This window comes from Pseudomonas sp. FYR_5 (genome assembly GCF_043106315.1).
GTDB classification, from domain to species: Bacteria; Pseudomonadota; Gammaproteobacteria; order Pseudomonadales; family Pseudomonadaceae; genus Aquipseudomonas; species Aquipseudomonas putida_Y.
Genome location: NZ_JBICMK010000085.1, coordinates 1 through 57,235 on the forward strand (window position 1 = coordinate 1; position 57,235 = coordinate 57,235).

Here is a 57,235-nt window from a genome sequence, read left to right on the forward strand (position 1 = left end):
GGGCCAAAAAATCTGGCCTTGCTCGAATCCCGGGAGCAGGCAGCTTCGTAGATGGCACCGGCGTTACCGGTGTTCGCGGGTAAACCCGCTCCTACAAATCATGAAATGTGCGTCATTTATACCTGAAGCATGACAGCGTAGTGCTACGCTCGCGGAAATACTCAGCACGGATACTTACCATGGAAATGAACTGGCATCAGGCCCTGCAAGAGAGCCTAAGCTGGCTGGCAATTGCCTCGTTCATCACCCTTGTCAGCTTCACTGCAGCCGCGACTCTGGCTGTGCGTTGTACACGCTGGGGCAGCCAGTTCTGGCAGCTTGCGGGACCCTATTTCAGTTTCAGGCGCAGTTGGCGGCCGTTGCTGGTATTCGCCCTGCTGCTGGTCCTGACGCTGTTTTCGGTTCGCCTCAACGTGCTGTTCTCGTTTTGGTACAACGGCTTCTACAGCGCCTTGCAGGGCCTTGACCAGACGGCGTTCTGGTACCTGCTCGGCGTTTTCGCGGTGCTGGCCACCATCCATGTGCTGCGCTCGCTGTTCACCTTCTATGTCAGTCAGGCGTTCAGTATCAAGTGGCGGGTCTGGCTGACCGAGCGCCTGACCCACGACTGGATGCAGGGCGATGCCTATTACCGTGGCCAGTTCCTTGCCGAGCCAGTGGACAACCCTGACCAGCGTATCGAACTGGACGTCAACGCTTTCGTCACCAACTCGGTCACCCTTGCCTTGGGCGCAGTCAGTGCGCTGGTTTCACTGGTGGCGTTCACCGGCATCCTCTGGGGGCTGTCGGCACCGTTGACGGTGGCCGGCGTGGAGATCCCTCGGGCGATGGTGTTTGCCGTGTACCTGTATGTCATCGCCGCCACCTGGGTCGCCTTCCGCCTCGGGCGCCCGCTGATCCGGCTTAACTTCCTCAACGAGAAACTCACCGCCAACTTCCGTTACACGTTGATGCGTCTGCGTGAGAACGCCGAGAACATTGCCTTCTACCAAGGTTCGCAAGTCGAGCGGGGCACGTTGCTGGGCCGCTTTGCTTCCTTGATCGTGAATGTCTGGGCATTGGTGTACCGGAACCTGAAGCTCAGTGGCTTCAACCTGGGTGTCAGTCAGGTTGCCGTTGTGTTTCCGTTCATTCTTCAGGCGCCGCGCTTCTTCAGTGGGGCGATCAAGCTGGGCGATGTCATGCAAACTTCCCAGGCCTTTGGGCAGGTGCAGGATTCTCTGTCGTTCTTCCGTGAGTCGTACGATGCGTTTGCGCAGTACCGTGCAACCCTTGACCGTCTCACCGGCTTTCTGGATGCCAACCAGCAGGCAAGTGCGTTGCCGCGCGTCGCTACCGAAGACCAGGCGCATGCGCTGCAGATCGCGGGCTTGCAGGTGCTACGCCCGGATGGGCATGCCCTTATCGCCGACCTGGACCTGAGCCTGCACGCCGGTCAGGCGTTGTTGATCAAAGGGCCGTCAGGCAGTGGTAAAACCACGCTGCTGCGTGCCCTGGCGGGCCTTTGGCCGTATGCCGAAGGCAAGGTCAGGCGGCCTACGGGCCATCAGGCATTGTTCCTGTCGCAACGCCCGTACCTGCCGCTGGGTGACTTGCGTACCGTCATTGCCTACCCGGCAGCCAGCAACCCCAAGGATGAACTGCTCATGCAGCAGGCATTGCGCCAAGTCAACCTGGCCCACCTCGCCGAGCGTCTGGACGTCAGCTGCGACTGGTCACACATCCTCTCGGTGGGCGAGCAGCAGCGCCTGGCGTTCGCCCGGGTGCTGTTCAACCGGCCACAGGTGGTGTTCCTCGACGAGTCCACCTCGGCGATGGATGAAGGGCTCGAGCATGCCTTGTATGCGTTGCTGCGTTCGGAAATGCCGAGTGCATTGCTGGTCAGTGTCGGCCACCGCAGCACGCTGGCGGCGTTCCATACCCACCGGCTTGAGGTGGATGGGCATGGCGGTTGGTCGTTGCTGGAGCAGGAGGCTGCGCTGGCCTAGTTCGGCTTGAGTTCCGGGAGCCCCTCACCAGAGCAGCGCATCTCGTGCCTAGCACTGTCATGTGTGAGGGGGCGGTCGAGCATCACGATGTTTTTCAATAATTCCAGAATCCTGCAACCCAGCGGAACCCTTCACCGTCGACCGCTACCCGCCCTACAGAAGGGAAGGGCAAGTGTGTCGCGACGAACAGCTCGCCACTGGTTGCGGCATCGTGTAGCAGCGCCATCCTCACCCGCACTGATTCCTCAGGGTCGTGTTCGAAGCCGTTGTGCCAATCCGGGTGATCAAAGGCTACCGGGAACAATGCGTCGCCGGCGAAGGTCAGCTGCTCTTCGTTCGAGTTGATGTACACCACGCAGTGCCCCGGTGTATGACCGCCGGTAAGGCTGGCGACGACACCGGGGGCCACTTCATGGTGCAGCTCAAAGGTGCGGATCCTGTCGCCGTAGGCTTGCATGAACGCTTTTGCCGTGGACCGCAGTACATCTGGTACCGGTTGAGGCATGTCCGTTTGCGAAAAGTCCGGTGCAGCCCAGAAGTCTACTTCTGTCGCGGTGACATGGATCTTCACGTCCGCACGCAAGCGGTTCTTCACCTCCTCCACCAGCAGGCCGCCGATGTGATCCATGTGCATGTGGGTGATGATGATATCGGTGATCGACTCCAGCGCGATGCCGGCCGCCGCCAGCCGCTTCGGGAAAAGTCCGGCCCGCGGGAACCCAGGGAACTGCCCACCCAGCCCGGCATCCACCAGGATGACCTGCTCGCCGCTGCGCACCAGCAATACATTCAGCGCCCAGTCGAAGGTTTCCGGCCCCAGGAACATGTCCTTGAACCAGGCCGCGCGGGCGGCTGGGTCGGCGTTGGTCGACATGGTTTCGGTGGGCAGGGGCAGTACACCGTCACTCACCACCAGCACCTCGATGTCACCGACTTTCACGGCATAGCGCGAGGGCACCAGTTCTTCGGTCTCGGTCGGGACGACATTGTTCATTGGCATTGTCATGGTCGTTCTCCTGCTGGATGGGAAGGTCGTGCGGGGCTCAAGCCACTGGAATCGACGGGTCGGCGGAAGCCAGGGCGGTAGCGCGCTCGGCTGCCGGCGGGTAGATCCACACGGTGTTGATCTGGGTCTTGAGCTCCTTGGCTTCGCCTTTCACCAGTTTCAACTGGCGGTCCCAGCCCTCGCTGTATACGGCGCCCCAGGCGCCTAGGTCCAGGCAGGTCACGTACTTGGGCTGACGGTAAGTCGTGGGTGCCACCCCCAGCAGATCGGCGGCTGCGTTATTGCCGGCATGGCGACCGAGGCTGATGGCATGCTGGCAGGACATCACCGCGAAATTGCCGATCTCGTCAGTGGCTGCATAAGCCACATCGCCTGCAGCAAAGACATGGTCCAGGCCGTGCACCTTGAGGTTGCCGTCCACATGCAGGCGCCCCTGGTGGTCACGGGTACCGGTCAGTTGTTCGGTCAGCGGGCTGGCGCGCATGCCGGCGGTCCAGACCACGGTCTGGCTTTCGATATGTCGGCCATCAGCCAGCGTTACGCCATTGGCATCCACCGCGGTTACGGTGGCCCCGACAATCCATTCGATACCCAGTTCATCCGAGGCTTCAATGATCGAAGGTCTGATACCCTCACCCAGGGCGGCCCCGATGCGCTCGCCACGGTCGACAAGGACCACCCGGATCTCCGCGTCTTCGCCCAGAGCCGCACGCAGGCGTGCAGGCATCTCGGTAGCGGTTTCGATACCGGTGAAGCCGCCGCCGGATATCACCACGGTATTGCGGGCGCTGCTTGCGGGGCGTTTGCCCAGCGCCATCAGGTGCTGCTCCAGGCGCGCTGCTGATTCGATCTGATCGACGTCGAAGCTATATTGGCTCAGGCCAGGCACGGGTGGGCGGGCCAGCAGGCTGCCACTTGCCAGAATCAGGCGGTCGTAGGCCAATTGCGCCTGTTGGCCGGCTTCGTTGCGATAGCTGACGCGGCGGGCCAGCTCGTCGATGCTTTCGGCGCAGCCCTTGATGAAGCGTACGTCGACAGCATCGAAGAGCGCCTGGAGCGGGGCGAACATGCTATGCACGTCGGCCTCATAGAAACGCGGGCGGATACGCAGTTCAGCCTGTGGCGCCAGCACGGTGATTTGCACGTCTTGCCGACCATGCATGTCGAGCAGGCGCGCGGCGCTCAGGGCGCTCCACAATCCGGCGAATCCTGCGCCAATAACCAGAAGTTGCTGTTTCATGATCGTGCTCCTGTGTTGAACGGGTAAGGGTTCTTAACTTCGGCCCTGGCGGGACGCTGTAGGTCGATGTTATGCAGGGGCAGGGACGCGCACACTTCTCCATGGGTGTGCAGTGGATTACGCATGGGGCGTAAGCAGCTATACGATCGTATCGAAGGGACTGTTCAGTGGTGCAGGGCGGTCTCGATGCAGTCCAGCAGTTGCTGGGCTTCGAATGGTTTTGGCAGACAGCTGACTACGCCTGCCATGCCCGGGGTGATGCGTGAGCGTTGGCCCGGGTGGGCGCTGATGAAGATCACCGGAATGTCGAACCCACGTACCTGTAGTTGCGTCAACAGCTCGACGCCACACATGCCGGGCATCTGGATGTCGGAGATCAGGCAGCCTGCCTGGCCCGGGCCATCAGAGGCAAGGAAATCAATGCCGCTGGCAAAGGTGCGGGTACGGTAGCCGGTGGCGCGCAACAGGCCGTCGAGCGCATCGCGCAGGGACTCGTCGTCGTCGACAACGGCAATCAGAGTTGCGGTGGGCTGCTTCATGCGCGGTCTGCTCCTGGCGGCCTGTGCCATTGTTTCAAGATACCCGGTCGCGCAAGTGGCAGAAGTATACCTAGGTATAGCTGGGCTATACCTGCGTCTGGTATTGCCGGTTTCCGGTGGCCAAACCTGTGAACCTTGCCCAACAATAGGCTAGATTTTCAACCTGCCAACAGCACGCGGCGTCACGGCTGAAGGAGCGCAAATGGCCTTACAGAGCACACACGGCCCGAATGAGCCGGTGGTGTATATCGTTGATGACGACGAGTCCATGCGCCTGGCACTCGACGGGTTGTTCCGTTCGGTGGGCTTGCAGGTGCAAAGCTTTGCTTCCACCCAGGAATTTGTTGCCTTCCCCCGCAAGGCTGTGCCCGGTTGCCTGGTGCTCGATGTGCGTCTGCGTGGCGAAAGTGGCCTGGCGTTCCAGGCACAGATGGAGCAGGGAGGGGTGCACATTCCGGTGGTATTCATCACAGGGCATGGTGATATCGCCATGTCGGTCAAAGCGATGAAGGCTGGCGCGGTAGACTTTCTGACCAAACCGTTCCGTGACCAGGACATGCTCGACGCGGTGGCCAGTGCCCTGGCTCGCGACCGCGAGCGTCTGGCAGGTGAACAGGCCGGCGGGGCATTGCGCAGCGCTTTCCAGACGCTAACGTCCAGGGAGCGGCAGGTGCTGGCCTTCGTTATCGCCGGCCTGATGAACAAGCAGATCGCTGCTGAGTTGAACCTCAGCGAGGTCACCGTGAAAGTGCATCGTGGGCAGATGATGAAGAAACTCGGCGCTCGCTCGGTCGCCGACTTGGTGCGCATGGCCGAGGCGCTGGGTGTCGAGCCGTTGCGTCGCATGGTCTGACACAGCTCGCATTGTTCCAACTTGACGAAGGGGCCCGGACCCATGCCAGGTAGACAGCAAGTCCTGTGGAACGATGGTGATCGCCTGTTTTGCCGGCTACGGCGCCCGGACGGCACCCGCGTGCTGCTGATGCAGCCGGCCAATGAGCAGCCTACGCCCGCCACCGTCGACCGCTTGGCACATGAGTATGGTCTACGCGATGAGCTTGAGGATAGCTGGGCGCTGCAGCCCCAGGCCTTGGAGCGCTTCAATGGCAAGCCGCGCCTGGTGCTGAGCGACCCGGGCGGCCAACCGTTGTCGGCCTTGCTGATGTCACCGCTGGACATCGAAACCTGCCTTGAGCTGGCTGTGGCAATTAGCGTTGCCTTGGGCCGCCTGCACTTGGCCGGGTTGGTGCATAAGGACCTCAAACCCCACCACATCCTGGTTGACTGCGACGATGGCAAGGTCCGCCTTACCGGTTTCGGCCTGGCGTCACGTTTGCCCCGCGAGCGGCAAGCGCCCGAACCGCCGGAGACCATCGCCGGCACCTTGGCATACATGGCGCCTGAGCAGACAGGGCGGATGAACCGCTCCGTAGACTCACGCAGTGACCTCTACGCGCTGGGGGTGGGCCTGTACCAGATGCTCACTGGTTCGCTGCCCTTCAATGCCACAGAACCTATGGAGTGGGTGCACTGCCACATTGCTCGCAAACCACTGCCACCCAGCGAGCGCGTTGCCACCGTGCCGCCGCTGCTGTCCCGACTGGTGATGAAACTCCTGGCCAAGACCGCTGAAGATCGCTACCAGAGTGCTGCCGGCCTTGAGCAAGACCTGCGCCGGTGCCTTGCCGAGTGGCGACAAAACCGGAGCATCAAGGCCTTCAGCCTGGATGAACAAGGCGCCCCCGACCGCCTGTTGATCCCGGAAAAGCTATACGGTCGCGAACGCGAAGTGCAGATTCTCGAAGATGCCTTCGCTCGCATGGTGCGCAGCAGCGTGCCGGAGCTGGTGCTGGTCTCCGGTTATTCGGGGATCGGCAAATCCTCGGTGGTCAATGAGTTGCACAAGGTACTGGTACCACCGCGAGGGCTGTTCGCAAGTGGCAAGTTCGACCAGTACAAGCGCGATATCCCGTATTCCACCCTGGTGCAGGCGTTTCAGGGGCTGGTGCGCACGTTGCTTGGGAAAAGCAGCGAGGTGCTGGCCGGATGGCGTACGGCATTGCTGGCGGCGTGTGGGCCCCACGCACGGCTGATGACCGACCTGATTCCGGAGCTGCGGCTGATCATCGGCGAGCCTGCGCCAGTGCCGGTGCTTGATCCGCAGCAGGCGCAACGGCGGTTTTTGCTGGTATTGCGACGCTTCATCTCGGTGTTTGCCCGCGCCGAGCACCCGCTGGCGCTTTTTCTGGACGACCTGCAGTGGCTGGACGCGGCGACCCTCGACCTGCTCGAAGACCTGCTTACGCACCCGGAACTGCGCTATCTGATGGTGGTGGGCGCCTACCGCGACAACGAGGTGGATGCCCACCACCCATTGACCGCCAGGCTCCAGGCGATTCGCCAGGCAGGCGCCCCTGTGCATGAGGTTCGCCTTGCGCCCCTGGCACGCCCGCATATCGAACAGCTGATCGCCGAGTCACTGCACTGCCCGGCCCCGAGCGTGATGGGCCTGGCCCAGCTGGTGCAGGACAAGACTGCCGGCAACCCGTTTTTTGTCATCCAGTTTCTCCAGGCGCTGGCCGAGGAGTCGCTCCTGGCCTACGACCACGCAGCCCGGCGCTGGCGTTGGGATTCGCAGCGTATCCATGCCAAGGGTTACACCGACAATGTCGTCGACCTGATGGTTGGCAAGCTCGCCCGACTGCCGTTGGCAACCCGTCAGGCACTTCAGCACCTGGCCTGTCTGGGGAACGTGGCGCATACGCAGACGCTTGCCCTGGTGCTCGATCTGCCGATGGAGCGTGTACAGGCGGTTTTATGGGCGGCAATCCGGCTGGAGCTGGTCGCCCACCATGACGGCACCTGCGCGTTCGTTCATGACCGCATCCATGAAGCCGCCTACTCGCTGATCGCCGAACAAGACCGCGCTGCCATGCACCTGCGTATCGGTCGCCTGCTGGCCAACCAAGTGCCGGCCCAGCACCGCGAGGAAGCCATTTTCGAGATCGTCGGGCAGCTCAACCGCGGTGCGACGCTGATCGATGCCCCTGGCGAACGCAAGCAGTTGGCCGAACTCAACCTGCTTGCCGGGCGCCGGGCCAAGGCCGCATCGGCCTACGGATCGGCCTTGGCCTACCTGAGCGTGGGCGAGCAATTACTGGAGGGGCCGTGTGCCGCTTATCCGCATGAATTGAGCTTTGCCCTGGCGCTGAACCGGGCTGAATGCGAGTTTCTCACCGGCCAGCTCGGGTGCGCGGACGCGCGCCTGATCGGCCTGGCTCGGCGCGCCAGGACCACAGCCGAAGGCGTTGCGGTAGCGTGCTTGCATATGGATGTTTGCCTGATGCTCGACCGCAGCGATCGCGCGGTGGCGGTTTGCCTCGCCTGGCTGCGGCAGGTGGGCATCCACTGGGTCGCGCGGCCGAGCGATGACGAGGTACGTGGTGAATATGACCAGATCGCGTTGCGGGTAGGCGCGCGTAGCATCGAGCAGTTGATTGACCTGCCGCTGATGGAGGACGCGACCTCCCTGGCCACCCTGGATGTCTTGTGCAAGCTGTTCGCCCCGGCTGTGCAAACCAATGCCAACCTGGCCTGCCTGACCATATGCAAGGCTGTAAGTTTGAGCCTCGAGCATGGCAACTGTGATGCATCGTGCATGCTCTACGCCAATATCGGGCGGGTGTCCCGGCGCTATGGCGACTACCAGACCGGTTACCGATTCGGGCGTCTTGCTTGCGAGCTGGTCGAGCGGCGCGGCCTGCAACGCTTTGAAGCCAGTACTTTCCTGTGTTTCTCGATGTTCGTGGTGCGCTGGACGCGGCCGGTCAGCGAGTGTCGCGAGTTGCTGCGCCGGGCCTTCGTCGCGGCCAACCGGGTTGGTGACCTGCCGTATGCCGCTTATGTAGGCAATGGGCTGATATCCGATCAGTTGTTCACTGGTGAACCGCTGGGCAGCATGCAACCGGAGGCCGAGCAAGGATTGGCCTACGCAGAAAAAGTGCATTTCGGGCTGGTGATCGACTTCATGAACACGCAGCTGGCGCTGATCCGCACGCTGCGCGGGCAAACGCCGGTGTTTGGAAGTCTGAACGACGAGCACTTCAATGAAGCGCGCTTCGAGCAGCACCTGGACGCTGCTCCGGACCTTGCCTTGGCGGCCGGCAAATACTGGGTGCGCAAGCTGCAGGCGCGCTACCTGGCAGGCGACTATGCGGCGGCCGAAGCCTGTGCGGCGCGGGCCAAGGCGCTTAAATGGGTGATCACCTCGTTTTTCGAGGAGGCGGAGTACCACTTCTTTGCCGCACTGACGCTGGCGGCCGGGCAGAGCGTTGATGATGTCACGTTGCAGGCGTTGGCCGAGCACCATCACGAGCTGCAGACCTGGGCCCGGCAGTGCGCAGAAACCTTCGCCAGTCGGCAGGTGCTGCTGGAGGCCGAAATCGCGCGCTTGCAGGGGCACGTGGTCGACGCCGAGCACCTCTATGAGCAGGCCATCCAGCTCGCGCGTGACAGCGGCTTTGTGCATGTCGAGGCGCTTGCAAACGAATTGGCATCGCGCTTCTACGGCAGCCGCGGGCTTGCCCGGATTGCCCGCGTCTACCTTCGAGATGCGCGTTATGGCTACCTGCGCTGGGGTGCCGATGGCAAGGTGCGCCAGTTGGACAGCCGTCATCGTTATCTGCGCAGCATCGAGCCAGAGCCAGGCCCCACGGCTACCATCGCCACCCCGGTCGAGCACCTGGACCTCGCGACGGTGCTCAAGGTGTCCCGCGCCGTGTCGGGCGAAGTCGATCTGCAGAAACTGATCACCCAAGTGCTGCGCACGGCGATCGAGCAAGCCGGTGCCGAGCGGGGCGTGTTGGTCCGCGCCCGAGGGAGCGAGCCGCATATCGTCGCGCAGGCAAGTGTGGGGCAGGGTGAAGTGATGATTTGCAACGAACCGGTGAGCAGTACGCTGCTGGCCGAGTCCGTGCTTTACCAGGTACTGCGCACGGGGGAAAGTCTGTGCCTGGACGACGCCATGGGTGACGCTGCGTTCATGGCTGACGACTACATCCGCCGATGCTCGGCTCGGTCGCTGCTATGCCTGCCGCTTAGCAATCAGGCGCGGCTGGTTGGGGCGCTGTACCTGGAGAACAATCTCAGTGCCGGCGTGTTCGACCCCGCGCGTATCGCGGTGTTGCGGCTGGTCGCGTCACAGGCCGCCATCTCGCTTGAGAACGCCAGGCTGTATCACGAGGTAGCGGAACGGGAGGCCAAGAATCGCCAGGTACAGGCCGAACTGGCGCATGCCAACCGTGTCGCTACCATGGGCCAGTTGGCCGCTTCGATCGCCCATGAAGTCAATCAGCCGATCGCTGCCACGGTCACCAATGCCAATGCCGCCATCCGCTGGTTGAGCGCAAAGCCACCGGCGCTGGATGAAGTAGGCCTGGGGCTGGGACGGATCATCAAGGACGCCAACCGCGCGGCGCAGGTGCTGGGCCGTATTCGTGAGTTGATCCGCAAAGCCCCGCCGCAGAAGCAGTCGGTGGGCGTCAACGCAGTGGTGCTGGAGATGGTCGACTTTACCCGTGGCGAGGCCGTGAGGGCGAGGGCACAGGTGCATACCGCCCTTGCCGAGGGCTTGCCGCAGGTGCTGATCGACCGCGTGGAGTTGCAGCAGGTACTGCTGAACCTGATCCTCAACGCGCTGGAGGCGATGCTGGAGGTTGAAGGTGCCCGTGAGCTGCAAATAAGCACGGCCCTCGACCAGGAGGGGGTGCGGGTAACCGTGGCGGACAGCGGGCCCGGATTCGTAGCGGAAAACGTAGAGCAGGTTTTCGAGCCTTTTTACACCACCAAGGCGACCGGCCTGGGCATGGGGCTGTCAATATGCCGCTCGATCATCGACAGCCACGGCGGCCGCTTCTGGGCCAGCCCCAAGCAGAGTCCTGGCGCCCAGGTGCAGTTCTCCTTACCGGCGCTTCTGGTTGATTCAGGTCAATAGTTATCAAGCTGTCGGTTGCATGTTTCTTATAGTTCGTATCAGCTAGATGGCAAAGAGAACCTAAGCGTGACGAGCGACTTATCAGCATGCTGATACAGCGACGACCGCTCATGTCCACCTAAGCCCGTTACAGTCGAGCTGTGCGCACAGGGGAGTCTCATTGAAAACGCCAGTGGTCGACGCAGTCGTTGAGCAAACACCAATCCCTGCGCATTCTGTGGCCTGGCACACCCTGCCAGCCGAGCAGGTGACAAACCTGCTTGAGGTCAATGCGCATGTCGGACTGGAGGTTGCCGAGGTTCAAGCCCGTCTTGACCGCGCTGGTTTCAATCGCCTGCCAGAGGCAGCAAGGCGCCCGGCCTGGTTTCGATTCTTGCTGCAATTTCACAACATCCTGATTTACGTGCTTTTAGGATCCGCTGCGATTACCGCGATGCTGCAACATCTGTGGGATACGGTCGTGATCCTGGCGGTGGTGATTGCAAACGCAATCATTGGCTACGTTCAGGAAGGCAAAGCAGAAAAGGCGATGGATGCTATCCGGCAGATGCTGGCACCGCGCGCCGCAGTGATTCGCGCAGGCGAACGCTTGAGTATTGCGGGTGAGGAACTGGTACCGGGCGATATCGTATTGCTGGAGGCGGGAGACAAAGTCCCTGCTGATTTACGCTTGCTGCACGCGAACAGGCTTCACATTCAGGAAGCCATTCTTACCGGTGAATCCGTACCCGTAGAAAAGCATACCCAATCAGTGCCCCTTGGCGCAGCCTTGGGTGATCGTACGTGCATGGCGTTCAGCGGTACGCTCGTGACTTGCGGACAGGCAACAGGCGTTGTAGTGGCTACCGCAGCAGCAGCCGAGATCGGGCGTATCAGCTCTCTGCTTGCAGGTGTAGAAACGCTGACCACCCCGCTGGTGCAGCAAATGAACGTGTTTGCCCGCTGGCTGACGATCCTGATTCTGTTAGTTGGCGGCTTATTGCTCGTGTTCGGCCATTATGTCGGGCACTACGCCTTCACCGAAATCTTCATGGTCGTGGTGGGGATGTCGGTAGCGGCGATACCTGAAGGGCTGCCTGCCGTCCTTACCATTACGCTGGCCGTCGGAGTTCGGGCAATGGCCCGACGCAACGCTATCGTGCGCCGTCTGCCTACCATCGAAACGCTAGGCTCGGTCTCCGTCATCTGCACTGACAAAACCGGCACACTGACCCGCAACGAAATGATGGTGGCAACGGTCGTCACGAACGATCTGGTCTTCACGGTCGATGGCGCTGGTTATCAGCCTGTGGGAAGCATCAGTCTTGCTGATCGGTCAATTGACCTGTCGTCTCACCCCGCGCTGTCGGACCTGGGACGAGCAGCAGGTCTTTGCAATGATGCCGTACTGCGTCTGCATGACGATGTATGGACGGTGGAAGGTGATCCGATGGAGGGGGCCTTGCTGGCATTCTCCGGAAAAACCGGAATCGATCGAGATGAAGATCGTCGGGCTTGGCCTCGCACTGATGCCATACCGTTTGACGCTAAACACCGCTTCATGGCGACACTGCATCACAACCATGATGGACAAGCTTTTATCTACGTGAAAGGTGCGCCAGAGCAGCTACTGGCCATGTGCACGCATCAGCTTGCAAGCACTCGCGAGACTGAACCGCTCAATGTGGACTACTGGCACGCAAAGGCGAACGCCATTGCTGCCAAGGGGCAGCGTGTATTGGCGTTTGCAGTAAGGCCGGTTCGGACCGAGCACACCGTGTTGGCGTTCGGGGACGTGCAAGGAAAGTTGACGTTGCTGGGCATGGTCGGTCTGATTGATCCACCTAGACCCGAGACGTTAGAGGCGGTTCAGCAATGCCAAAAAGCGGGCATTGCCGTAAAAATGATCACTGGCGATCATGACGGTACCGCCGCCGCTATCGGTCGCCAGATAGGTCTGCAAAATCCCGACAAGGTGCTGACTGGCGTGGACCTGGACGCCATGAACGATGCCGCCCTCAAGGAGGCGGTAAAGGGCATCAACATTTTTGCTCGCACCAGCCCCGAACATAAGCTCAGGTTGGTAATGCTGCTGCAATCGAATGGCATGACAGTGGCCATGACCGGCGATGGCGTTAACGACGCACCGGCGCTAAAGCGTGCCGACGCCGGTATAGCCATGGGTGGAAAAGGCAGTGAGGCCGCCAAGGAGGCCGCAGACCTGGTGTTGGCCGATGACAACTTCGCCTCCATCGTCGCTGCAGTACGCGAAGGCCGAACAGTCTATGACAACATCAAGAAAGTGTTGAGCTGGACGCTGCCTACCAACGCAGGCGAGACCATGACCATCATTGTCGCGCTGCTCCTCGGCATTACGCTGCCGGTGACGCCGATACAGATTCTGTGGATCAACCTGATAACCGCAGTGACCCTCGGCATCGCGCTCGCGTTCGAGCCCACCGAAGAAAACACCATGCTCAGACTGCCCCGTTCACGTAAGGAACCACTCATAAGCGGAGCCCTGGTCTGGCATATGGTGCTTGTTTCCATTCTTTTCCTCTGTGGTGTTTATGGCATTTTTTCGTATGCACTCGACCGTGGCTACTCTGTTGAGTTGGCCCGCACCCTCGCGGTGAACACGTTAGTCGTGATGGAAATATTCCACCTGTTCTTCATTCGTAACCTCTACAGCACATCGCTTACCTGGAAGGGTATTCGCGGCACCAAGGTCGTGTGGATGACCGTCATGGTGATTACCTTCGCTCAGTTCGCCATCACGTATGCGCCACCGCTGCAAAAGGTATTTGCAACGGAGGCAATCCCCTTCCTTGATGGCCTGCTGATCATCGGGGTTGGCGTTGCGCTATTTGCGGTTATCGAGATAGAAAAACAGATTCGAATCCGCTTGTCCGAGTAGAACGGGTTGAATGCTGGCGGCACCCGGAACGACAAGCACCTTCATGACCTGAAAGAGGATTTGGAACATGCACAAAATACTGGTTGCGGTCGATGGTTCCGAGCATTCGGAACGCGCCGTGCGTTACCTTATTGGGCTTATCCAGGAGGGTGGGTTGCTGGGCGGCAATGTTGAGGTACATCTGTTGAATGTACAGCCACTTTTACCCACTCGAATCGCAAATCGCATGAGCGAGGATGAGCGTGATCGCTACTATGGGGATAGAAGTGCCGAGGATTTACGAAAGGCTGAGGTGCTTCTGAAGCAAGAAGGGATTGCATTCGCACTCCATACCCTGCAAGGCGATGCAGCCAGTCAAATTGTGGCGTGTGCGCATTTCCTTGGATGTGACAGCATCATCCTGGGTTCGCATGGCAATGGTTTTTTGGCAGGGATTTTTCTGGGGTCTGTCGCGGCAAAGGTGATTCAGCTCTCGGATTTACCCATCACCTTGGTCAAATAAGAGATCGTGGTGCGCGTTCAGTTGACCGAGCCGGCCATTGCTCACTCCAGGATCCTGGCTTGTCGGCTCGCTGCGCTATTGCTAGTGTCGATCTATGACTGACTATTGCCTCACCTCGACTACCACCACCACGACCGCTGAAAGCGGAGCGTGCGAGGTGTCGTGAGCCAATAGCAAACGAACTTCAAAGGCCCGCCAGCGATGGACAGGGCCTTTTTATGGCTCCCTTGTGTCGCTGGTTCAAACGCAAGGAGATGCACCCATGTACGCCCTGTTGATACTCGATATCCAAGTCGGGCTTGTTCACGGCCCGGAAAAACCATGGCGCTGCGAAGCGTTGTTGGAAACAGTGAATACCCTGATGGACAAGGCACGCAGCGCTGGCGCTCCGATATTTCTCGCGCGCCACATCGGGCCCGCGGGATCTCCAATCGAACCAGACAGCCCGTTGACGATGGTTGCGCAAGAACTGAAGCTTCTGGGTGGAGAGGTGGTATTCGAAAAGCGGCGACCCAACGCCTTCGAAATGACTGGCCTGGCGGACAATTTGCGGTCTCGCGGGGCTACCGGTGTGGTCATCACTGGCATGAAAACTCAATACTGTGTAGACAGCACCTGCCGTGCTGCTCGTGACCTTGGCTTTGATGCAGTACTTGTCGCCGAAGGTCATACCTGTTCAGACACGCCAATGATGAAAGCTAAGGACATCGTTGCCCATCACAATGCAACGCTTGACGGGCCGTTCTGCCGGCTAGTTCGGGCAGAGGAGTGGCACTTCTAGCAGAGCCCGAAACTACAGGAATGCACGTTACTTGCCATCCTGAGCAACTCATCGAACCCAATCGTGGATCTGCCACCTTTACTCGATACGGTGGCAGACCCAAGTCCTAAAGGCCGCTCAATGGGAATGCCGCGGCATCCCACCTTCACGGGCGATCACACGCATGTGCAGGGTGGCCGGTTCCAGGCAACCACCGGTGGACAACTGCCCGACCAATTGGCGGTAGAGCTCTTGCCACGGAGTCTGAGAGGCTGGAATGTTCGGCTTCCAGGCAGCGCGACGGCGCGCCACTTCGTTATCGTCTACCAGCAGGTCGACGCGACGCTGGTTGAGGTCGACACGCAGCAAGTCATTGGTCTGAAGCAGTGCCAGGCCGCCACCGACCGCCGCTTCCGGCGACATGTTAAGAATCGACGGGCTGGCCGAGGTGCCGCTCTGGCGACCGTCGCCGAGGCACGGCAACGAGTCGATGCCCTTTTTGATCAGCGCCGCCGGTGGCGCCATGTTGACCACCTCAGCACTGCCCGGGTAACCCACGGTGCCGGCGCCACGGATCACCAGGATGCAACGCTCGTCGATGTCCAGTGCTGGGTCGTCGATGCGGGCGTGGTAGTCCTCGGGGCCCTCGAACACGATGGCCCGCGCCTCAAAGCTGTTTTCCTTGCCTGGCTCGGACAGATAGGTCTTGCGGAAGGCTTCGCCGACTACCGACATCTTCATGATTGCGCTGTCGAAAAAATTGCCGCTGAGGACGATGAAACCAGCGCTGTGTTTGAGCGGCTCGTCGAACGGCAGGATCACGTCGCGGTTGCTGGTGACGGTGTCGCTGACCACCTCGCCGACGGTCTTGCCACTGACCGTGGCGCAGGCTTCATGCAGGCGACCTGCCTTACGCAGCTCGTGCATCACCGCCGGTACGCCGCCGGCACGGTGGAAACCTTCGCCCAGGTACTTGCCGGCCGGCATGCAGTTGACCAGCAGCGGCACGTCTTCACCGATGCGCTGCCAGTCGTCGAGCGACAACTCGATGCCCATGTGCCGGGCAATGGCGATCAAGTGGGGCGGGCAATTGCTTGAGGCGCCAAGGGCCGAGGCTACTGCGATGGCGTTCTCGAATGCTTCGCGGGTCATGATCGATGAGGGGCGTACGTCTTGCATTACCAGTTCGCAAATGCGTCTGCCGGTGACGTAGGCCATTTGCCCGCGTTCCCGATAGGGCGCGGGGATGCTGGCGCAACCGGGCAGCGACATGCCCAGGGCTTCGGCCAGGGCGTTCATCGACAGCGCCGTGCCCATGGTGTTGCAGTGGCCTACCGACGGTGACGCGGCGGTGGTCATTTCCATGAAACCTTCGTAGTCGATTTCACCGGCAGCCATCAGATTGCGCGCATGCCACAGCACCGTGCCCGAGCCGATCAGTTGGCCCTTGTGATGGCCGTCTAGCATTGGTCCGCCGGACAGCACAATGGCCGGCAGGTCGGTGGTGGCGGCGGCCATCAGGCAGGCTGGAGTGGTCTTGTCGCAGCCGGTGGTCAACACCACACCATCCAGCGGGTAGCCGTGGAGGATCTCCACCAGCCCCAGGTACGCCAGGTTGCGGTCGAGCGCGGCGGTTGGCCGACGACTCTGTTCGGCGATCGGGTGCACCGGGAACTCCATCGGAATGCCGCCCGCATCACGGATACCGGCCTTGACCCGCTGAGCCAGTTCCAGGTGATGGCGGTTGCATGGCGTCAAGTCGCTTCCGGTCTGGGCGATGCCGATGATCGGCCGCCCCGATTGCAGTTCAGCGCGGGTCAGGCCGTAGTTCATGTAACGCTCCACGTACAGCGCGGTCATGTCGGCGTGGCTCGGGTCGTCGAACCATTGCTGACTGCGTAGCGAGCGTTTTGGGGTATCGGTCATATCGATCTCTCTTGTATTTTTGGCCACTGGTTAGCGTTGCGGCACACCGACGCCTAAATGGCTGTGTTGGGATGAAGCCGCACTTCCCACTGCGTCGTCCAGTGCCGTCAGGTCGCGGCCACGGGTTTCGATGGACAGCCAGGTGCCGATCAAGGTCAGCCCAGTCAGCGCCAGGGTGTATAGCGCCAGCACCCAGTAGGCACCACCGGCCAGACCGACCAGGAATATGCCCAGGAGCGGTGCCACGCCGCCGGACAGCATCGCGCCGATTTCTCGGGACAGAGCCACGCCGGAGTAGCGGTAGCGGTTGCCGAACAGTTCGGTGAAATGCGCACACTGTGCCCCGAGCATGCTATTTGCAGCCAGGGTGAAGCCACCTATCACCGCGATGTACACCAATGTCGAATTGCCGCTGTCGATCATCCACCACGAGGGAAACGCCCACAACGCGCCGAACAAGGCGCCGCCACGGTACACCGCCAGGCGTCCGATACGATCGGACAGAGCGCCGAACAATGGGGTGGTGAATACGCTGAGGATACTGGCGACGAGCACCGCATTGGTGCCAATGGTGGCCAGGTTGGCACCTTCCTCGCTGAGATGGCTGCTGGCGAAACCGGTAAGGAAGGCGATGGATACAGTGGCATAGAGGGTCGAGCAGCCCGTTTCGGCCATGCGCATCAACGTAGTCGCTGCCAGTGGCCGACGTGCATTACGCAGCACGGCGCGCATCGGCGATTCGATCACTTGCTGGTTCTGGCTGAGCTGCTGGAACACCGGGCTTTCCTTGAGCTTGAGGCGGATCCAGATGGCCATGAATATCAGCACTACGCTGGCCAGGAAGGGGATCCGCCAGCCCCAGTCGAGCAATTCTTCCTGTGTCAGCGAGCTCTGCATCACGCGGAAAGTGATAGTGGCAAGGGCCAGGCCGCTGAATACCCCAATGAAGGGCAGGGCGGCATAGAACCCTCGTCGCTCCCGCGGAGCCAGTTCGGCCATGAGTGTCGCCGCGCCGGTCTGTTCGGCACCCGCACCGAAACCTTGCAGCAGGCGCAGCAATACCAGTAGCACAGCACCCGTGGCGCCAGTCGGTAGCAGGCCAATCAGGGTAGTAGCTGTACCCATCAGGGCAATGGTCAGCAACAAGACCAGCTTGCGCCCTTTGCGGTCACCCAGCGAGCCAAAGAAAAGCCCGCCGAACGGTCGCGCCAAGAATCCTGCACCATAGGTGGCGAAACTGGCGAGCAATGCGCCAGTGGTGCCGAGGGTGGGGAAGAATATATGGCCGAAGACAAGTGCCGCGGCTAGCCCATAAATGGCGAAATCGTAGTACTCCAGAGCACTGCCGATTGCGCCGGTATAGATCGCCCGGCGCAGCTGACGGGGGTCGGGCACGACGTCCTTGGCTTGGGTTTGCATGTATTGCCTCGCTTTTTTGTTGTTATGGACCCGGCGGAAATCCTGAGTGTCGCTACTTCAGGAGTCCTCGAGCGGCTAGGTTGTGCATCATCGCGCCGAGACCGAACGTCCAAGGGCGAGCTTGGTCGCTTGTCGTGACTTGGTTATGCAGTTGGCCCAGGAACGGGCTGGCAATGCGCACGTGGTCGTCGGGTTTGTGCGTGAAGCCGGCACCCGGCTGGTCGCGGTCCTCGGTGGGGGCGAAAAGCGTGCCGAGGAACAGCATGAAGCCGTCTGGGTACTGATGATTTTCGTTGAGGGTCTGCCGCACTAGATCTTCGGGGTCGCGGCTGATCTGGTCCATCGAACTGCTGCCAAGCAGGCGGTAGCCATCGCGACCCTGGACTTCCAGATCGACCACGCAGCGGCGCACAGTGTCCAAGTCGAAGGTCTCATCGAACAGGCGAATGAACGGGCCGACGGCGCAAGAGGCGTTATTGTCCTTGGCCTTGCTCAGCAGCAGTGCGCTGCGGCCCTCGAAGTCGCGCAGGTTGACGTCGTTGCCCAAGGTCGCGCCATGAATCCGGCCGCGGCTGTCGACCGCCAGCACCACCTCCGGTTCGGGGTTGTTCCATGCCGATTTCGGGTGCACGCCGATTGCGTTGCCGCTGCCGACAGCTGCCAACACCGGGGCTTTGGTAAATATTTCCGCATCCGGACCGATCCCGACCTCCAGGTATTGGGACCACATTCCCTTTTCCAGCAGCAGTGCTTTCAACGCCATGGCCTGTTGAGAGCCTGGCCGCACCGCACGCAAGTTGTCACCGATCACCGTGCGCACTGTGGCACGCACCGCTTCGGCTTTGCTGGCGTCGCCGCCGGCTTGCTCCTCGATCACCCGTTCGATCATGCTGGCGGCGAATGTCACGCCTGCGGCCTTGATGACTTGCAGGTCGACTGGCGCGAGCAGATAGGGCTTGCTGGCATCGAAGGCGGCACCGCTGTTGCTCAGCAGCGCCTCGACGCTACCCAGAAACTGGCCCGGCGTGCTGCGTACTGCCTGTAGCGGATCTTCATGCTCAAGCAACTGACTGAGGGTGGCGAAGCGTTCGGAGAGGTCGAACACACCGTCATTACGCAACACTATCGGCGAGGGGCCGCCGGGTTCACCGGGTGTCCAGGCACGGCCGACAAGGGTGCCGGCCAGGTTGTCCTCGGGAAGAGTATTAGCGGAAGTGAGCGTTATCGGCATGGCATCTAGGTCTCCTGGATCTGAAAGCTGAACGCTAGGGCAAACCGTGCGATAAACTCCAATGGCATCTTTTCACTATTCGATAACATGTGGTTATTGCCCAAAGGTGGATTCATGTCGGACCTATCTTTTTCTCACGTCTGCAACTGGCTTAAATTCCGCCACCTTCTGCTCATCGACACACTCGGCCGCACACACAACATGCATCTGGCAGCTCAGCAGATGAACCTCAGCCAGCCGGCGATCAGCAAGATGCTCAAGGAGATCGAGAACCTGCTCGGCTTCGCCCTGTTCGAGCGTCTGCCACGCAGCATGCCGCCCACCGCCCTGGGCGAGCAGGTGGTGCGCTATGCCCAGGTCGCACTCAATGATGCACGCACCTTCGTCGACCAGATCGACAGCCTGCGCCAAGGCGGCCACGGGCATCTGAAGGTTGGCGGCATCTTTGCCGCCACCGCCGTGGCGCTGCCAGAAGCCATCGTCGAGATCAAGCAGCGCAAGCCGTTGCTATCGATTGAGGTGGTGGAGCAGACCAGCGACCATCTCATGGCGATGCTGGAGGACAAGAACCTGCACCTGGCGGTAGCACGATTCACCGATGTGGCGCAGCACCAGCGCTTCGACTTCCAGCCGCTGGCGCCGGAGCCGTTCTGCTTCGTGGTCAACGACCAGCATCCTTTGAGCGATGCCGGGCCGGTGACCCTGCCTCAGCTGCTTGAGTGGCCGTGGATCCTCTACCCGAAGGGCACGCCAATTCGTGGTCGTATGGAACGCGCGTTCGCCGAGGCCGGGGTCGCGGTGCCGCGCAACACCATCGACACCATTTCAATGCAGACCTTCCTCAAGGTGCTGTTGGGCGGCCCGATGATCGGCATGCTGCCCCAGGCGATGGTCGAGCCACACATTGACAGCGGGGTACTTATCAACCTCGATACGCCGTTGCACCTGGATCCCCAGGATTACGGCATCTTGACCCGCAAAGGCGAGCCCTTGACCGGAGCGGCGTTGGAGTTTGCCGAGATACTGCTGGCCAACGCACGAAGGGTGCAGTCGGACTGATAACAAGCGGTTATCAAATGATCCCCAAAAGCCATTGGGCAAGAATCGCAGAGCCGCATAGATTAGTGCCCACTGTCTTACGCGACGCGAAGGTACCCTTCATGACTTCATTTGCAGGCCAACAATTCATCGGCGGTAGCCGACGTGCTAACGGGACTGCTTCATTGCATAGCGTGGATGCGCACACCGGGCAGGCGCTACCTGGTGCGTTTTTCCAGGCTACCGAGCAAGAAGTGGATGCGGCTGCTCTAGCCGCTGCCGCTGCCTATCCGATCTACCGGGCGTTGCCCGCTCTGCGCCGGTCCGAATTCCTCGATGCCATTGCCGATGCGCTGGATGCGCTGGGCGATGACTTCATTGATACCGTATGTAGCGAGACCGCCTTGCCAGCAGCAAGAATCTTGGGCGAGCGGGCGCGGACCAGCGGTCAGTTGCGGTTGTTTGCCTCGGTGTTGCGCCGAGGTGATTTCGCCGCTGCGCGTATCGACCGCGCACAGCCCCAGCGCACCCCGCAGCCACGGCTGGACATCCGCCAGTGCCGCATGGGCCTGGGGCCGGTGGCGGTATTTGGCGCCAGTAACTTCCCTCTGGCGTTTTCCACCGCCGGTGGCGATACCGCCGCAGCCCTGGCTGCAGGCTGCCCAGTGGTGTTCAAGGCCCACAGCGGCCACATGGGGACTGCGCAATGGGTGGCCGAGGCGATTGTAGGGGCCGCCGAGCGTTGTGGCATGCCTGCCGGCGTGTTCAACATGATTTTCGGCGGTGGCGTGGGTGAGGCCTTGGTCAAACACCCTGCCATACAGGCGGTTGGTTTCACCGGTTCGCTCAAGGGCGGCCGTGCCCTTTGCGACATGGCCGCGGCGCGGCCACAACCGATCCCGGTTTTCGCCGAAATGAGCAGTATCAACCCGGTGCTGGTGTTGCCCGGCGCGCTGGCGGTTCGCGGCGAGGCCGTGGCCTGCGAGTTGGTCGCCTCGGTGGTACTTGGGTGTGGGCAGTTCTGCACCAATCCCGGTTTGATACTGGGCGTGCGCTCTCCCGAATTCAGCACCTTTGTCGAACACATGCGTGTGCAGGTAGCCGACCAGTCACCGCAACCCATGCTCAACAAAGGCACCTTGGCCAGCTATGCCCACGGTGTGGCCACCCTCAAGGCACTGCCCGGCATTCGCCATCTGGCGGGTGCCGAACAGCAGGGCAACCAGGCCTGGCCGCAACTGTTCGCGGCAGATGCGCGGTTGCTGCTTGAGGGTGAGCCGTTACTGCAAGAAGAAGTCTTTGGCCCGGCCACGGTGGTGGTCGAACTGGCCGACCAGGCCCAGTTGCTTGCTGCACTGCATGCACTGGGCGGGCAACTGACCGCCACGCTGATCGGCGAGCAGAGCGATCTGGCCGCTGCCGCGCCACTGGTAGCGGTACTGGAGCAGAAGGCCGGTCGGATCCTCGTCAACGGCTACCCGACCGGTGTCGAGGTCTGCGACGCCATGGTGCACGGCGGCCCGTACCCAGCCACTTCTGACAGCCGTGGCACCTCAGTCGGCACACTGTCGATCGACCGCTTCCTGCGCCCGGTGTGCTACCAGAACTTCCCCGATGCGCTGTTGCCCGAAGCCCTGCGCGACGCCAATCCACTAGGGCTGCTGCGGCTGGTCGATGGTCAGCCCAGCCGCGAAGCGATTCGCTGACAGGTACTACCATCGGGCACTCGTGCCCGATGCTCTCTAAATAACAACAATCAGGCGTGCACGACATGCCAAGAGGTTGGTTATGGCTCATCAAGTTGTCGACCCCATGCGCGATCAGGCTTTCGAAGATCGCACCTATCGCAAGGTAATCATACGAATCCTGCCTGTCCTGTTGCTGTGTTACATGGCGGCCTATCTCGACCGGGTGAACATCGGCTTCGCGAAACTGAGCATGCTGGAGGATCTGCAGTTCAGTAATACGGTCTATGCCTTGGGCGCGAGCGTTTTCTTCTGGGGTTACTTTCTGTTTGAAGTACCGAGCAACTTGTTGCTGCATCGATACGGCGCGCGGTTCTGGATCGCCCGCATCATGCTGAGCTGGGCCATCATCTCCATGGCTGTCGCATTTACCCAGCCACTTGCCGCGTTCTTCCATGTCGAGTCCAGTACCATGTTTTACGTGCTGCGCTTCCTGCTCGGGATCTGTGAGGCAGGCTTCTTCCCTGGAGTGATTCTTTACCTCAACTACTGGTTCCCGACCCATCGGCAAAGCCGGGTGATGTCTGGTTTCCTGATGGCAATGCCTGTCAGCCTGACGCTGGGTGGCATTTTGTCTGGTTGGCTCATGACCAGCATGGATGGCTGGCACGGTATGGCGGGTTGGCAGTGGATGCTGCTGGTCGAGGGTGTACCGTCGGTGATCATGGCGGCCATCGTTTATTGCTGCTTGTGCGACAACATCGACAAGGCGGCTTGGTTGTCCCAGCAGGAAAAGGAACTGCTCAAAGCCAACTTGAAGCAAGAGGAGTACGGCAAGGTTTCACGCCTCAAAGATGTCTTCTTCAGCCCACGTGTTTGGTTGCTCGTATTCATCCTGCTCACGTTCAACACAGGTTTTTATGGCCTGGCCTTCTGGATGCCCTCGATCATCAAGAGCGCGGGAGTGACCAGCACCCTGGAAATCGGCTTGCTGACCGCCATCCCCTATGGCGTTGCGGTGATCGCCATGTTCCTCAACGCGCGCCATTCCAACCGCACTGGAGAGCGTCGGCTGCATGCCGCGATCCCGGCGTTCATCGGTGGCTGCGGGTTGATCCTGAGTGCTGTTTTTGCACACAACGTTGTCCTTTCAATCGTGTTCCTGACCGTGGCGGCATCCGGGGTGCTTAGCCTGATGCCTATCTTCTGGACGTTGCCGGGCACGGTGCTCTCAGGTGTCGCAGCGGCGGCAGGCATTGGCATGATCAACGCGTTCGGCAACCTGTCCGGTTTCACCGGTTCGATGATTACAGCAGTGGCGGAGAACCTCACCGGCGACATCAACAACGGCACTTATGTCTTGGGCCTGTGCCTGTTCATCAGTGGAGCATTGATCATGGCGATCCCCGCCGCGATGTTGAAGCGGCCTGACTCGCAGCCCCGCGCGCAGTTGAACCTGGAGGCAGCATGAACATCAATCACCGGGCAAGCCCGCGGCATGCCCTGCTGATGTTGGCGCCGTTGCTCGACGAGCACGAAAGTCAGCTCGCCAGGCAGTTCGACTTGGTACGCGCTTTTGATTCGCATGCCTTGGCGGCTGTTCTAGCCGACCGGCCGGAACGTTTCCGTGCGCTGGTGACCAACGGAGTAGTGGGGGCGCCAACCCCAGTCATGCGCGCACTGGTCAACCTGTCATTGATCGCTGTCAACGGTGTGGGCGTTGATTGCATTGATCTGGGCCAGGCGAAAGCCCGCGGCATTCAGGTCGAAACGACAGTCGATATCCTCACGGATGCCGTGGCGGACCAAGCAGTAGCTTTGCTCTTGAGCTTGCTGCGCCAGGTTTGCGTGGCTGACCGCTTCGTTCGGGCGGGCCTGTGGCGCGAGGCCGCATTCCCATTGCTAGGCACCACGTTGCGAGGGCTGCGCGTCGGCATCATAGGTCTCGGCCGTATCGGCCAAGCGATTGCCAGTCGCCTATTACCGTTCGGAGCCAAGCTGGCGTATCACAATCGCAATGAACTGCAGGGCTGCAGTTACACCTATTACCCCGACGCTTGCAGCCTGGCCGCGGACAGCGACATTCTTATCCTCGCTGCCGCAGGAGGAAGTGCGACGTCACGCCTGGTCAATGCGCCAGTGCTGGAAGCGCTTGGCGCGAAAGGGATGATTGTAAACGTGGCGCGGGGAAGCGTGATCGACGAAGCGGAGCTGGTTGCTCGATTGCAGGATGGGCGACTTGCAGGGGCGGCCTTGGACGTGTTCGCAAATGAACCGCAGGTGCCCACCAGCTTGTTTGACCTGGATAACGTAGTGCTTCAGCCGCACATAGGCAGCGCTACGCTGCAGGCTAGGAAGGCTATGGGGGACTACGTCGTTACTGCGATTTGTCGAAGTACACTTTGAAGGAAAGGCAATACGGCAAGCTTGGGCCATTGAACATGACTGCTTGTTCAAATCGATGTCCAGTTTGGGTCGTATAGTGACGGTCATACCTCGACCGTCGCTATATATTTTGAGACCTCTGTTTGCTCCGCCATCTCCAATGCGTCATCGACTTCAACCCTCGCTATGGAGCCGTCTCAGCAGCTACCAGACACATTGAAGATCTGAGTGAGCCCTTGATGGTAAGTCGTGACTTTGAAATCGGGAAAACGCTGCTTGTACTTCGAAGAATCGAACAGGTTGTCGTGCTCGTACCGTGGCAGCAGCTCCCGCAGCTCACGAACTTGCTTGGATATCAGGCCTACAGCTGTCAGGGTCAATTTGCCTAGAATTTTATAAGTAGCGTCCTTGCCAGAGATCTGAGAAGCCAGCGTGACAAGTTGTTTGTAGGTCAGCCGCTCATCGTCACAGGGCAGGTGCCAGGTTTGCCCGAACGCATCTGGCGTGTTCCCCAGCGCTGCCAGTGCCCGGCTTGCATCCGGCGTCCAGATGAGTGTTCGCTGAGTATCGTCTCGCACAGGGACGCGTGGCGTCTTGCCGGCCTTCATGTTGTCGAGGACCAGGGTATTGGTGATGCTCTGCGTTTTGCCGGGCCCATAGAACTCTGGAGCTCGCCCTATGACCACAGGAATGTCGCCTCGCGCCATCTCCTGCAACACCATCGATGCCATTCGCGCACGAACCTGCCCTTTACGACCGACCGGTTCGAAGGGCGTGTCCTCCGTCAGCAGACGATCATCCTGCGGGTACATATACGTGTTGTCGAAATAGACGAAGCTGGCATCGGATGCGCGAGCCGCATCAAGCGCGTTTCGCAGCATCACTGGGAATTGCGTTTCCCAAAGCTGTGTATCTGGCGGAAGTCCGGCCGTGAAATAAACGATGCTGCTACCCTTTACGGCCTTGGCCGCCTGGCTGGCGTCTAGCAGGTCCGCCGCAATCAGCGTGTCAGAGTCGCTGACTTTGCGCGGATTACGGCTGACCAGCCTGATATCTTCGGTAAATGTCCGGTTCAGTTCCCGTGCCAGCTCTATGGCTATCTGGCCAGTTGCGCCTAAAACGGTTTGCATTTGGTCTCCTGGAAACCTCGGTAGAAGGTTTCTCTCTACTAACTGCGATGATGATGGCCCGTTTACGTATGCCGGGCGCGACGCTGTGGCTGCCGCCCTTGGGCGCGGTACAGCAAAGTCCATGTAGCCCAGGTATTTACCTTAGGCTTAAAGTAAACTTTAAGGTCAAGTCCTTATCGTAAGAGTAGGCGCGGGATGGCGGGTTGGGCCGATTTGATCAGGCCCACGATTGGAGATTCGTAATCGAAGTTGGCTCTCGGGTGCCCGGGGGGTTAAAGTGAGCTTTAAGGTCAGAACTTCTGTGAAGGTGTGGTATGAGGATTGGAGCGCTTGCGAAAATCACGGGTCTTGCCGCTTCGCGCATCCGTTTCTACGAGGCAAGTGGGCTGATTCAATCAGTTGAGCGAAAGGCCAATGGCTACCGCGACTATTCAGATGATGCCGTCTGGATACTGGAGATGATCACCAGCGCACAGGCAGCAGGGTTTACCCTGGAAGAAATCCGGCACCTGTTGCCGATGAGTTCGCAAGGTTGGCGTCATGACGAGCTACTTTCCGGGTTGAAGCGCAAGGTCGAGGAGATCGAGGTGCTGCAGCAACGCTTGGCTCGCAACAAGGAGCAGTTGCTGATGGTGATCGACGGCATTGAAAGCAAGCCAGACGGCATGCCGTGCGTAGACAACACCCAACGGGTGCTTGGCCGTCTGCGCGAAGACATCGCTTTGAACAAGGTGGGCGCTTCACCTGCCAAGTGAAGCATGCCAGCGTCTGATGCGGAGCAGGGCGCCGGCTCAGGGGCCGGCGCTGATACAGCGTTCAGTCACCGCTATTCAGTGCTGCCAGCGGCTTCGGAGCATAGAGGGCGCTCTGGAATTCAGGCACGTATTCGTATTTCACCATCTTGCCCAACTTCAAAGAACGGATGTAGGTCGACAGGCTACCGTCGCCGAGCACCAGGTGAGCCGAGTCAGCGCTCATGCTCGATCCATGACGGGTCTGCCGAGACGTCGCATAGCCATAACTCAGCTGTCCAGCGTGATCGAGGTTGGTGAAGCTGTTAGTCACCAGGCCGGCTTCACTGGATACGTCCTCGAGCTTTCTTGCCTTAAAGACGACGTCAATGTTGCCAGTCTGCGCGTCGACGATGTCATAGGACACGGTCGCGGCGTCCTCTCGGCGGTTGATCTCTGTCAGCCATTTCGGCAGGTTGTAGCCCACTACGCCACGGACACGGGCAAGCTCGGTATTTACCGGCAATTTGAGCACGTAGCCCCAGAAGTCCTTGGACATGGATTGTCCGATCAAGCTGAATGGCCCGAGATTGGACTTGCCTGGTTTGTTGGTGATGATCGACAAGGCAATTTCGTTGTAGCTGTCGTTGTCGCAATAATCGTAGGTGTAAGCCGTGAACGCTACCAGGCCGCGGCCTGGCCATACCTGCAGGGGTTGAACCTGCTTGAGTACTTCGGCAGGCATCAGCTCGCGCAGGCGATCGAGGTCTGCGGTGTAAACGGCTGTAAACCGGCTGTTCTTGTAGTAGAAGTTGGGCGAGTACGACTCGAAGCCCATATCGACCTTGGTCTTTTCCAGGCCTTTGAACCAACGGAGGTCCATGCCTGGCGCTTCGGCCTGGATCACCGACAGGGGAGGGTTGGAGCGGTATCGGTCGTACAAACCGCCTTTGACGACGGGGACCTGGTGGCCTGCGATCTCTATCATCGCGGTTTCGGCATGCTTGGGGATGCCGGTCGTGTCCGCCAGGGTGGCGTTGCTAATGGGTGTCAGGAGTGCACCTGCCACTGCGGCGACGGTTCCGAGTTTCACTTTTCAGTCTCTCCGGTGAATTGCATCACGCATTGATGAATGCGACCAGGCATCTCGCTTGGCGCCGAACTAGGTGGACCTTACACACGCACCTTAACTTTAAACTTAACTTTAATGTCAAGGCGCTGTTGGTGGGCTTTATCCGCCACTGGACCTGCTGTCATGGCCGGGGGCGCAAGGTGTAGGCGAGGGCTAAATCAGCCAGTTTTCCGAAAGGTGCCCGGAGCAGCCTTGGCAAGTTCCAACGACCTTGCACGAACACGCCCTTGGCATGACTCATCGAGCGAAAACCTTCGATACCGTGGTAAGCCCCCATGCCACTGGGACCCACGCCGCCGAACGGCAGGTCGTCCACCGCGACGTGCATCAGGGTGTTGTTGATGCCGACGTTGCCGGAGGTGGTGCACCTGAGCAGCGCTTCGCTGTCGGCCCCCACATTGCCGAAGTAGTAGAGCGCTAGCGGACGTGGCCTGGCATTTATATGGCCGATCGCTTCGTCGAGGGAGCGGTAGGTACGCACCGGTAGCAAAGGCCCGAAGATTTCTTCGCGCATGACCAGTGCATCGTCACCAGCCCCCACGATCAGCACCGGAGCCAGTGTCCGCGGTCGCTCTGCCGCGCGCTCTGGTGTCACACCAGTCTCGATCACCTTGGCGCCCCTGGTACGGGCGTCTTCGACCAGCGACTGCAACCGCGTGTAGTGCCTGTCGCTGACGATGGAGGTGTAGTCCGGGCTGGTCGGGCCTTGCGGATAACTACGGGCGACAGCCGCGCGGTACTGGGAGATGAACTCATCCAGGTCATCCTCATGGACCAGCGCGTAGTCCGGTGCCACGCAGGTCTGGCCGGCGTTGGCCAGTTTGCCGAAGACGATGCTGTCGAGGGTGTTGCGTCCGGCATGCCCAGGGGCCACGACCACAGGGCTTTTGCCGCCCAGTTCAAGGGTCAGCGGCACAAGGTTGTCACTCGCCGCCCGCATCACCATCCGGCCAACCTGGGTACTGCCGGTGAACAACAGGTGGTCGAAGGGTAAAGCGCTGAAGCTTGCGCCTATCTCAGGGCCGCCGAGTATCACCGCCACCTCTTCGACGGTAAAACTGCCCGCCAGAATGCGCTGAATCAGCTCACTGGTACGTGGCGTCAGTTCGGAGGGCTTGATCATCACCCGATTGCCAGCCGCCAGTGCGGTGGCCAGGGGGATGAAGGTCAACGCTATTGGGTAGTTCCACGGCGCCATGACGCCGATAACGCCTTTGGGCTGGTACTCCACATGCGCGCGGCCAGTGCGGTGAAACGCCGCGACATGACGACGCTCGGGTTTCATGAAGCGGCGTAGGTGCCGCAACAAGTAATCGATGGACTGGACCACGCCAAGCAGTTCCATGATGTCTGTCTCATGCCTTGAGCGGTTGCCGAAATCGGCGCTGATCGCTTCTTCCACGTCGCGGCGATGGGCAAGCACCGCCGCGCGCAACTTGATCAGGTTGGTTTTGCGTCGCTCAACGCTGGGTGGCCCGTCATTGAGAAACGCACTCCGCTGCTGTTCCAGCATGGTTGCGGCGTCGATATCTGGGATGGATGTTGCGGCGACAGTCATCTTGCACCTCTCAAGGTCATTGCGATGTAGACACTGTAAACTTGATTTCCGCCGATCATAGGAAGACAATGTGTTCACTGTCAACATGAGGGGAGCAGCCGTATGTCATCCGATGAAATTTGCGAAGCAAAGCCCTACCACCATGGCGATTTGCGTCGCACCATCATCGACACTGCTTTGGCCACCCTGAAAGAACAGCGAGGCTGGCAATTCACCCTGCGCGAAATAGCCCGGCGAGCCGAAGTGAGCCACTCGGCTCCATATCGGCATTTTCCGGACAAGGGGGCGCTGCTCCACGAGTTGGCGCTACTGGGCTTCGAGCGATTGAATGCGGCGATGCAAGACGCGATGGGGCCCGCGATGTCAGCACCAGAGCGCTTGCGGGCGATGGCCTACGCCTACCTGGCGTTTGGCGAGGAGAATCCGGATTTGTACCGGTTGATGTTTTCGACACAGGCGGGAGACCCCGCGCAGATCCATGTCGACCCCCGGGCCCAGGCACCGTTCTCCCTGGTGATCGAGGTGCTGGAGCGGGGTCAGGAGGAGGGTACTATTCGCGCCCGTTCTGCCTTGGGACAGGCTACCGCAAGCTGGGCGCACCTTCACGGGTTGACCCTGCTTTCGATCGATAGCCGGTTGGTGCCGGCGAAGGTCGGCGACCATGCCATCGAGGATGCCTTGACGACCTTGCTTGACGGTTTGGTCAGTGATCAGACGACTCGATGACCTGCGACTCTACAGAGAACTGCTCGCCCGTATGAAGGCGATGCTTGGCCCAACCACCTAGGATCAGGTACTCAGGCATGACCAAACGCATCCTGCACGTCGTTACCAACGTTGCCCATTACAGCGACCCAAGTCATCCCACGGGGTTGTGGTTGAGTGAGCTGACGCATGCCTGGCATGTGTTCGCTGGCAGAGGTTACGAACAGCACTTGGTGAGCCCGCAGGGTGGAAAATCCCCACTCGAGCCGCGTTCGCTCAAGTGGCCATTGCTCGATGGCACGGCCAAAGCCTGGTTGAACGACCCGGCGGCAATGGCACGTCTTGGCAACACCTCAAGTCCGCAAGCGTTAGTGTCATCAGACTTCGACGCCATCTATTTCACCGGTGGCCATGCGGTGATGTGGGACTTCCCTGAAGACGAGGGTTTGCAGCGGCTGACCCGCGAGATCTACGAGCAGGGTGGCGTCGTTTCTTCGGTTTGCCATGGGTATTGCGGGCTGCTCAATACTCGGCTGTCTGATGGCCGTCTCCTGGTAGAGGGGCGTCGTCTGACGGGCTATGCCTGGATCGAAGAAGTGCTGGCGGGCGTTGCGAGCAAGGTCCCATACAATGCCGAGCAAGAAATGAAGCGCCGTGGGGCGCGCTACGAGAAAGCACTCTTGCCATTCACTTCCCATGTGGTTGTCGATGGCCGCTTGGTGACAGGCCAGAACCCACAATCTGCCAAAGCAACTGCCGAGCAGGTAGCTGCACTGCTCCAGCGGAAGGCTGCGTGAGATCCCTCGCTTAACGAGAGGCGCGACGTCTTCGCCATAGAGTGGTACGGCTGACACTTCGGTGATTCGGCACAGGCCGTTGTAGGAGCGGGTTCACCCGCGAAAGGGCCAGGCCTGCCGGCAATTTCCACCAGCCGTTCACTGTTGTCGCCGCCACCCCATGCGGGTAAACCCGCTCCTTGCCGGCGACCGCGCACGCCTTTCAGATGTTGAGCAAGACAGTTGCTCTCACAGCGGGGCGGGTAAGCCTCGCGATGCTAAAGATCACGGTTCAGCAAAGTTCAGTTACAAACATGTAAACTTCGTAAATAAGATTTACTCGCATTTGTGATTCTCTATATTTACCAACCCTGTTGGCCGCCAGACTGAGTGTGCGGGGCCGGTGGGCGAGGGCTCCCGGTTTCCGACAGGGATGTGCCTTTTCGCTCATGAATCGCAGGAGATGTACCCATGCAGTGCAGAACTTCACCCAACAGCCTGGCCCTGGCGTTCGTCGCGCTTGCGTCGCCGTCCATGCTGGCGACCGCGGCAGAGTCCGAGGAGCGACGTGCGGGTGAGGTACTGGAAGTGCCCGTCGCCGACAACGCACTGGTGATCCAGGACACCCTGATCACCGCCGAGCGCGAGGCGCGACAGGCCCTGGGCACGTCGATCATCACCGCCGAAGACATCAAACGCCACCCGCCGGCCAATGACCTTTCCGACATCATCCGCCGCGAGCCCGGGGTTAACCTGACCGGCAACAGTGCCAGTGGCGCACGCGGAAACAACCGCCAGATCGACCTGCGCGGCATGGGCCCGGAAAACACGCTGATCCTCATCGACGGCAAGCCATCCAGCGCGCGCAACGCCGTGCGCTATGGCTGGAACGGTGACCGTGATACTCGGGGTGAAACCAACTGGGTGCCGGCCGAAGCGGTCGAGCGCATCGAGATCTTGCGTGGCCCGGCCGCCGCACGCTACGGCTCCGGCGCCATGGGCGGGGTGGTCAACATCATCACCAAGCGCCCTTCCGACGAGTTGAAAGGCAGCGTCAGCCTGTACACGCAGCTGCCCGAAGACAGCGCAGAAGGCGCCAGCCGCCGAGCCAACTTCAACCTCGGTGGCGGCCTGACCGATAACCTGGGTTTCCGCCTGTACGGTGGCCTGGCCAAGACTGACGCCGACGATCTGGACATCAACGCCGGGCATGCCACCAGCGCCCTGGTAGCGGGGCGGGAGGGGGTGCGCAACAAGGACATCAACGGCCTGCTGAGCTGGAAACTGAACGACGAGCACCGCCTGGAAGCCAGTGCCGGCTACAGCCGTCAGGGCAACATTTTTGCCGGTGATACCATGAACAGCAACGGCGGCGGCGACGTCGACTTCGTCTCCAGCCTCTACGGCCACGAAACCAACGTGATGCAGCGCAGTACTTACGACCTGACCCACCTCGGTGATTTCACCTGGGGTACCAGCAAGACCACGCTGGCCTACGAGTACGTGCGCAACTGGCGCCTGAACGAGGGCTTGGCAGGCCGCACCGAAGGTGCCCCCAACGACGAAGGTGGGGCCATGTCACGTTTGCGCAACACACGTCTGAGCAGTGAAGTGAACCTGCCGTTCGCCATGGGCAGCACAGAACATGTGCTTACCGTGGGTGGCGAGTACCTGTACGAAGCCCTCAACGACCAAGGTTCGTTGCGCCCGCAAAGCTCCGACCCCACCAACAATGACGGCCTTGTCGGCTTCGATCGCAGCAGCTCGAAGATGACCGCACGCAGCTATGCGCTGTTTGTCGAAGACAACATCATCGTTGGCGACACCACCCTTACGCCGGGCCTGCGTTTCGACCACCACGAAACCTTCGGTGACAACTTCAGCCCCAGCCTGAACCTGTCGCACAAGCTGACCGAAGCGCTGTCGGTAAAAGGCGGCATCGCCCGTGCCTACAAGGTTCCGAACCTGTACCAGTCCAACCCCAACTACCTGCTGTACAGCCGCGGTAACGGCTGCAGTGTGCAACAGACCAACAACGGTGGCTGCTACCTGCAGGGCAACGCCGACCTCAAGCCAGAGATCAGCGTCAACAAGGAAATCGGCCTGTTGTACGACCGTGGCACCTGGCGCACCAGTGCCACCTACTTCCGCAACGACTACAAGAACAAGATCATCGGTGATACCGATGTGCTTTACACCATCGGTACCGGCAGCCGCGTGACGCAGTGGGACAACGCCGGCAAAGCGCGGGTGGAAGGTGTCGAAGGCAACTTCTTCATCGAGTTGACTCCGACCCTGGACTGGAACACCAACCTGACCTGGATGCTCGACAACGATAATCGTGAAACGGGTGAGCCGCTCTCGGTGATCCCGGAATACACCGTCAACACCAGCCTCGACTGGCGCGCCACCGAGCAGCTGTCATTCCAGCTGGCAGGTACCTACTTCGGCAAGCAGAAATCACCGACCTACAACTACCGCACCCAGCAGGACTACGACAAGACCGCCCAGCAGGACGTCGAGGCCTATGGCCTGGTGGACGTGAGCGCCGGGTACAGGTTCAATGCCAATTACGATGTGCGTGTAGGTGTGAACAACGTGTTCGACAAGCAGATCCTGCGTGGCGGCAATGCCAGCAGCTCGGGGGCAAACACGTATAACCAGCCGGGCAGGGCGGTGTTTGCTGCGCTGAATATCAGCTTCTGATCCCATGGGCCGCCATGCGGCCCAATCGCCGGTAAATCAGGTCGCGGATGGCAGACGTCATTGTTGCAGCCAAAAGCCCCGCATCGTGCTAAACCATGCACCCCAGCCCGCTGCGAGAAATGCCTGGTGAAAGCCGTCCGCCTGACCCTGATCTGCCATGCCCTGACCCAGGCCCAGAAGACCGGGCGCCTGCACCATTCTGACGATGGCATCCTGCCGCTAGAGCAAGAGTCAGGCGCCGACCGTTCAGGTGCGCAGTTGCTGAGTGCGCCAGAGCGGCGGGCCTGCGAGACGGCGGCGTGGTTAACGGGGGCGGTACAGATCGAGCCGGGATTGGCCGATTGTGACCTCGGGCGTTGGCAGGGTTTGTCGCTGAAGCAGCTGCAAGCCGAGCAACCGCAGGCGTTGGCAGAATGGCTGCAGGATCCGGCCAGTGCCGTGCATGGTGGCGAGTCGTTCGCTGCGCTATGCCAGCGCCTGGCCGCCTGGCTGGCGGCCTTCGACAGGCCGGGTGACTGGCTGGCGGTGACTCACCCGATGGTCATACGCGCCATGCTGGTAGAGGTGCTCGGGTGTCCGATGAGTGCCGGGCAGCGTATCGACGTGCTGCCCTTGTCACGCCTGGAACTGAGCTTTACCGGGCAGTGGCGGTTGCGCCTGGGCTAAGGCTCAGAACGCCAGCTTGTAACCGATCAGCAGCAGCATGGCTGCCAGGCAAGGGCGCAGCACGCGGTCGGAGATTCGCCCGGTGAGGTGGCTACCCAGATAGATGCCTGGCAGCGAGCCCAGCAGCAAGTAGCCCAGCAGCGACCAATCCATGTTGCCCATGCCGGCGTGGCCCAGGCCTGCGACCAAGGTCAGTGGCACGGCGTGGGCAATTTCGGTACCGACCAGGCGACGGGTGACCAGGAACGGGTACAGCAGGAACAGCGCCACCGTACCCAGGGCGCCGGCCCCGATGGAGGTGAGGGTGACCATTACCCCAAGCACAACGCCGGTCAGCACTGTGAGGGTGTTCAGGCTGCGGTCGCTGAGGTGGTAGTGATCACCGGCATGGCGGCTGGCGAAGGCCTGCAGGCGCGATTTGAACAGGATGGCCAGCGCGGTCAGGATCAGCACCACCGCCAGGCCTTGCTTGATGATGGCGTTGAGCGCCGAGGTGTCGGCGTGCAGGGTGCTGAGGAACCACAGGGTCAGCGCCGCTGCGGGCACGCTGCCCATGCTGAGCAGGCCGGTGATCTTCCAGTCGATGTTCTTGTTGCGTGCGTGGACCCAGACGCCACTGGCCTTGGTGATGGCTGCATACAGCAGGTCGGTGCCGACAGCGGTCGCTGGGTGGATGCCGAACCATAACAGGATCGGGGTCATCAGCGAGCCGCCACCGACGCCGGTCATACCGACGATGAAGCCCACGAACAGGCCAGCAATGGTGAAACCGAAAGAACCTACATCCATACGCTACTCGACTGCCCAACTTTGCCCGTTATCGGATGCCAGTCAGCATATAGATTTTTTTATAGCCAAATAGACTTGTTCGTTATTAGGTTATAACCGCGCATGCCTGGCAGGCGCACCCGATCAACGATCGGTCATCACCACCATGACATGGGCATCGCCACCGTCATCGCTTTCCGACAGGTAGATGTGCCCCACCTGGCTGTCGAAATACGCCGTCTCCTGCGGTCCGATGCTTACCGCTTCTCCGGTCTCGAACTCGATGCGCACGCGTCCGCTCAGCACCAGAGCGAACTCTTGCCCGGGGTGGCGGATAAAATCGTCGAACTGGCCGCGCTCGCGGGCAATGATGCGGGCATAGGCCGGTGTCATGCGCCGCCCGGGGAAGTCCCCGGCAATCGGGTAGTAGTCATAGGTGCCGGTCGAATAGCCCGCCGCCGCTGGCAGTGAATCGACCACCACCGTCACCGGCACAGGCGCACTGACCGTTCCACTGGCGCGAAACAGCTGGGCAATATCGACATTCAGCGCCCGCGCAGCAGCGGCGAGTTTTTCATAGCTGACCGACACCTGCGCCAGTTCCATCTTCGACAACGTGGACAGCGGCACGCCACTGGCCTCGGACAATTGCTTGAGGGTCATCTGGCGCGCCTTGCGCACCTGGCGCAGGCGCTGGCCCACTACTGCACGGTCAAGCTGGGGTAGAGCTGAGGGCATTCAGGGATCTCGGCATGCGGCGTTGGTCGGGCATCTTACCTTGGACACTTGCGCATTTCTAAATTCTCATATATTAGAATTCTCATAAATGATAATTGTCTGGCAGGAACGTGCATGACCCCGACCTACGACACCCTGATCATCGGTGCTGGCATTGCCGGCGCCTCACTGGGCTATCGCCTGGCCGTGGCCGGCCAGCAGCGTGTGCTGTTGCTCGAGCGTGAATCGCAGCCTGGCTACCACTCCACTGGGCGTTCGGCGGCCATGTTCATGGAGGCTTACGGCACCCCACAGATCCAGGCGCTGACCCGCGCCAGCCGGGCCTTCTACGAAGCGCCACCGCAGGGCTTCTGCGAGCACCCGCTGCTGGAGCCGCGAGGCTGTCTGTATGTGGCCGGCCTGGAGCAGCGTGAACTGCTTGAGCAAACTTACGCGCAGAACCTGGTCAATGGCACAGAAGTCAGCCTGCTTGACCGGGACGCGGCCTTGGCACAGGTACCCAGCTTGCGTGGCGAAGCCCTGGCCGGCGCGGTGCTTGAGCCGGGTGCGATGGACCTTGATGTACATGCCTTGCACCAAGGCTTCTTGCGTGGTTATCGCACTGCTGGCGGTGAACTGCGCTGTAACGCCGAGCTCATCCAGGCCAGATACCTGGACGGCGTGTGGCAGGTGGAGTTGGCCGATGGCAGCCGGCTGCAGGCCCGCCGCCTGGTCAATGCTGCAGGGGCCTGGGCGGACCGTGTGGCCGAGCAGTGCGGGGTGGCGCGCATCGGCTTGCAACCGTGCCGCCGTAGCGCCTTCACCTTCCCCGGCCCGGCGGAACAGGACTTTACCGGCTGGCCTGCGGTGATTGGCGTCGATGAAAGCTTCTACTTCAAGCCGGATGCCGGCCAACTGTTGGGGTCGCCAGCCAATGCCGACCCGGTTGAACCACAGGATGCCGCGCCCGAGGAGTTGGACGTGGCCTTGGGTATCTACAACATTGAAGCCATGACCACCCTGGCGATCCGCCGACCCAGCCACACCTGGGCCGGGCTGCGTTCGTTCGTTGCCGATGGCGACCTGGTGATCGGTTTCGATGCGCATGTCCCCGCGTTTTTCTGGCTGGCGGCCCAGGGAGGCTATGGCATCCAGTCGGCAGCGGGCGCCTCGCGCCTGGCCGCCGACCTGCTGCTGGGCCAGCCCTTGTGTCCCGACCTTGTCAGCCAGGGAGTGGCGCCCGAGCGCCTGTCCCCGGCCCGTTTCCAGCAACCCTGAAAGGAGCATCCCATGAGCAATGACATTCAGCGTTTCCCCAGTAGCCTGCCGTTCCCGTTTTCCCGCGCGGTAAAGGCCGGTGGCTTTCTGTTCCTTTCCGGACAGGTGCCGATGAGCACCGACGGCGAAGTGGTGCGCGGTGATATCCAGACCCAGACACGTGCTGCCTGCGAGCGTATCGCCGAAAGCCTGGCGGCCTGTGGTGCGCGTTTCGACCAGGTGGTAAAGGTCACGGTCTGGCTGTCGGACATGCGCCATTTCGCCGGCTTCAACGAGGTGTACAAGGCGTTCTTCGGCGCGGCGCTACCAGTGCGCTCCACCGTGGCTTCGGCGTTGGCCCTGGGCGTGGATGTGGAGATCGAGGTGCAGGCGTTCGTCGGCGACGCCTGACCGGGCAAAGAGCCCGTGTAGAGGCGACCGTGTGTCGCGCTGGGCTGCAAGGCCGCCCCTACGACAGGTATGCGACGGCAATGACAAAACAACAATAAATCCAGAGGTTCACATGCAAGAGCAGCTGAAGATTGCCGGCGCATTTGTCGGCGTGATCGTGGGGGCGGGGTTCGCTTCAGGGCGGGAACTGTTGTTGTTCTTTGTCGATTTCGGCGTGTGGGGGTTGGCTGGCGCGTTGGTCAGCGCCGCCTTGTTCACCTTCCTCGGCATGGCGTTGGCGGGGCTGGGCAATCGCCAGCAGGCCACCTCGCACAAGGATGTGATCCTGGCCATCTGCGGCCGCCACCTGGGCATGTTCGTCGACTGGTTGATCACCTTTTTCATGTTCGCCGTCACCGTGGTCATGCTGGCCGGTGGTGGTGCATTGCTGGAGCAGCAGTTCGGCATCCCGGCCCTGACCGGCAGCGTGCTGGTGACGCTGGTGGTGGTCGGCATCGTGTGTCTGGACGTGCGCAGGATGATTCTTGCGATCGGCGCCATCACCCCCTTGCTGATCCTGGTGGCGTCGGCGATAGCGCTGTATGCCGTGATCACCCGCGAGCAGAGCTTTGCTGCGCTCGATCAGGTGGCCAGCCAGCAACAGGCCGGCACCCGCCACTGGTTGCTGGGTGCGTTCCTGTATGTGTCGTATAACATCGTCGCGGGCGCGCCGATCCTGGCCATTCTGGGCGGTTCGGCCAAGGGCGAGAAAGCGGCGGTGTGGGGAGGCCTGCTCGGTGGTGCGGCGTTAGGTGGCCTGATGCTGGTGATGAGTGCCGGGCTGCTGTCGCGCCTGGACAGTGTGGCCGACCAGCCGATGCCAATGCTGTCGATTGCCAACGAAGTGTCACCACTGCTGGGGCTGGTGATGTGCCTGATCATCTTCGGCATGATCGTCAACACCGCGGTGGGCACGCTGTTTTCCTTCCTCTCGCGGCTGTTGCCGGCGGGCACGACGACGTTCCGCTGGGGCTCGGTGGTGACCGGGGTGGTGGCGTTCGGCTGTAGCCTGGTGGGGTTCATCAACCTGGTGGGTGAGGTGTACCCGTTCTTCGGTTACCTGGGCTTTGTGCTGATGACGGCGGTATTGCTGGCCTGGGTACGGCGGGGCAGGGCTGCGAAGGCGGTGGCTGCATAAGGGGCTGGTACAGGCGACAACAGGCATAGGCCGTTGCCGCCTGAACCCGGCGTTTAAATCCTGAAGCTGCCCACCAACTGCTTCAAACGCCCAGCCTGCTGGGCCAGCTGATCGCAATGGCGCAGGGTCTCGTTGAGGTTCTCCACCCCCTGCTGGTTCAGGGCGTTGATCTGGGTGATGTCCAGGTTGAGGCTCTCGACCACGGCGGTCTGTTCTTCGGTCGCTGTCGCCACCGACTGGTTCATGCCATCGATTTCGCCAATGCGCTGGGTCACGCTGGCCAGGCGTTCGCCGGCCTGGTTGGCCACCTGCACGGTCTGCTCGCTGGAGACCTGGCTGGTGTTCATGGTATGCACCGCTTCGCGCGAGCCTACCTGCAGGCTGGTGATCATGCGGTGGATTTCTTCCGCCGACTCCTGGGTACGGTGCGCCAGGTTACGCACCTCGTCGGCTACCACGGCAAAGCCACGGCCGGCTTCACCCGCACGGGCCGCTTCAATGGCCGCGTTCAGTGCCAGCAGGTTGGTCTGCTGAGAAATGCCCTTGATCACGTCGAGGATCTTGCCGATTTCGTCGGTGCTGGCGTTGAGCGTTTCGATCTGCGCGCACGACTCGCTGATCCGTTGCGACAGGGCAGTCATGGCGCTGATGGCTTCTTCAACCACTTCACGGCCACCGTGCGCCTGTTCGCTGGCACCGCTGGCATGTTGCGAAGCATCTGCCGCGTTGCGGGCGATTTCCTGGGTGGCGGCGCCCAGTTCGTTGATGGCCGCAGCGACGCTGTTGGTGCGCATGCTCTGTTCTTCAGAGCCGTTGATCGACGCATTGGACGCGCTGACCACTTTCTCCGAAAGGTCATGTACCAGGCGGGTGGCCGAGGACACTTCGCTGATCGAGGCATGGATGCGCTCGACAAAGCGGTTGAACGAGGTAGCCAGTTCGCCGAACTCGTCCTTGTTCTGCACGGCCAGGCGGCGGGTAAGGTCACCTTCGCCTTCGGCGATGTCGCGCATGGCGCGGCCCATGGTGGTCAGCGGGCTCATCAGCACCGGAATCAGCAGGCCGAGCAGGCCGGCAATGGCGGCCACGGCGATCAGCATGGCAATGATCGCCGAGGTGCGAAACTGGCTGAGCGCGGCATAGGCCTTGTCCCTGTCGATCGACAGGCCAATGTACCATTGCGCCGAAGGCAGGCCGGCCACCGGGGCGAACGAGATGATGCGGTCCTGGCCGTCGAGGGTGGCATCCTGCATGCCGGCGGCGACCCGCAGGTTGCTGCCTGGGTAGATGTCCTTGAGGTTCTTCATCACCTGGTCTTTATTGGGGCTGACGATCACCTGGCCATTGGCGTCGGCCAGGAAGGCGTGACCGATGCCACCGAAGTCGACCGAGTTGATGATCTCGACGAGGGTGTCGAGGGTCACGTCACCGCCGACCACACCGATCAGTTCGCCATTGCTCTTGCTCTTCACCGGCGTGGCGATGGTCACCATCAGGCCACCGACTGCACCCTGGTACGGGGCGGTCAGCACGGTCTGCCCGGCGTTGGCGGCGGCGCCATACCAAGGGCGCTGGCGCGGGTCGTAACCGGCGGGCATCTGGGCATCCGGGCGCTGGGTGAATCCGCCGTTGGCCTGGCCCAGATAGGTGAACAGGAAATTACGCGTGTAGGACGGCTGCTCGATCAGCCCTGGCAGCGTGTCACCGGCGCCTTGCTGGCCGATGTCCTGGGCCAGGTTCTCCAGCACCAGAATGCGCCCGCTCATCCAGTTCTGCACGCTGCTGGCGGTCAGCGCACCGGACTGTTGTACCGAGGCTTCGATGTTCTGGCGGATGGTGTTGCGTTGCAGGTAGTCGTTGTAGAGCGTGAACAGGGCAAATGCCAAAACCACGACGCCGCAGGCGCTGAGCAGGATCTTGTGGCGAAATTTCAGGTTCATGTTTCGAGACCTTGAGCCAATGAGGGGAGGGCGCAGCGCGCTCATGACGCGATGCGGGGCCTGTCGACCGAGATATCGGCTCAAGGGGTAAAAGATTGAAGTGCTTAGAGAAAATTCTTACAGACGTTTCGACGGACGGCAGTCACCGGTCAGCCAGCTGTTCGATCAGCAGGCGTGCGGCCTGCTGCAGCGGCTGTTGTTTGCGCCACAGGATATGTACGGGCAGTTGCAACTCGTTGCGCGTATTGCGGAAAGCCAGGCGTACCAGGCGGCCGCTGGCCAGCAGCGGCGCGACCCGCGACAACGGTAGATCACCCCAGCCCAGGCCAGCTTCCACCATCTGCAAAGCCAGGTCGAAGCTGTCGCTGGACCAGTGCGTGGCGCCGATCAGCGGGCGAGGGTCAGCCAGCGGCAGGTCGCGGCTGCGCACCAGAATCTGACGCACCTGGGTCAAGTCCTCGAGGTAGTGGATACGCCCCTCACGCAAGGCCGGGTGGCCCGGCGACAAGGTGGCTACCAGCGACTCCATGCCGATGTGCTGAAAGCCGCGGCGGGCATCGACCTGCAGGCCGGCAAAGGCTACGCAGAGGTCGGCACGGCCACTGTCCAGCAAGTGCAGGGCTTCTTCCTGCGGGGCGCTGAGCAGGGCAATGTCCAGCAACGGGTGGCGCTCGCCGAGGCTGGCGATGGCCGCCAGCAGCGGACGGTGATCAATGTCAGGTACCACAGCCAGGGTCAGGCTGCTCTCGAGGCCTTGGGACAGCTCCAGGGCATGAACCTGCAGCAGCCCCAGTTGTTCGGCAATCAGTCTGGCGTGTGGCTCCAGGGCCATGGCCTGTGCGGTTGGGCGAACTTCTCGCGGGCCACGTTCGAACAGGTTGTAGCCAAGTTCTGCCTCAAGGTTGCCAATGGCCATGCTTACGGCTGAAGGCACCCGCTTGAGGGCGCGCGCCGCGGAAGAAAACGAGCCGTGGTCGAGCACGGCCAGAAACAGCTGGATGTTGTCGCTGGAAAAGTTCATGGCAGCCTCCTGTCAGCAGATCTGACAGCTGCTGACTTTTGCTGTCAAGTACGTTGAAGCATGATCGCCCCCTTCGCTTTTTGTCTTTGGAGGGAACCCTGGGTGCAGGGATTGAAACGCAAGCTGGTCTACGTGACTTTCTATGAACTGATCGGGCTGTGCATGTCGACCCTCGGGCTGGCCTACCTGTCAGATATGCAGGCGTCGCATACCGGGCCGCTGGCGGTGATGATCACCACCATCGCCATGCTCTGGAACCTGATCTACAACACCCTGTTCGAGTACTGGGAGCGCCGCCAGGCCAAGCGTGGACGCAGCGTGGCACGGCGTGTGGTGCATGCCATCGGCTTCCAGTTGACCCTGGTGGTGTACTTGATTCCGCTGATTGCCTGGTGGCTGGGCATGACATTGCTGGAGGCGCTGCTGGTGGATATGGCGTTCATCATACTGGTGCCGTGCTACACCTTTGCCTACAACTGGGCGTTTGATCGGGTATTTGGCTTGCCAAGCTCTGCCCTGGCCACAACTTGACACAGCCTTGCGCGGCGAAGAAGCCGGTACAGGTTGCCACTAAGGTGGCAGGCGAATGATCAAAGGCGCCTGCTGCTCTACCTGCTGCTCCACCGGCCGCGGTGCACTGGCCAGCAAGCTGTCCTCAACCTGTCCCGACAGGTAATAGACCCCGGCCATGGTCCCGCTCTGGCGGTTCTCCATCAACTCCTGCCATTCCTGGTTCAACGCCACGTTGAGGATCACCCGCAGCTGTTCGACCATCTGCGGGTGGTCACGGTCATGGGTCATCATCCCGTAACCGGCCGTAGCAATTGAAATCATCGCCCCTGCCACCTTGCCCACTGCCGATGCCACCGCACTGGCGATACCGCGTGGGGCCAGGCTGGCGCCGAGCTTTTCGCTGGCCTGGGTGGCCACCGAGTTCAGTCCGACATCGGTCCTGCCAGGGGCTTTGCTGGCCTGCTGATGCAAGTGCTGGCGCATCGCTTGCCAAGCCGGTTGCTGGTCCAGTGACTTGACCCGCAGCAGCTGATACAGGCTGGCATTGCGCGTATCCGGTGGCCCCAGGGCGATGGCGGGGATACGGTTGAGACGCTGGCTGAATTGTTCCGGCGGCGCGTTGTAGCGGCGGATGATGGCCGGCAGTTGCTGGCCGAGCAGTTGCAGGTACAGCTCGCAGGCGCGGTCGCGGATGCCCTCGGGGTTGATCTGCTCGGCCACCGGCTCGATCACCCGCGCGCGATACTGCTCCTGCAGGTACAGGGCCAGGCGTTTTTCTGCCGGTTCCCGACCCTTGCCGCTGTCGAGCTTGTACCAGGCCACCTTGAGGGTGAGCCATTGCTGGGTCCAGTAGCCCGTGAACCAGGGAATGAAGTCGCGCTCGGTGCGTTGTTGCACCTGCTCCTTCCAGACCCGCATGGAGCGACGGGCATAGTCGTTGGCCGAGCCGGCGGCGCCGGCCGAGGCGTCGATCAGTTCCTGATCGATGCGTTGCCAGGCCGCAGGGGTGAGTATTGTGGGCGGCGGCGGGGCAGGGGGGCGCTTGCTGGCACAACCGCCGAGGGCCAGCAGAAGGCATAGCAGCAGGAGGATTCGAGAGCTCACGCGACCGCCTCCCTGGTAGAGGCTGGGCTGGTTCTCGCAGTATAGGGTGGGGTTATCGGGGCTGCTGTGCAGCCCATCGCCCGCCCAGCATCGCTGCAAAGGGTTGCGTGAGCGCGGCCTGGGTGGGAGCGATCGCGTCAGCCTGGTCGGGTTATTCCAGGTCCAGCTTTTCTTCCAGGCGGTCAAGGTGCCTGTGCATCAATCCCAAGGCCGCCTCGGCATCACCTTGCTCCACGGCATCGATGATCGCCGCATGCTCTTCCCACGCACAATGATCGCAGCACGGCGATTCGTAGCGAGCGATGATCAGCGAGGTCATCGGCACCAGCCCATTGAGAAACCGCGCCAGCGGCGCATTGGCCGCCACCTGCGCCAGTTTCAGGTGGAACTCGCCGCCCAGGCGGATCGCCGCGCAGCGTTCGCCACGCTCATGGTGCTGGCGCTCGCGCTCCACCAGTTGCCGTAGCTGGCGTACCTGCACCGGCCGGGCGCGTTGCGCGGCCAGGGTGATCAGCGTGGTTTCGGCCAGACGCCGGGCACTCAGCACCTGGCGTGCCTGGTCTGGGTCAGGCGCGGCCAGATGTGCGGTGTGACTGGGGCGCTGTACCACCACCTGCTGGTCGGACAGGCGCCCGAGCACGCGGCGGATCACCGTGCGGCTGACACCAAATGCATGGCCCAGCGCCTGTTCGGGCAACAGGCTGCCCGGTGGCAGGCGCTGTTCGAGAATGGCGTCGAACAGCCGCGGGTAAATCTGCTCGGCCGACAGACGGGTTTCGCCGGCCGCGAGCAGGGCAGGCAAGTGGGGGACGGCGTTCATGGTCACTCTCCTGAGGTCATGGATGCGGATGTTCGTCCGGGATATTCAGCGCAATGCCCATGCGCAGCCCTTCGGCCACGATGTGCTGACGCATCTGGGCACTGGCCTGGGCGCTGTTGCGTTCGCGAATGGCGCGCACCACCGCTTCGTTCTCCTTCAGTCGCGCGGCCAGGTGCTCTGGCGAGTTGCGCAGCATGTCGGCGCTTTGCTTCAGCGCATTCCCGGTCTGCTGCACCACGCTCTGGAAGATCGGGTTGGTGGTCAGGGCAAACAGCGCTTCATGGAAGGCAATGTAGGCTTTGACCCCGGCTTCGCTGTCATCGGCCTCCAGCGCTTCGCGCATGTCCATCAGGGTCAGGCGCAGCTGACCGATGTCCTGGCTGTTGGCCGACTGCGCCACCAGGCCGACGATGAACGGTTCGAGTGTGTAGCGCAGCTCCAGCACGTCGGCCAGGCTGGCCGCAGCGCTGGTTTCCACACCCGACGCCTGGACATCGGCATCCAGCACCAATACGCCCTTGCCTGGCAACGAGCGCACCAGGCCCAGTGTTTCCAGCACAGTTACCGCTTCGCGCAGGCTGGGGCGGCTGATGCCCAGTTGTTCGGCCAGTTCGCGCTGGCCTGGCAGCATGTCGCCGGTGCGCCATTGGCCGCGGGCCAGGGCCTGGCGGAGCTTTTCGACCACTGAGTTGACGACGGTTGATGAGCTGATCACGTTTCGCTCCTGGAAGGGCCGGCGTCAATGCCGGCCACGTTCGCTCAGAATTCCTGTTGATGGGCGGTGGGTTGCTTGCGGGGTGTGTGGGCAAAGCCAGGCTTGCCGTCGAGCACGTTCTGCGCGCGCTCCAGGTCAATGTCCTTCTCCCAACGGGCAATGGCCACGGTGGCCACGCAGTTGCCGATCAGGTTGGTCAACGCCCGGCCGATACCCATGAACCAGTCCACCGCCAGCACCAGTACCAGGCCTACCACAGGGATCGCCGGTACCGCAGTCAGGGTGGCGGCAAGAATCACCAGTGCCGAGCCTGGGATGCCGTGAGCCCCCTTGGAAGTCACCAGCGACACCAGCAGGATGGTCAGCAGGTCGGTCATTTCCAGTGGCGTGCCGGTGGCGTTGGCGATGAACACGATCGCCAGGGTCAGGTAGATGGAGAAACCATCGAGGTTGAACGAGTAACCTGTGGGGATCACCAGGCCGACCGTGGAACTGCCGATGCCCAGGTGCTCAAGCTTGCGCATGATCTGTGGCAGTACGGCGTCGGAAGAGGCGGTGCCCAGGACGATGGTCAGCTCTTCACGCAGATACTTGATCAACGGCAGCAGTTTAAGGCCCGACAAGCGCATGACGGTGCCCAGCACGATCAGCACGAAGCCGGCACAGGTGAGGTAGAACAGCGCCACCAGCCCGCCCAGGTGCTGCAGCGACTCCAGGCCATACTTGCTGGTGGTGAAGGCGATGGCGCCAAACACGCCGATCGGCGCCAGGCGCACGATCATGCCCATGATGCGGAAGATCACATGGCTCAGTTCATTGATCAGCCGCGAGATGCCGGCGGCCGAGTCACCCACCAGGTTCAGCGCGCTGCCGAACAGCACCGAGAACAGTAGCACCTGAAGAATGTTGTTGTCGGCGAACGCACCGATTACCGAGCTGGGGATCAGGTCCATGAAGAACGCCGTGGCGCCATGGATGTGCTGGCCGCGCTCGGCCAAGCCGTTGGCATCGGCGGCGGAGAGTTGGTCCAGATGAATATTGGCACCGCTGCCAATGCCACTGCTGAAGGCGAACACCAGGCCGATCACCAGCGCCAGGGTCGTCAGCACTTCGAAGTAGATCACCGACTTCAGGCCGATGCGCCCGACCTTTTTCAGATCGCCCGCACCCGAAATGCCGCTGACCACCACGCAGAACACGATCAGGCCGATGAGCATCTTGATCAGCTTGATGAAGCCGTCGCCGAGGGGTTTGAGTTGCAGGGAGAGGTCGGGGAAGCTCAGACCGCAGGCGATGCCGAGGGCAAGGCCGAGTACGACTTGCAGGAAAATCGAACGCGAGCACCATTTGAGCATGGGAGGAGTCTCTGATCGGTGTCCTTGCTTCGGTAGCCGCACGGGGCGAAAGAGCGCAGGACTTAATTATTGTGGTCTTACCGGTTTGTTCAGCGCGAGGCCATAAAAGCGCGAAAAATCCCTGATTGCAAGGATTTTTGGCCTTACCGGTCTGACCAGTGTTGGGGCAATCCGGCCTGCCATGCTCTAGTTCGGTGCGTGCCGTGAAGGCGGGCGCGTGAAATAGCTCAGGGCTTGGCCAGTGCCTGGTCCACTGCTGCAATCAACTTGCCAAGATCTTTGGGTGGGGCGTTGTGGATGACGCCGAACAGGTAGGCGCGCTGCTCCTCTTCGTCGTCCGGTTCAGCGAAGAAGTCCTTGGTCTTGACGCCCAGCACCTGGGCAAACGCCATGATTGCATCGATGCTGGGGGTGTAGGTGCTGGTTTCGAAACGGCTGATGGTCTTGGGGTCGAAGCCGGTCCGTTCGGCCAGTTGTGCCTGGGTCAGGCCCGCCAGCTTGCGGTAGCGGCGCAGGGCGATACCCAAAGCTGATCTCGTCATCGCTTAATTCCCATTTAGAATCAAGAACTTAACGATATCTATCCATGTGGCGCAACGCCATGATCGATCACCTTTGTTTTATTTATGTGATGAATTTCGTAGAATTCATGGCTTGACCGGTCAGTCATCGTCATCTTCCTTGTACCGTTCGGCCTCGTGCTGCAACGGCAGGAAGCGCTTTTGCCCATTGGAGCGGATCGCCATGAATCGGTTCCGATGGCCGTCGATGAACTGGGTGCCGGCTTGTCATTGAATGGAGTCTCATCGTGCGCCTCAACTTGCCGGTAACCCCGGTCGAGCAACGTTTCCCCCCCCATCAGCGGCTGATTTCTGCTACCGATACCGCCAGCCTGATCACCTACTGCAACCCAGAGTTTGCCGCCATCAGTGGCTACAGCGAGGCCGAACTGATCGGCAGCCCGCATAATCTGGTGCGCCACCCGGATATGCCGCCGGCGGTATACGAGTTGATGTGGCGCTACCTGAAAGCCGGCAAAAGCTGGATGGGTATCGTCAAGAACCGCTGCCGTAACGGCGACTATTACTGGGTCAATGCTTACGTAACGCCCATCCTCGAAGGTGGGCGGGTTGTGGGTTACGAGTCGGTGCGCGTATGCCCTACGCGCGAGCAAGTAGCCCGTGCAGAAGCCCTGTATGCGCGGCTGCGCAACGGCCAGGCGGCATTGCCTGCGTCGCGCCGGCTGAGCTTGCTGATGCAGGCCTTGGCCTTGCCACTGGCCGGCGGGCTGCTGGCGGTGGGTGCCAACCAGTTGTGGCCCGGCCTGGTGGGGCAGGGGCTGACCCTGGGGCTGTTCGTGGGCTGTGGCCTGTGGGCGCGCAACGCCCTCGGGCGGCAGCTACAGCAAATTGTACAGGGCGCCGAAGGTGCCTTCGCCGACCCGGTTGCAGCCTTGACCTACAGCGACCTGACGGGGGCTGCCGGGCAGTTGCAACTGATGCTGATCAGCGAAGAGGCGCGCCTGAAAACTGCCTTGACGCGGCTGAGCGACTTGGCCGGGCAAATGGCCGTGGCTGCTCGCGATGCCGGGCAGTTGTCGCGCAGCACCGAGGCGGCATTGCTGGAGCAACGTGCCGAGACCGACCTGAGCGCCACTGCAATGAATCAGATGGCCGCCTCCATCGGCGAAGTGGCCAACCACGTGCAGTTGACCGCCGCCGAGGCACACACGGCGCATCTGCTGGCCGAGCAAGGTAGCCAGGTGGCCGATGCCAGTGGTGCGGCCATTCGGACCTTGGCCAGTACTGTGAGGCAGATCAATCAGGCAGTCAGCCACCTGGCTGGCCAGACCGGCGCCATTGCCGAGGCCGCCGGGATGATCCGCGGCATTGCCGAGCAGACCAACCTGCTGGCCCTCAACGCCGCCATCGAGGCTGCCCGTGCGGGCGAGCAAGGCCGCGGCTTTGCCGTGGTCGCCGACGAGGTGCGTGCACTGGCCGACAAGACCCGCCAGTCCACCCTGCACATCCAGGCCATCATCGATACCCTGCGCAGTGGCGCCGAGGAAGCCGTGGCGATCGCCAGTCAAGGCATCGACGGTGCCGAGCAGGGCGTTGCCCAAGTGCAGGAAGCCCGGCAGGCGCTGCATGGCATTCGTGACGCGGTTCAGCGCATCAGCGACATGAGCCAGCAGATGGCCACCGCTTCGCAGCAGCAGTCGGCGGTGGCAGAAGACGTTTCGCGGCAGATCAACGGCGTAGCCGGTATTGCCCAGCACAGCGCCCACAGCGCCAACGCCGCCGCCTCGCGCGGTACCGAACTGGAACATGTATGCGCCGGATTGCGCGCCCTGGTGGAGCGCTTCAACCGCTAAGGCAGGATGCTTTATGGATGATAACTATCGCGCGGCCGTGGACGCGGCCGCGATCTTTTCGGAAACCGACCTGCGTGGGAACATTACCTACGTCAATCAGCAGTTCTGCAGCATCTCGGGCTACAGCCGCGAGGAACTGCTGGGGGCCAATCACCGCATCCTCAATTCCGGCCTGCATGAGCCGACGTTCTTTGTCGGCATGTGGCGGGCTTTGGTCGCCGGGCGGGTGTGGAAGGGTGAAATCTGCAACCGCTCCAAGGACGGTTCGTTGTATTGGGTCGACAGCACCATGGTGCCACTGGTCGATCCGCTTTCAGGCCAGGTGCGCAAGTATGTGTCGATCCGCTTTGACGTCACCGAGAAGCGCCAGCTGCTGCATACCTTGCAGTGGCGGGTGGGCCACGATGTGCTCACCGGCCTGCCCAACCGCGCCTATCTGTCCGACCTGCTGAATCAGGCCCTGGCCTACTCGCGTCGTGAAGGTATCTCGCTGGCGGTGTGCATGCTCGACCTGGATGGTTTCAAGGCGGTCAACGACGGCTACGGGCATGCCGTGGGTGACCTGCTGCTGGTGGAAGTGGCGCAGCGCTTGAAGAGCATCCTGCGCGGTGGTGATGCCGTGGCCCGGCTGTCGGGCGACGAGTTCGTGCTGATCCTGCGCGACGTCGACGATGAGTGTCAGTTGCATGCAGCCCTGCAGCGGGTACTGCGGGCATTGGCGGCGCCTTGTGTGGTGCGTGAGCATACGCTGTCGCTCAGTGCCAGTATCGGCGTGACCCTGTACCCGCAGGATGATGAAGATGCCGACACCCTGGTGCGCCACGCCGATCAGGCCATGTATGTGGCCAAGCAGCGCGGGCGCAACCGTTACCATCTGTTCGATGTGTCGCAGGAGCAGGAGCTCAAGGCCACCCACCAGACTGTGGCGCGCGTGCGCCGGGCGCTGCGCAACCGTGAGCTGTGTCTTTATTACCAACCCAAGGTCAACCTGCGCAGTGGCAAGGTACTGGGCTTCGAGGGCTTATTGCGCTGGCAACGGCCTGGCCGTGGCGTGGTGCCGCCCGGCGATTTCCTGCCTTGGGTAGAACAGACCGACCTGATCGTCGAAATCGGCGAGTGGGTGATCGGGCAGGCGTTGAGCCAGTTGCAGGTCTGGCAGTTGCAAGGGCGGCCTTGGTCGTTGAGCGTGAATATCGCCGCGCGGCATTTGCAGCGCAGTGACTTTGCCGAGCGCTTGCAGCAGCTGCTGGCAGCGTACCCGGCGGTGGACCCGGCGCTGCTGGATCTGGAAATCGTCGAGTCAGTGGCCATCGACAACCTGCAGCACGTCAGCCGCTGCCTGGATGCCTGCCGTGCGCTGGGTGTGCGTTTCTCGCTGGACGATTTCGGCACTGGTTATTCGTCGTTGAGTTACCTGAAGCGCTTGCCGACCCAGACAATCAAGATCGACCAGTCATTCGTGCGGGACATCCTTCATGACCAGGACGACCTGGCGCTGACGGAGGCGGTGATCGGCCTGGCCCGGGCGTTTGGCCGCGAGGTGATTGCCGAGGGGCTGGAGAGTGTCGAGCACGGGCGGGTACTGATGGGCCTGGGCTGTGAGCTGGCGCAGGGTTACTGCATTGCCCGGCCGATGCCAGCCAGTGAAGTGCAAGCTTGGGCGCAGGCCTACCGGCAGCCAGTGGAGTGGCGTGACCCTTGAAGGCCATCAGCGGGCGGTGGTCTTGACCCGCACCATCAATCACGGGCAAAAAAACGGCACCTGCAAGAGGTGCCGTTTTTGCATCACGCGGTATTACTTGTGCAGTTCTTCTGCTGCATACAGCGTGTTCTCCAGCAGGCACGCCCGGGTCATCGGCCCGACGCCGCCCGGCACCGGTGTGATCCAGCCGGCGCGTGGCAAGGCAGTCTCGTAGACCACGTCGCCGACCAGCTTGCCGTCTTCCTGGCGGTTGATGCCCACGTCGATGACGATGGCGCCTTCCTTGACCCACTCACCCTTGACCAGGCCCGGCTTGCCGGCAGCCACGACCACCAGGTCGGCACGCCCGACATGGCCGGCCAGGTCCTTGGTGAAGCGGTGGCAGACGGTCACGGTGCAGCCGGCCAGCAGCAGCTCCATGGCCATCGGGCGGCCAACGATGTTGGACGCGCCGACGATCACCGCGTTCATGCCGTACAGGTCCTGGCCGGTGCTTTCCAGCAGGGTCATGATGCCTTTCGGTGTGCACGGGCGCAGCAGCGGAATACGCTGGGCCAGGCGGCCGATGTTGTACGGATGGAAGCCGTCCACATCCTTGTCCGGGCGAATGCGCTCGAGCAGCAGCGAGGCGTCCAGGTGCGCCGGCAGCGGCAGTTGCAGCAGGATGCCGTCGACGGCCGGATCGTCATTGAGACGGTCGATCAGCTCGGTCAGGGCTTGTTGCGTGGTCTCGCTGGGCAGGTCGAACGCCTGCGAAATGAAGCCGACCTCTTCGCAGTCCTTGCGCTTGTGCGAGACATAGACTTGGGAGGCGGGGTCGGTGCCGACCAGGATCACTGCCAGGCCAGGCGTGCGCAGGCCTTGCTGGCGACGCTCCACGACACGTTGAGCGATCTGCTGGCGCAGGCTGGCGGCGATAGCCTTGCCATCGATTAGGTGTGCAGTCATAGACGCGTGATTAACCATCGAGAAGGAACAATAAAGAGCGCGCATTCTCGCACGACATGGGCCAAGGGCAAAGGCGGGTGGTCGGGCAAATCCCCTAAGCCCTTAAATAATTTAAATTTTTTCGAAAAAGGTGTTGACGACTTTCGGGGTCGACTATAAGATTCGCCGCACTTGTCGGGCACAGCCTAGCACTGGTTGGCTAAGTCGGGCAGAATGAGTGGTTTAACAGTTCCTTGTTAGCGTCTCGTTCGGTTAGGCTTCAAGCTTAAGCGCCCGTAGCTCAGCTGGATAGAGCATCCGCCTTCTAAGCGGATGGTCGCAGGTTCGAGTCCTGCCGGGTGCGCCATTAGGCAGCTTTGGCAAGCAAGTAGGCTGTAATGCAATATGGTGGGCGTAGCTCAGTTGGTAGAGCGCTGGATTGTGATTCCAGTTGTCGTGGGTTCGATTCCCATCGTCCACCCCATATTCTTCAAGGGCGCCTCGATAGCATCTGGCGCCTTTGTTTTAAGCGTTACGCGGACGTGGTGAAATTGGTAGACACACTGGATTTAGGTTCCAGCGGCGCAAGCTGTAAGAGTTCGAGTCTCTTCGTCCGCACCATGCTTCTGTAAAGTTGTACCGCAAGACCGCAATATGGTGGGCGTAGCTCAGTTGGTAGAGCGCTGGATTGTGATTCCAGTTGTCGTGGGTTCGATTCCCATCGTCCACCCCATATTCCTGAAAGGCGCCTTGATCGTGAGATCGGGCGCCTTTTTGTTTTGGGTCCGCGTGGCGGTGGTGAGTCGCGTCCCGACCAAAACACCTCCTGCCCCCTTGTAATCCTCTGGTGGCACCCCAATAAAAGCTGTTAGATTTCAGCCGGTTGAAACACCGGCCCGTTTGGCCGGCAAAGGACACCACCATGATTGCGAAAGAAGCCCGTCAGGCCCTGGCGCTGCAGCGCTTTGCCGAAGCCAGTCCGCAGTTGCTCGAGGAGATCCGCGAGCTGGATGCGCGCGAGCAGGCTCAGCAGATCGAATGGGCGTTCGAGGATGCAGCCGCGGAGCAGGGTATCGAGCCTTGGGAGCTGGCGCTGCAATTGATTGCCGAGTCCCCGGAGCAGCTGCAGGCCATGCGTCTGGAAACGCACCGTGAAGTGGCCGAGGCGCTGGGGCTGGAATGGGAGGAATACTGCCAGTTCAACGAAATCGATCCTGAATAAAGGAAGCGAATGCGTTGCTGGTAGTTGTTTGACAAGGTATTTCGGCTGCAGGCCGCCCCGGGCGTCGTGCAGCCCCGATTGGAAGCAGGCTCGGCGGTGCGCCGTGCGGGCCTTTAAGTTAATCGACCGGCGTTGTTTCCCGTCGTCCCGTGTGGGGTGACTTCTGCTGCGTGACTCACTAGAATGTTTGCCCTTGATTCTGGAGTCGGGCTAACGCCGGCTAACGTCTGTGCAACGAGGAATATCCATGCAAGTTTCTGTTGAAAACACTTCCGCTCTCGAGCGCCGCATGACCATCGCCGTTCCGGCCGAGCGCGTCGAGAACGAAGTCAACAAGCGTCTGCAGCAGACTGCCAAGCGCGCCAAGATCGCGGGCTTCCGTCCTGGTAAGGTACCGATGACCGTGATCCGTCAGCGTTTCGAGGCGGACGCCCGTCAAGAGGCTTTCGGTGACCTGGTGCAGGCCTCCTTCTACGAAGCCATCGTCGAGCAGAAGCTGAACCCGGCTGGTTCCCCGGCCGTAGAGCCGAAGTCCTTCGAAAAGGGCAAGGATCTGGAATTTGTCGCCATCTTCGAAGTGTTCCCCGAGTTCACGGTTGCAGGCCTGGAGTCGATCAAGGTCGAGCGCCTGAGCGCCGAAGTGGCTGACAGCGACCTGGACAACATGCTGGAAGTGCTGCGCAAGCAGAACACCCGTTTCGAGGCCGTCGAGCGCGCTGCGCAGAACGACGACCAGGTCAACATCGACTTCGTCGGCAAGGTCGACGGTGAAGTGTTTGCCGGTGGTTCGGCCAAGGGCACCCTGCTGGTGCTGGGTTCCGGCCGCATGATCCCAGGCTTCGAAGAAGGTCTGGTTGGCGCCAAGGCTGGCGAAGAGCGCGTTGTCAACGTGACCTTCCCAGAGGACTACCAGAACCTGGACCTGGCTGGCAAAGCCGCTGAGTTCACCATCACCGTCAACAGCGTTTCGGCACCTGTACTGCCAGAACTGAACGAAGAGTTCTTCGCCCAGTTCGGCATCAAGGAATCGACGCTGGAAGGCTTCCGCGCCGAAGTCCGCAAGAACATGGAGCGTGAGCTGCGTCAGGCGATCAAGACCAAGGTCAAGAACCAGGTCATGGACGGTCTGCTGGCCGCCAACCCGATCGAAGTGCCAAAAGCCCTGCTGGAAAACGAAGTCAACCGTCTGCGCGTGCAGGCTGTTCAGCAGTTCGGTGGCAACATCAAACCTGAGCAGTTGCCAGTCGAGCTGTTCGAAGAGCAAGCCAAGCGCCGCGTTGTGCTGGGCCTGATCGTGGCCGAAGTGGTCAAGCAGTTCGAGCTGAAGCCAGACGACGCCAAGGTTCGCGAGATGATCGAAGAAATGGCTTCGGCTTATCAGGAGCCTGAGCAGGTCATCGCCTGGTACTACAAGAACGACCAGCAACTGAACGAAGTGCGTTCGGTTGTGCTGGAAGAACAAGTTGTAGATACTGTTCTGCAGAAAGCGACTGTGACCGACAAGTCGGTCTCGTACGAAGAAGCCGTTAAACCAGCCGAGGCTCCTGCCGCTGCTGAGTAACAGGCTTCTCTCGTAGGAAACCTCCACAAGCCAGCCTTCGAGCTGGCTTGTGCGTATTCAAGCCATGACTATTTGGGAGTGAGCGCAGGACATGTCCCGCAATTCTTATATTCAGCAGAGCTCTGACATCCAGGCCGCAGGCGGCCTGGTCCCGATGGTTATCGAGCAGTCCGCCCGTGGCGAACGCGCTTACGACATCTACTCGCGCCTGTTGAAGGAGCGTGTGATTTTCCTGGTTGGCCCGGTAGAGGACTACATGGCCAATCTCGTCGTTGCGCAACTGCTGTTCCTTGAGGCGGAAAACCCGGACAAGGATATCCATCTGTACATCAACTCGCCGGGCGGTTCCGTCACTGCCGGCATGTCGATCTACGACACCATGCAGTTCATCAAGCCGGACGTTTCGACCATCTGCATCGGCCAGGCCTGCAGCATGGGCGCCTTCCTGCTGGCGGCAGGTGCCAAGGGCAAGCGTCATTGCCTGCCGAACTCGCGCGTGATGATCCACCAGCCGCTGGGCGGCTTCCAGGGTCAGGCCACCGATATCGAGATCCACGCCCAGGAAATCCTCAATATCAAGGCCCGTCTGAACGAGCTGCTGGCCTATCACACCGGCCAGGACCTCGAGACCATCAAGCGTGACACCGAACGTGACAACTTCATGAGCGCCTCGCGCGCAGCCGAGTACGGCCTGATCGACTCGGTCTATGACAAGCGGCAACTGGCCTCCTGAACCGGGGGGTCAGAGCAGGTGGGCGTCGAAAGCGCCTACCTGCGGACTTGAAAAAGCCCGCAATTGCCTTCATCTTGTGTTGCAAGCCTACCGGATTGGATCGATCGAATGACTGACACCCGTAACGGCGAGGACAGCGGCAAATTGCTTTATTGCTCCTTCTGCGGCAAAAGCCAGCACGAAGTGCGCAAACTGATTGCCGGGCCCTCGGTATTTATCTGCGACGAGTGCGTCGACCTGTGCAACGACATCATCCGTGAGGAGGTGCAGGAAGCCCAGGCCGAGAGCAGCGCGCACAAATTGCCTTCGCCGAAAGAAATCAGCGGCATCCTGGACCAGTACGTCATTGGTCAGGAGCGCGCAAAGAAGGTGCTGGCCGTAGCGGTGTACAACCACTACAAGCGCCTGAACCAGCGTGACAAGAAGGGTGACGAAGTCGAACTGGGCAAGAGCAACATCCTGCTCATCGGGCCGACTGGCTCGGGCAAGACCCTGCTCGCCGAAACCCTGGCACGTCTGTTGAACGTACCGTTCACTATTGCTGACGCCACCACCCTGACCGAGGCCGGTTATGTGGGTGAGGACGTCGAGAACATCATCCAGAAGCTGTTGCAGAAGTGCGACTACGACGTTGAGAAGGCCCAGATGGGCATTGTCTACATCGACGAAATCGACAAGATCTCGCGCAAGTCGGACAACCCGTCCATCACCCGTGATGTTTCCGGTGAGGGCGTGCAGCAGGCACTGCTGAAACTGATCGAGGGCACCGTGGCCTCGGTTCCGCCGCAGGGTGGCCGTAAGCACCCGCAACAGGAGTTCCTGCAGGTTGATACCCGCAACATCCTGTTCATCTGTGGTGGTGCGTTCTCGGGCCTGGAAAAGGTCATCCAGAACCGTTCCACCAAGGGTGGCATCGGTTTTGGAGCTGAAGTGCGCAGCAAGGAAGAGGGCAAGAAGGTTGGCGAATCCCTGCGTGAGGTCGAGCCGGACGATCTGGTCAAGTTTGGCCTGATTCCGGAATTCGTCGGCCGTCTGCCGGTACTGGCTACCCTTGACGAGCTGGATGAGGCTGCGTTGATGCAGATTCTCACTGAGCCGAAGAATGCCTTGACCAAGCAGTATGCCAAGCTGTTCGAGATGGAAAGCGTTGACCTCGAGTTCCGTAGCGATGCGCTCAAGGCCGTTGCACGCAAGGCCCTGGAGCGCAAGACTGGCGCTCGTGGCCTGCGTTCGATCCTCGAAGGCGTGCTGCTCGATACCATGTACGAGATTCCTTCGAAAAAGGATGTCAGCAAGGTAGTTATCGACGAGAGCGTCATTGAGGGCACCTCGCAGCCGCTGATGATTTACGAAAACAGCGAACCGCAAGCCAAGGCCGCGCCAGACGCCTGATTCAGGCAAAGGCCGGTTCTCGGTTGCAAGCAAGATGGGGGCCTACGGGCCCCTTTCTGCTTTTCCTGAGCAAGCGCTTGTAATTTCCCAAGCGTGCCCCCACATTAGGTCCAAGCATCATTTCCACCGGTTTCCGGCCATAAGGCCGCTGTAGAGGCGAAATCATGAAGACCACCCTCGACTTGCCTCTTTTGCCATTGCGCGATGTCGTTGTTTACCCGCACATGGTTATCCCGCTGTTCGTGGGGCGTGAAAAGTCCATCGAAGCCCTCGAGGCGGCGATGACGGGCGAAAAGCAGATCCTTCTGCTGGCCCAGAAGAATCCAGCCGACGACGACCCGGGTGAGGACGCCCTGTACCGCGTCGGTACCGTTGCCACCGTGCTGCAACTGCTGAAGCTGCCTGATGGCACCGTCAAGGTGCTGGTCGAAGGCGAGCAGCGTGGTGCGGTCGAGCGCTTCTCTGAAGTTGAAGGGCACATCCGTGCCGAAGTCTCCCTCATCGACGAAACCGACACTGCCGAACGCGAGTCGGAAGTCTTCGTGCGCACGCTGCTGTCGCAGTTCGAGCAGTATGTTCAGTTGGGCAAGAAAGTGCCTGCCGAAGTGCTGTCTTCGCTGAACAGCATCGAAGAGCCAGGGCGCCTGGTCGACACCATGGCCGCGCACATGGCCCTGAAGATCGAGCAGAAGCAGGAAATTCTTGAAATCGTCGACTTGACTACCCGTGTCGAGCACGTACTGGCACTGCTGGATGCCGAAATCGACCTGCTGCAGGTCGAAAAGCGCATTCGCGGCCGGGTCAAGAAGCAGATGGAGCGCAGCCAGCGCGAGTACTACCTGAATGAGCAGATGAAGGCCATTCAGAAAGAGCTTGGCGATGGTGACGAAGGCCACAATGAAGTCGAAGAGCTGAAAAAGCGCATCGAAGCCGCAGGTCTGCCTAAAGATGCCCTGGCCAAGGCCCAGGCGGAGCTGAACAAGCTCAAGCAAATGTCTCCGATGTCGGCCGAAGCTACCGTGGTGCGCTCGTACCTCGACTGGCTGGTGCAGGTGCCGTGGAAGGCACAGAGCAAGGTGCGTCTGGACCTGACCAAGGCCGAGGAAATCCTCGATGCCGACCATTATGGCCTGGAAGAGGTCAAGGAACGCATCCTCGAGTACCTTGCCGTGCAGAAGCGCGTCAAGAAAATCCGCGGCCCGGTGCTGTGCCTGGTCGGCCCACCCGGCGTCGGCAAGACCTCGCTGGCCGAGTCGATCGCTGCCGCCACCAACCGCAAGTTCGTGCGCATGGCCCTGGGGGGCGTGCGTGACGAGGCCGAGATCCGTGGCCACCGCCGTACCTATATCGGTTCCATGCCGGGTCGCCTGATCCAGAAGATGACCAAGGTGGGCGTGCGCAACCCGTTGTTCCTGCTCGACGAGATCGACAAGATGGGCAGCGACATGCGCGGTGACCCGGCCTCGGCGCTGCTGGAAGTGCTCGACCCTGAGCAGAACCACAACTTCAACGACC

At 61.1% G+C, this 57,235-nt stretch carries 45 protein-coding genes, 4 tRNA genes and 2 pseudogenes (1 of these 51 cut by a window edge); 31 read left to right on the forward strand and 20 right to left on the reverse strand.

Translation table 11 applies throughout. The features are described 5' to 3' along the window. Nucleotides 1-179 precede the first annotated feature (179 nt). Nucleotides 180-1,988, forward strand: coding sequence for an ABC transporter ATP-binding protein/permease (locus tag ACF8RA_RS14430; protein WP_176683983.1), 1,809 nt, complete (start codon nucleotides 180-182; stop codon nucleotides 1,986-1,988). Between the two features lie 94 nt (nucleotides 1,989-2,082). Here ACF8RA_RS14430 and ACF8RA_RS14435 read toward each other — a convergent pair whose 3' ends face one another. The 3 genes from ACF8RA_RS14435 to ACF8RA_RS14445 form a co-directional block, all read right to left on the reverse strand. Then, nucleotides 2,083-2,994, reverse strand: coding sequence for an MBL fold metallo-hydrolase (locus tag ACF8RA_RS14435; protein ID WP_176683982.1), 912 nt, complete (start codon nucleotides 2,992-2,994; stop codon nucleotides 2,083-2,085). A 37-nt stretch (nucleotides 2,995-3,031) separates the two neighbouring features. Next, a complete protein-coding gene (locus ACF8RA_RS14440) occupies nucleotides 3,032-4,234 on the reverse strand; it encodes an NAD(P)/FAD-dependent oxidoreductase (protein WP_392519272.1) in 1,203 nt (400 codons plus the stop codon). Nucleotides 4,235-4,398: 164 nt separating this feature from the next. Continuing rightward, nucleotides 4,399-4,773: a response regulator transcription factor gene (locus tag ACF8RA_RS14445; RefSeq protein WP_176683980.1), complete on the reverse strand. Its 375-nt coding sequence runs from the start codon at nucleotides 4,771-4,773 to the stop codon at nucleotides 4,399-4,401. A gap of 202 nt (nucleotides 4,774-4,975) precedes the next feature. On the opposite strand from ACF8RA_RS14445, the gene ACF8RA_RS14450 reads away from it, so the two are divergent. From ACF8RA_RS14450 to ACF8RA_RS14470, 5 genes are all read left to right on the forward strand, one after another. Beyond that, on the forward strand, nucleotides 4,976-5,626 hold the full coding sequence (locus ACF8RA_RS14450; RefSeq protein ID WP_176683979.1) for a response regulator transcription factor: 651 nt from the start codon (nucleotides 4,976-4,978) through the stop codon (nucleotides 5,624-5,626). A 42-nt stretch (nucleotides 5,627-5,668) separates the two neighbouring features. After that, entirely contained in the window at nucleotides 5,669-10,765 is a 5,097-nt protein-coding gene (locus ACF8RA_RS14455) for an AAA family ATPase (protein WP_392519274.1), read from the forward strand. 160 nt (nucleotides 10,766-10,925) lie between these two features. Further along, nucleotides 10,926-13,661, forward strand: a complete 2,736-nt coding sequence (locus ACF8RA_RS14460) for a cation-transporting P-type ATPase (RefSeq protein WP_392488710.1) — start codon at nucleotides 10,926-10,928, stop codon at nucleotides 13,659-13,661. A gap of 67 nt (nucleotides 13,662-13,728) precedes the next feature. Beyond that, the gene (locus ACF8RA_RS14465; RefSeq protein WP_392519275.1) at nucleotides 13,729-14,163 is read left to right on the forward strand and encodes a universal stress protein; all 435 of its coding nucleotides are present in this window, start codon (nucleotides 13,729-13,731) and stop codon (nucleotides 14,161-14,163) included. Nucleotides 14,164-14,425: 262 nt separating this feature from the next. After that, a complete protein-coding gene (locus ACF8RA_RS14470) occupies nucleotides 14,426-14,944 on the forward strand; it encodes an isochorismatase family protein (protein ID WP_209964824.1) in 519 nt (172 codons plus the stop codon). A 117-nt stretch (nucleotides 14,945-15,061) separates the two neighbouring features. Here ACF8RA_RS14470 and ACF8RA_RS14475 read toward each other — a convergent pair whose 3' ends face one another. From ACF8RA_RS14475 to ACF8RA_RS14485, 3 genes are read right to left on the reverse strand one after another with little or no spacing between them, the layout of a single operon-like run. Then, on the reverse strand, nucleotides 15,062-16,849 hold the full coding sequence (locus tag ACF8RA_RS14475; RefSeq protein WP_392519277.1) for an IlvD/Edd family dehydratase: 1,788 nt from the start codon (nucleotides 16,847-16,849) through the stop codon (nucleotides 15,062-15,064). Between the two features lie 30 nt (nucleotides 16,850-16,879). Beyond that, complete coding sequence (locus tag ACF8RA_RS14480; protein WP_392519279.1) at nucleotides 16,880-18,268, reverse strand: MFS transporter; 1,389 nt, start codon at nucleotides 18,266-18,268, stop codon at nucleotides 16,880-16,882. A 52-nt stretch (nucleotides 18,269-18,320) separates the two neighbouring features. Next, nucleotides 18,321-19,499, reverse strand: a complete 1,179-nt coding sequence (locus tag ACF8RA_RS14485) for a fumarylacetoacetate hydrolase family protein (protein WP_392519281.1) — start codon at nucleotides 19,497-19,499, stop codon at nucleotides 18,321-18,323. 114 nt (nucleotides 19,500-19,613) lie between these two features. On the opposite strand from ACF8RA_RS14485, the gene ACF8RA_RS14490 reads away from it, so the two are divergent. From ACF8RA_RS14490 to ACF8RA_RS14505, 4 genes are all read left to right on the forward strand, one after another. Beyond that, nucleotides 19,614-20,558, forward strand: a complete 945-nt coding sequence (locus ACF8RA_RS14490; protein WP_209964830.1) for a LysR family transcriptional regulator — start codon at nucleotides 19,614-19,616, stop codon at nucleotides 20,556-20,558. 101 nt (nucleotides 20,559-20,659) lie between these two features. Beyond that, the gene (locus ACF8RA_RS14495) at nucleotides 20,660-22,243 is read left to right on the forward strand and encodes an aldehyde dehydrogenase (NADP(+)) (RefSeq protein ID WP_392519284.1); all 1,584 of its coding nucleotides are present in this window, start codon (nucleotides 20,660-20,662) and stop codon (nucleotides 22,241-22,243) included. 82 nt (nucleotides 22,244-22,325) lie between these two features. Continuing rightward, nucleotides 22,326-23,693, forward strand: a complete 1,368-nt coding sequence (locus ACF8RA_RS14500) for an MFS transporter (RefSeq protein WP_209964835.1) — start codon at nucleotides 22,326-22,328, stop codon at nucleotides 23,691-23,693. Then, a complete protein-coding gene (locus ACF8RA_RS14505; protein ID WP_392519286.1) occupies nucleotides 23,690-24,628 on the forward strand; it encodes a 2-hydroxyacid dehydrogenase in 939 nt (312 codons plus the stop codon). Before ACF8RA_RS14500 ends, ACF8RA_RS14505 begins: the two co-directional genes overlap by 4 nt. A 176-nt stretch (nucleotides 24,629-24,804) precedes the next feature. Here ACF8RA_RS14505 and ACF8RA_RS14510 read toward each other — a convergent pair whose 3' ends face one another. After that, nucleotides 24,805-25,737 carry an NAD-dependent epimerase/dehydratase family protein gene (locus tag ACF8RA_RS14510; protein ID WP_021785531.1) on the reverse strand — a complete coding sequence of 311 codons (933 nt, stop codon included), beginning with the start codon at nucleotides 25,735-25,737 and terminating at the stop codon, nucleotides 24,805-24,807. Nucleotides 25,738-26,051: 314 nt separating this feature from the next. On the opposite strand from ACF8RA_RS14510, the gene ACF8RA_RS14515 reads away from it, so the two are divergent. Beyond that, nucleotides 26,052-26,492: a MerR family transcriptional regulator gene (locus ACF8RA_RS14515; protein ID WP_021785530.1), complete on the forward strand. Its 441-nt coding sequence runs from the start codon at nucleotides 26,052-26,054 to the stop codon at nucleotides 26,490-26,492. A 61-nt stretch (nucleotides 26,493-26,553) separates the two neighbouring features. Here ACF8RA_RS14515 and ACF8RA_RS14520 read toward each other — a convergent pair whose 3' ends face one another. Both ACF8RA_RS14520 and ACF8RA_RS14525 read right to left on the reverse strand, forming a co-directional pair. Then, nucleotides 26,554-27,456 (reverse strand): acetoacetate decarboxylase (ADC), encoded by a 903-nt coding sequence (locus tag ACF8RA_RS14520; RefSeq protein WP_392519313.1) that lies wholly within the window; start codon nucleotides 27,454-27,456, stop codon nucleotides 26,554-26,556. Nucleotides 27,457-27,721: 265 nt separating this feature from the next. Continuing rightward, nucleotides 27,722-29,158, reverse strand: a complete 1,437-nt coding sequence (locus ACF8RA_RS14525) for a coniferyl aldehyde dehydrogenase (RefSeq protein WP_392519288.1) — start codon at nucleotides 29,156-29,158, stop codon at nucleotides 27,722-27,724. Nucleotides 29,159-29,260: 102 nt separating this feature from the next. Here ACF8RA_RS14525 and ACF8RA_RS14530 point away from each other — a divergent pair, with 102 nt between their 5' ends. The 4 genes from ACF8RA_RS14530 to ACF8RA_RS14545 all read left to right on the forward strand — a co-directional run bounded on the left by ACF8RA_RS14530 (nucleotide 29,261) and on the right by ACF8RA_RS14545 (nucleotide 34,011). Then, entirely contained in the window at nucleotides 29,261-29,884 is a 624-nt protein-coding gene (locus tag ACF8RA_RS14530) for a TetR/AcrR family transcriptional regulator (RefSeq protein ID WP_176683973.1), read from the forward strand. A 77-nt stretch (nucleotides 29,885-29,961) separates the two neighbouring features. Continuing rightward, entirely contained in the window at nucleotides 29,962-30,660 is a 699-nt protein-coding gene (locus ACF8RA_RS14535) for a type 1 glutamine amidotransferase domain-containing protein (protein WP_176683972.1), read from the forward strand. 450 nt (nucleotides 30,661-31,110) lie between these two features. Continuing rightward, a complete protein-coding gene (locus ACF8RA_RS14540) occupies nucleotides 31,111-33,345 on the forward strand; it encodes a TonB-dependent siderophore receptor (protein ID WP_392460393.1) in 2,235 nt (744 codons plus the stop codon). Nucleotides 33,346-33,471: 126 nt separating this feature from the next. After that, the gene (locus ACF8RA_RS14545; RefSeq protein ID WP_392460392.1) at nucleotides 33,472-34,011 is read left to right on the forward strand and encodes a histidine phosphatase family protein; all 540 of its coding nucleotides are present in this window, start codon (nucleotides 33,472-33,474) and stop codon (nucleotides 34,009-34,011) included. Between the two features lie 3 nt (nucleotides 34,012-34,014). Here ACF8RA_RS14545 and ACF8RA_RS14550 read toward each other — a convergent pair whose 3' ends face one another. After that, nucleotides 34,015-34,800 carry a sulfite exporter TauE/SafE family protein gene (locus ACF8RA_RS14550; protein ID WP_176683969.1) on the reverse strand — a complete coding sequence of 262 codons (786 nt, stop codon included), beginning with the start codon at nucleotides 34,798-34,800 and terminating at the stop codon, nucleotides 34,015-34,017. A 123-nt stretch (nucleotides 34,801-34,923) separates the two neighbouring features. Beyond that, a complete protein-coding gene (locus ACF8RA_RS14555) occupies nucleotides 34,924-35,517 on the reverse strand; it encodes a helix-turn-helix domain-containing protein (RefSeq protein WP_176683968.1) in 594 nt (197 codons plus the stop codon). Between the two features lie 114 nt (nucleotides 35,518-35,631). Here ACF8RA_RS14555 and ACF8RA_RS14560 point away from each other — a divergent pair, with 114 nt between their 5' ends. From ACF8RA_RS14560 to ACF8RA_RS14570, 3 genes are all read left to right on the forward strand, one after another. After that, complete coding sequence (locus ACF8RA_RS14560) at nucleotides 35,632-36,774, forward strand: NAD(P)/FAD-dependent oxidoreductase (RefSeq protein ID WP_392488716.1); 1,143 nt, start codon at nucleotides 35,632-35,634, stop codon at nucleotides 36,772-36,774. A 12-nt stretch (nucleotides 36,775-36,786) separates the two neighbouring features. Then, complete coding sequence (locus ACF8RA_RS14565) at nucleotides 36,787-37,164, forward strand: RidA family protein (RefSeq protein WP_176683966.1); 378 nt, start codon at nucleotides 36,787-36,789, stop codon at nucleotides 37,162-37,164. A 112-nt stretch (nucleotides 37,165-37,276) separates the two neighbouring features. Then, nucleotides 37,277-38,341: a hypothetical protein gene (locus ACF8RA_RS14570; RefSeq protein ID WP_176683965.1), complete on the forward strand. Its 1,065-nt coding sequence runs from the start codon at nucleotides 37,277-37,279 to the stop codon at nucleotides 38,339-38,341. Between the two features lie 53 nt (nucleotides 38,342-38,394). Here the strand turns inward: ACF8RA_RS14570 and ACF8RA_RS14575 are convergent, their stop codons facing one another. From ACF8RA_RS14575 to ACF8RA_RS14585, 3 genes and pseudogenes are all read right to left on the reverse strand, one after another. Continuing rightward, nucleotides 38,395-39,135 carry a methyl-accepting chemotaxis protein gene (locus ACF8RA_RS14575; protein ID WP_370290711.1) on the reverse strand — a complete coding sequence of 247 codons (741 nt, stop codon included), beginning with the start codon at nucleotides 39,133-39,135 and terminating at the stop codon, nucleotides 38,395-38,397. A gap of 114 nt (nucleotides 39,136-39,249) precedes the next feature. After that, nucleotides 39,250-40,326: pseudogene (mcpA, locus tag ACF8RA_RS14580) on the reverse strand (methyl-accepting chemotaxis protein McpA); the annotation flags it as partial. A 97-nt stretch (nucleotides 40,327-40,423) separates the two neighbouring features. Continuing rightward, on the reverse strand, nucleotides 40,424-41,302 hold the full coding sequence (locus ACF8RA_RS14585) for a LysR family transcriptional regulator (RefSeq protein ID WP_339443605.1): 879 nt from the start codon (nucleotides 41,300-41,302) through the stop codon (nucleotides 40,424-40,426). Nucleotides 41,303-41,404: 102 nt separating this feature from the next. Here ACF8RA_RS14585 and ACF8RA_RS14590 point away from each other — a divergent pair, with 102 nt between their 5' ends. Continuing rightward, nucleotides 41,405-41,833 (forward strand): PACE efflux transporter, encoded by a 429-nt coding sequence (locus ACF8RA_RS14590; RefSeq protein WP_392519293.1) that lies wholly within the window; start codon nucleotides 41,405-41,407, stop codon nucleotides 41,831-41,833. A 39-nt stretch (nucleotides 41,834-41,872) separates the two neighbouring features. Here ACF8RA_RS14590 and ACF8RA_RS14595 read toward each other — a convergent pair whose 3' ends face one another. From ACF8RA_RS14595 to ACF8RA_RS14615, 5 genes are all read right to left on the reverse strand, one after another. Then, the gene (locus tag ACF8RA_RS14595; RefSeq protein ID WP_392519295.1) at nucleotides 41,873-42,919 is read right to left on the reverse strand and encodes a hypothetical protein; all 1,047 of its coding nucleotides are present in this window, start codon (nucleotides 42,917-42,919) and stop codon (nucleotides 41,873-41,875) included. Between the two features lie 151 nt (nucleotides 42,920-43,070). Beyond that, nucleotides 43,071-43,739, reverse strand: a complete 669-nt coding sequence (locus ACF8RA_RS14600; protein WP_176683960.1) for a GntR family transcriptional regulator — start codon at nucleotides 43,737-43,739, stop codon at nucleotides 43,071-43,073. Nucleotides 43,740-43,755: 16 nt separating this feature from the next. Next, entirely contained in the window at nucleotides 43,756-44,454 is a 699-nt protein-coding gene (locus tag ACF8RA_RS14605; RefSeq protein WP_176683959.1) for a FadR/GntR family transcriptional regulator, read from the reverse strand. A 44-nt stretch (nucleotides 44,455-44,498) separates the two neighbouring features. Continuing rightward, nucleotides 44,499-45,809, reverse strand: a complete 1,311-nt coding sequence (locus tag ACF8RA_RS14610) for a C4-dicarboxylate transporter DctA (RefSeq protein WP_176683958.1) — start codon at nucleotides 45,807-45,809, stop codon at nucleotides 44,499-44,501. A gap of 227 nt (nucleotides 45,810-46,036) precedes the next feature. Continuing rightward, nucleotides 46,037-46,351: a helix-turn-helix domain-containing protein gene (locus ACF8RA_RS14615; protein ID WP_010953232.1), complete on the reverse strand. Its 315-nt coding sequence runs from the start codon at nucleotides 46,349-46,351 to the stop codon at nucleotides 46,037-46,039. Between the two features lie 266 nt (nucleotides 46,352-46,617). Between ACF8RA_RS14615 and ACF8RA_RS14620 the strand changes: the two are divergent. The 3 genes and pseudogenes from ACF8RA_RS14620 to ACF8RA_RS14630 form a co-directional block, all read left to right on the forward strand. Next, nucleotides 46,618-46,947, forward strand: a pseudogene (locus ACF8RA_RS14620) (PAS domain-containing protein); the annotation flags it as partial. Nucleotides 46,948-47,064: 117 nt separating this feature from the next. Then, entirely contained in the window at nucleotides 47,065-48,183 is a 1,119-nt protein-coding gene (locus ACF8RA_RS14625) for a methyl-accepting chemotaxis protein (protein WP_370844330.1), read from the forward strand. Nucleotides 48,184-48,196: 13 nt separating this feature from the next. Continuing rightward, nucleotides 48,197-49,885, forward strand: coding sequence for a bifunctional diguanylate cyclase/phosphodiesterase (locus tag ACF8RA_RS14630; RefSeq protein ID WP_176683956.1), 1,689 nt, complete (start codon nucleotides 48,197-48,199; stop codon nucleotides 49,883-49,885). A gap of 93 nt (nucleotides 49,886-49,978) precedes the next feature. Here ACF8RA_RS14630 and folD read toward each other — a convergent pair whose 3' ends face one another. Next, nucleotides 49,979-50,833, reverse strand: a complete 855-nt coding sequence (gene folD, locus ACF8RA_RS14635) for a bifunctional methylenetetrahydrofolate dehydrogenase/methenyltetrahydrofolate cyclohydrolase FolD (RefSeq protein WP_003250234.1) — start codon at nucleotides 50,831-50,833, stop codon at nucleotides 49,979-49,981. Nucleotides 50,834-51,102: 269 nt separating this feature from the next. On the opposite strand from folD, the gene ACF8RA_RS14640 reads away from it, so the two are divergent. The 9 genes from ACF8RA_RS14640 to lon all read left to right on the forward strand — a co-directional run. Further along, nucleotides 51,103-51,179, forward strand: a tRNA-Arg gene (locus ACF8RA_RS14640). A 41-nt stretch (nucleotides 51,180-51,220) separates the two neighbouring features. Continuing rightward, a tRNA-His gene (locus ACF8RA_RS14645) sits at nucleotides 51,221-51,296 on the forward strand. Nucleotides 51,297-51,348: 52 nt separating this feature from the next. Beyond that, nucleotides 51,349-51,433, forward strand: a tRNA-Leu gene (locus ACF8RA_RS14650). Between the two features lie 36 nt (nucleotides 51,434-51,469). Next, nucleotides 51,470-51,545: transfer RNA gene (locus ACF8RA_RS14655), tRNA-His, on the forward strand. 189 nt (nucleotides 51,546-51,734) lie between these two features. Further along, entirely contained in the window at nucleotides 51,735-52,034 is a 300-nt protein-coding gene (locus tag ACF8RA_RS14660) for a DUF6388 family protein (RefSeq protein WP_176683955.1), read from the forward strand. Nucleotides 52,035-52,281: 247 nt separating this feature from the next. Further along, entirely contained in the window at nucleotides 52,282-53,595 is a 1,314-nt protein-coding gene (gene tig / locus ACF8RA_RS14665; protein WP_103444061.1) for a trigger factor, read from the forward strand. Nucleotides 53,596-53,686: 91 nt separating this feature from the next. Then, nucleotides 53,687-54,328, forward strand: coding sequence for an ATP-dependent Clp endopeptidase proteolytic subunit ClpP (gene clpP, locus ACF8RA_RS14670; RefSeq protein WP_003259400.1), 642 nt, complete (start codon nucleotides 53,687-53,689; stop codon nucleotides 54,326-54,328). 108 nt (nucleotides 54,329-54,436) lie between these two features. After that, entirely contained in the window at nucleotides 54,437-55,720 is a 1,284-nt protein-coding gene (gene clpX / locus ACF8RA_RS14675; protein WP_003250242.1) for an ATP-dependent Clp protease ATP-binding subunit ClpX, read from the forward strand. Between the two features lie 164 nt (nucleotides 55,721-55,884). After that, nucleotides 55,885-57,235, forward strand: partial view of an endopeptidase La gene (lon, locus tag ACF8RA_RS14680; RefSeq protein WP_176683954.1) — the 5' portion only. The gene runs 1,046 nt beyond the window's last position; 1,351 of the gene's 2,397 nt are visible here — the first part of the coding sequence; it begins with the start codon at nucleotides 55,885-55,887; its stop codon lies off the right edge, out of view.

Excerpts from the sequence above, each read along its gene's own strand:
- ACF8RA_RS14430 (WP_176683983.1), top strand. The coding sequence starts at position 180 with ATGGAAATGAACTGGCATCAGGCCCTGCAAGAGAGCCTAAGCTGGCTG.
- ACF8RA_RS14435 (WP_176683982.1), bottom strand. The coding sequence starts at position 2,994 with ATGACAATGCCAATGAACAATGTCGTCCCGACCGAGACCGAAGAACTG.
- ACF8RA_RS14440 (WP_392519272.1), bottom strand. The coding sequence starts at position 4,234 with ATGAAACAGCAACTTCTGGTTATTGGCGCAGGATTCGCCGGATTGTGG.
- ACF8RA_RS14445 (WP_176683980.1), bottom strand. The coding sequence starts at position 4,773 with ATGAAGCAGCCCACCGCAACTCTGATTGCCGTTGTCGACGACGACGAG.
- ACF8RA_RS14450 (WP_176683979.1), top strand. The coding sequence starts at position 4,976 with ATGGCCTTACAGAGCACACACGGCCCGAATGAGCCGGTGGTGTATATC.
- ACF8RA_RS14455 (WP_392519274.1), top strand. The coding sequence starts at position 5,669 with ATGCCAGGTAGACAGCAAGTCCTGTGGAACGATGGTGATCGCCTGTTT.
- ACF8RA_RS14465 (WP_392519275.1), top strand. The coding sequence starts at position 13,729 with ATGCACAAAATACTGGTTGCGGTCGATGGTTCCGAGCATTCGGAACGC.
- ACF8RA_RS14470 (WP_209964824.1), top strand. The coding sequence starts at position 14,426 with ATGTACGCCCTGTTGATACTCGATATCCAAGTCGGGCTTGTTCACGGC.
- ACF8RA_RS14475 (WP_392519277.1), bottom strand. The coding sequence starts at position 16,849 with ATGACCGATACCCCAAAACGCTCGCTACGCAGTCAGCAATGGTTCGAC.
- ACF8RA_RS14480 (WP_392519279.1), bottom strand. The coding sequence starts at position 18,268 with ATGCAAACCCAAGCCAAGGACGTCGTGCCCGACCCCCGTCAGCTGCGC.
- ACF8RA_RS14485 (WP_392519281.1), bottom strand. The coding sequence starts at position 19,499 with ATGCCGATAACGCTCACTTCCGCTAATACTCTTCCCGAGGACAACCTG.
- ACF8RA_RS14490 (WP_209964830.1), top strand. The coding sequence starts at position 19,614 with ATGTCGGACCTATCTTTTTCTCACGTCTGCAACTGGCTTAAATTCCGC.
- ACF8RA_RS14495 (WP_392519284.1), top strand. The coding sequence starts at position 20,660 with ATGACTTCATTTGCAGGCCAACAATTCATCGGCGGTAGCCGACGTGCT.
- ACF8RA_RS14500 (WP_209964835.1), top strand. The coding sequence starts at position 22,326 with ATGGCTCATCAAGTTGTCGACCCCATGCGCGATCAGGCTTTCGAAGAT.
- ACF8RA_RS14505 (WP_392519286.1), top strand. The coding sequence starts at position 23,690 with ATGAACATCAATCACCGGGCAAGCCCGCGGCATGCCCTGCTGATGTTG.
- ACF8RA_RS14510 (WP_021785531.1), bottom strand. The coding sequence starts at position 25,737 with ATGCAAACCGTTTTAGGCGCAACTGGCCAGATAGCCATAGAGCTGGCA.
- ACF8RA_RS14515 (WP_021785530.1), top strand. The coding sequence starts at position 26,052 with ATGAGGATTGGAGCGCTTGCGAAAATCACGGGTCTTGCCGCTTCGCGC.
- ACF8RA_RS14520 (WP_392519313.1), bottom strand. The coding sequence starts at position 27,456 with ATGATAGAGATCGCAGGCCACCAGGTCCCCGTCGTCAAAGGCGGTTTG.
- ACF8RA_RS14525 (WP_392519288.1), bottom strand. The coding sequence starts at position 29,158 with ATGACTGTCGCCGCAACATCCATCCCAGATATCGACGCCGCAACCATG.
- ACF8RA_RS14530 (WP_176683973.1), top strand. The coding sequence starts at position 29,261 with ATGTCATCCGATGAAATTTGCGAAGCAAAGCCCTACCACCATGGCGAT.
- ACF8RA_RS14535 (WP_176683972.1), top strand. The coding sequence starts at position 29,962 with ATGACCAAACGCATCCTGCACGTCGTTACCAACGTTGCCCATTACAGC.
- ACF8RA_RS14540 (WP_392460393.1), top strand. The coding sequence starts at position 31,111 with ATGCAGTGCAGAACTTCACCCAACAGCCTGGCCCTGGCGTTCGTCGCG.
- ACF8RA_RS14550 (WP_176683969.1), bottom strand. The coding sequence starts at position 34,800 with ATGGATGTAGGTTCTTTCGGTTTCACCATTGCTGGCCTGTTCGTGGGC.
- ACF8RA_RS14555 (WP_176683968.1), bottom strand. The coding sequence starts at position 35,517 with ATGCCCTCAGCTCTACCCCAGCTTGACCGTGCAGTAGTGGGCCAGCGC.
- ACF8RA_RS14560 (WP_392488716.1), top strand. The coding sequence starts at position 35,632 with ATGACCCCGACCTACGACACCCTGATCATCGGTGCTGGCATTGCCGGC.
- ACF8RA_RS14565 (WP_176683966.1), top strand. The coding sequence starts at position 36,787 with ATGAGCAATGACATTCAGCGTTTCCCCAGTAGCCTGCCGTTCCCGTTT.
- ACF8RA_RS14570 (WP_176683965.1), top strand. The coding sequence starts at position 37,277 with ATGCAAGAGCAGCTGAAGATTGCCGGCGCATTTGTCGGCGTGATCGTG.
- ACF8RA_RS14575 (WP_370290711.1), bottom strand. The coding sequence starts at position 39,135 with ATGCGCACCAACAGCGTCGCTGCGGCCATCAACGAACTGGGCGCCGCC.
- ACF8RA_RS14585 (WP_339443605.1), bottom strand. The coding sequence starts at position 41,302 with ATGAACTTTTCCAGCGACAACATCCAGCTGTTTCTGGCCGTGCTCGAC.
- ACF8RA_RS14600 (WP_176683960.1), bottom strand. The coding sequence starts at position 43,739 with ATGAACGCCGTCCCCCACTTGCCTGCCCTGCTCGCGGCCGGCGAAACC.
- ACF8RA_RS14610 (WP_176683958.1), bottom strand. The coding sequence starts at position 45,809 with ATGCTCAAATGGTGCTCGCGTTCGATTTTCCTGCAAGTCGTACTCGGC.
- ACF8RA_RS14615 (WP_010953232.1), bottom strand. The coding sequence starts at position 46,351 with ATGACGAGATCAGCTTTGGGTATCGCCCTGCGCCGCTACCGCAAGCTG.
- ACF8RA_RS14625 (WP_370844330.1), top strand. The coding sequence starts at position 47,065 with ATGCAGGCCTTGGCCTTGCCACTGGCCGGCGGGCTGCTGGCGGTGGGT.
- ACF8RA_RS14630 (WP_176683956.1), top strand. The coding sequence starts at position 48,197 with ATGGATGATAACTATCGCGCGGCCGTGGACGCGGCCGCGATCTTTTCG.
- folD (WP_003250234.1), bottom strand. The coding sequence starts at position 50,833 with ATGACTGCACACCTAATCGATGGCAAGGCTATCGCCGCCAGCCTGCGC.
- ACF8RA_RS14660 (WP_176683955.1), top strand. The coding sequence starts at position 51,735 with ATGATTGCGAAAGAAGCCCGTCAGGCCCTGGCGCTGCAGCGCTTTGCC.
- tig (WP_103444061.1), top strand. The coding sequence starts at position 52,282 with ATGCAAGTTTCTGTTGAAAACACTTCCGCTCTCGAGCGCCGCATGACC.
- clpP (WP_003259400.1), top strand. The coding sequence starts at position 53,687 with ATGTCCCGCAATTCTTATATTCAGCAGAGCTCTGACATCCAGGCCGCA.
- clpX (WP_003250242.1), top strand. The coding sequence starts at position 54,437 with ATGACTGACACCCGTAACGGCGAGGACAGCGGCAAATTGCTTTATTGC.